The sequence below is a fragment of the Colwellia asteriadis genome (assembly GCF_039523295.1).
GTDB classification, from domain to species: Bacteria; Pseudomonadota; Gammaproteobacteria; order Enterobacterales; family Alteromonadaceae; genus Colwellia; species Colwellia asteriadis.
Window position 1 is genome coordinate 140022 of sequence record NZ_BAAAFA010000002.1, and the last position, 57671, is coordinate 197692.

The 57671-nt window shown below is 37.2% G+C and carries 53 protein-coding genes (1 of these 53 only partly in view); 27 read left to right on the forward strand and 26 right to left on the reverse strand.

All coding sequences use genetic code 11. The features are described from left to right. Positions 1 to 7: 7 nt before the first annotated feature. The 5 genes from ABD005_RS03790 to ABD005_RS03810 form a co-directional block, all read right to left on the reverse strand. Positions 8 to 718: a YceH family protein gene (locus ABD005_RS03790; protein ID WP_343815156.1), complete on the reverse strand. Its 711-nt coding sequence runs from the start codon at positions 716 to 718 to the stop codon at positions 8 to 10. Positions 719 to 1009: 291 nt separating this feature from the next. Beyond that, positions 1010 to 2839, reverse strand: coding sequence for an ATP-dependent nuclease (locus ABD005_RS03795; RefSeq protein ID WP_343815158.1), 1830 nt, complete (start codon positions 2837 to 2839; stop codon positions 1010 to 1012). Then, positions 2836 to 4509 carry an ATP-binding protein gene (locus ABD005_RS03800; RefSeq protein ID WP_343815161.1) on the reverse strand — a complete coding sequence of 558 codons (1674 nt, stop codon included), beginning with the start codon at positions 4507 to 4509 and terminating at the stop codon, positions 2836 to 2838. Before ABD005_RS03800 ends, ABD005_RS03795 begins: the two co-directional genes overlap by 4 nt. 823 nt (positions 4510 to 5332) lie before the next feature. Then, positions 5333 to 5584, reverse strand: a complete 252-nt coding sequence (locus ABD005_RS03805; protein ID WP_343815164.1) for a hypothetical protein — start codon at positions 5582 to 5584, stop codon at positions 5333 to 5335. Positions 5585 to 5772: 188 nt separating this feature from the next. Then, positions 5773 to 6636, reverse strand: a complete 864-nt coding sequence (locus ABD005_RS03810) for a YicC/YloC family endoribonuclease (protein WP_215980148.1) — start codon at positions 6634 to 6636, stop codon at positions 5773 to 5775. A gap of 359 nt (positions 6637 to 6995) precedes the next feature. On the opposite strand from ABD005_RS03810, the gene ABD005_RS03815 reads away from it, so the two are divergent. Both ABD005_RS03815 and ABD005_RS03820 read left to right on the forward strand, forming a co-directional pair. Continuing rightward, a complete protein-coding gene (locus ABD005_RS03815) occupies positions 6996 to 7922 on the forward strand; it encodes a mechanosensitive ion channel family protein (protein WP_343815632.1) in 927 nt (308 codons plus the stop codon). A 313-nt stretch (positions 7923 to 8235) separates the two neighbouring features. After that, on the forward strand, positions 8236 to 8787 hold the full coding sequence (locus ABD005_RS03820) for a BON domain-containing protein (protein WP_343815169.1): 552 nt from the start codon (positions 8236 to 8238) through the stop codon (positions 8785 to 8787). Between the two features lie 422 nt (positions 8788 to 9209). Here ABD005_RS03820 and ABD005_RS03825 read toward each other — a convergent pair whose 3' ends face one another. Then, on the reverse strand, positions 9210 to 10292 hold the full coding sequence (locus tag ABD005_RS03825) for an endonuclease/exonuclease/phosphatase family protein (protein ID WP_215980151.1): 1083 nt from the start codon (positions 10290 to 10292) through the stop codon (positions 9210 to 9212). Between the two features lie 541 nt (positions 10293 to 10833). Here ABD005_RS03825 and ABD005_RS03830 point away from each other — a divergent pair. Then, a complete protein-coding gene (locus ABD005_RS03830) occupies positions 10834 to 11262 on the forward strand; it encodes a hemerythrin domain-containing protein (protein WP_215980152.1) in 429 nt (142 codons plus the stop codon). 266 nt (positions 11263 to 11528) lie between these two features. On the opposite strand, the gene ABD005_RS03835 is transcribed toward ABD005_RS03830, so the two are convergent. Beyond that, positions 11529 to 12671, reverse strand: coding sequence for an AI-2E family transporter (locus tag ABD005_RS03835; RefSeq protein WP_343815174.1), 1143 nt, complete (start codon positions 12669 to 12671; stop codon positions 11529 to 11531). Positions 12672 to 13193: 522 nt separating this feature from the next. Between ABD005_RS03835 and ABD005_RS03840 the strand changes: the two genes are divergently transcribed. Then, a complete protein-coding gene (locus tag ABD005_RS03840) occupies positions 13194 to 14525 on the forward strand; it encodes a DUF2254 domain-containing protein (protein WP_343815177.1) in 1332 nt (443 codons plus the stop codon). A 333-nt stretch (positions 14526 to 14858) separates the two neighbouring features. Here the strand turns inward: ABD005_RS03840 and ABD005_RS03845 are convergent, their stop codons facing one another. Together ABD005_RS03845 and ABD005_RS03850 are read right to left on the reverse strand one after the other, a co-directional pair. Further along, a complete protein-coding gene (locus ABD005_RS03845) occupies positions 14859 to 15074 on the reverse strand; it encodes a hypothetical protein (protein WP_215981231.1) in 216 nt (71 codons plus the stop codon). A 44-nt stretch (positions 15075 to 15118) separates the two neighbouring features. Then, on the reverse strand, positions 15119 to 15295 hold the full coding sequence (locus ABD005_RS03850; RefSeq protein WP_215981230.1) for a DUF1328 domain-containing protein: 177 nt from the start codon (positions 15293 to 15295) through the stop codon (positions 15119 to 15121). Positions 15296 to 15605: 310 nt separating this feature from the next. Between ABD005_RS03850 and ABD005_RS03855 the strand changes: the two genes are divergently transcribed. Further along, positions 15606 to 16034 (forward strand): MgtC/SapB family protein, encoded by a 429-nt coding sequence (locus tag ABD005_RS03855; protein WP_215981229.1) that lies wholly within the window; start codon positions 15606 to 15608, stop codon positions 16032 to 16034. A gap of 71 nt (positions 16035 to 16105) precedes the next feature. Here ABD005_RS03855 and ABD005_RS03860 read toward each other — a convergent pair whose 3' ends face one another. Genes ABD005_RS03860 through ABD005_RS03870 form a run of 3 tightly spaced genes read right to left on the reverse strand, consistent with a single transcriptional unit; the run spans position 16106 to position 19108 of the window. Further along, entirely contained in the window at positions 16106 to 17860 is a 1755-nt protein-coding gene (locus ABD005_RS03860) for a GMC family oxidoreductase (RefSeq protein WP_343815185.1), read from the reverse strand. Beyond that, the gene (locus ABD005_RS03865) at positions 17860 to 18528 is read right to left on the reverse strand and encodes a gluconate 2-dehydrogenase subunit 3 family protein (RefSeq protein WP_343815188.1); all 669 of its coding nucleotides are present in this window, start codon (positions 18526 to 18528) and stop codon (positions 17860 to 17862) included. The genes ABD005_RS03860 and ABD005_RS03865 overlap by 1 nt, the downstream gene beginning before the upstream one ends. Before the next feature lie 16 nt (positions 18529 to 18544). Then, on the reverse strand, positions 18545 to 19108 hold the full coding sequence (locus ABD005_RS03870) for a thioredoxin family protein (protein WP_343815190.1): 564 nt from the start codon (positions 19106 to 19108) through the stop codon (positions 18545 to 18547). Positions 19109 to 19293: 185 nt separating this feature from the next. On the opposite strand from ABD005_RS03870, the gene rph reads away from it, so the two are divergent. Together rph and pyrE are read left to right on the forward strand one after the other, a co-directional pair. After that, positions 19294 to 20007, forward strand: coding sequence for a ribonuclease PH (rph, locus tag ABD005_RS03875; RefSeq protein ID WP_215981225.1), 714 nt, complete (start codon positions 19294 to 19296; stop codon positions 20005 to 20007). A gap of 35 nt (positions 20008 to 20042) precedes the next feature. Next, entirely contained in the window at positions 20043 to 20696 is a 654-nt protein-coding gene (pyrE, locus tag ABD005_RS03880; RefSeq protein ID WP_343815192.1) for an orotate phosphoribosyltransferase, read from the forward strand. Between the two features lie 16 nt (positions 20697 to 20712). Here pyrE and ABD005_RS03885 read toward each other — a convergent pair whose 3' ends face one another. The 3 genes from ABD005_RS03885 to waaA all read right to left on the reverse strand — a co-directional run bounded on the left by ABD005_RS03885 (position 20713) and on the right by waaA (position 23822). Continuing rightward, entirely contained in the window at positions 20713 to 21459 is a 747-nt protein-coding gene (locus tag ABD005_RS03885) for a 3-deoxy-D-manno-octulosonic acid kinase (RefSeq protein WP_215981223.1), read from the reverse strand. A 200-nt stretch (positions 21460 to 21659) separates the two neighbouring features. Further along, positions 21660 to 22304 (reverse strand): PEP-CTERM sorting domain-containing protein, encoded by a 645-nt coding sequence (locus ABD005_RS03890; RefSeq protein ID WP_215981222.1) that lies wholly within the window; start codon positions 22302 to 22304, stop codon positions 21660 to 21662. 216 nt (positions 22305 to 22520) lie between these two features. Then, positions 22521 to 23822 (reverse strand): lipid IV(A) 3-deoxy-D-manno-octulosonic acid transferase, encoded by a 1302-nt coding sequence (gene waaA / locus ABD005_RS03895; RefSeq protein ID WP_343815197.1) that lies wholly within the window; start codon positions 23820 to 23822, stop codon positions 22521 to 22523. Between the two features lie 179 nt (positions 23823 to 24001). On the opposite strand from waaA, the gene ABD005_RS03900 reads away from it, so the two are divergent. From ABD005_RS03900 to glpG, 5 genes are all read left to right on the forward strand, one after another. After that, a complete protein-coding gene (locus ABD005_RS03900) occupies positions 24002 to 24781 on the forward strand; it encodes an alpha/beta hydrolase (protein WP_343815201.1) in 780 nt (259 codons plus the stop codon). Positions 24782 to 25011: 230 nt separating this feature from the next. Beyond that, the gene (locus ABD005_RS03905) at positions 25012 to 26205 is read left to right on the forward strand and encodes a glycine C-acetyltransferase (RefSeq protein ID WP_343815204.1); all 1194 of its coding nucleotides are present in this window, start codon (positions 25012 to 25014) and stop codon (positions 26203 to 26205) included. 103 nt (positions 26206 to 26308) lie between these two features. Continuing rightward, positions 26309 to 27334: an L-threonine 3-dehydrogenase gene (gene tdh / locus ABD005_RS03910; RefSeq protein ID WP_215981218.1), complete on the forward strand. Its 1026-nt coding sequence runs from the start codon at positions 26309 to 26311 to the stop codon at positions 27332 to 27334. 82 nt (positions 27335 to 27416) lie between these two features. Continuing rightward, positions 27417 to 27749, forward strand: coding sequence for a thiosulfate sulfurtransferase GlpE (glpE, locus tag ABD005_RS03915; protein ID WP_289847632.1), 333 nt, complete (start codon positions 27417 to 27419; stop codon positions 27747 to 27749). Continuing rightward, positions 27749 to 28645, forward strand: coding sequence for a rhomboid family intramembrane serine protease GlpG (glpG, locus tag ABD005_RS03920; protein WP_215981217.1), 897 nt, complete (start codon positions 27749 to 27751; stop codon positions 28643 to 28645). Before glpE ends, glpG begins: the two co-directional genes overlap by 1 nt. An 80-nt stretch (positions 28646 to 28725) precedes the next feature. Here glpG and ABD005_RS03925 read toward each other — a convergent pair whose 3' ends face one another. Then, positions 28726 to 29112: a flagellar basal body-associated protein FliL gene (locus ABD005_RS03925; RefSeq protein ID WP_215981216.1), complete on the reverse strand. Its 387-nt coding sequence runs from the start codon at positions 29110 to 29112 to the stop codon at positions 28726 to 28728. 178 nt (positions 29113 to 29290) lie between these two features. On the opposite strand from ABD005_RS03925, the gene ABD005_RS03930 reads away from it, so the two are divergent. Together ABD005_RS03930 and ubiA are read left to right on the forward strand one after the other, a co-directional pair. Further along, on the forward strand, positions 29291 to 29893 hold the full coding sequence (locus ABD005_RS03930) for a chorismate--pyruvate lyase family protein (RefSeq protein ID WP_343815209.1): 603 nt from the start codon (positions 29291 to 29293) through the stop codon (positions 29891 to 29893). Next, a complete protein-coding gene (ubiA, locus tag ABD005_RS03935; protein WP_215981214.1) occupies positions 29883 to 30746 on the forward strand; it encodes a 4-hydroxybenzoate octaprenyltransferase in 864 nt (287 codons plus the stop codon). The genes ABD005_RS03930 and ubiA overlap by 11 nt, the downstream gene beginning before the upstream one ends. Before the next feature lie 30 nt (positions 30747 to 30776). Here the strand turns inward: ubiA and ABD005_RS03940 are convergent, their stop codons facing one another. From ABD005_RS03940 to ABD005_RS03955, 4 genes are all read right to left on the reverse strand, one after another. Further along, complete coding sequence (locus tag ABD005_RS03940) at positions 30777 to 32615, reverse strand: putative bifunctional diguanylate cyclase/phosphodiesterase (RefSeq protein WP_343815212.1); 1839 nt, start codon at positions 32613 to 32615, stop codon at positions 30777 to 30779. Positions 32616 to 32627: 12 nt separating this feature from the next. Continuing rightward, complete coding sequence (locus ABD005_RS03945; protein ID WP_343815214.1) at positions 32628 to 33800, reverse strand: FIST signal transduction protein; 1173 nt, start codon at positions 33798 to 33800, stop codon at positions 32628 to 32630. 119 nt (positions 33801 to 33919) lie between these two features. Then, complete coding sequence (locus ABD005_RS03950) at positions 33920 to 34591, reverse strand: response regulator transcription factor (protein WP_215981211.1); 672 nt, start codon at positions 34589 to 34591, stop codon at positions 33920 to 33922. Positions 34592 to 34603: 12 nt separating this feature from the next. Next, entirely contained in the window at positions 34604 to 36031 is a 1428-nt protein-coding gene (locus ABD005_RS03955) for a cache domain-containing protein (RefSeq protein WP_215981210.1), read from the reverse strand. 222 nt (positions 36032 to 36253) lie between these two features. Between ABD005_RS03955 and ABD005_RS03960 the strand changes: the two genes are divergently transcribed. From ABD005_RS03960 to ABD005_RS03970, 3 genes are all read left to right on the forward strand, one after another. Beyond that, positions 36254 to 37345 (forward strand): TRAP transporter substrate-binding protein, encoded by a 1092-nt coding sequence (locus tag ABD005_RS03960; RefSeq protein ID WP_215981209.1) that lies wholly within the window; start codon positions 36254 to 36256, stop codon positions 37343 to 37345. A gap of 86 nt (positions 37346 to 37431) precedes the next feature. Then, positions 37432 to 37950, forward strand: a complete 519-nt coding sequence (locus ABD005_RS03965; protein ID WP_343815217.1) for a TRAP transporter small permease subunit — start codon at positions 37432 to 37434, stop codon at positions 37948 to 37950. A 2-nt stretch (positions 37951 to 37952) separates the two neighbouring features. Then, the gene (locus ABD005_RS03970; protein WP_215981207.1) at positions 37953 to 39233 is read left to right on the forward strand and encodes a TRAP transporter large permease; all 1281 of its coding nucleotides are present in this window, start codon (positions 37953 to 37955) and stop codon (positions 39231 to 39233) included. Between the two features lie 85 nt (positions 39234 to 39318). On the opposite strand, the gene ABD005_RS03975 is transcribed toward ABD005_RS03970, so the two are convergent. Beyond that, entirely contained in the window at positions 39319 to 40191 is an 873-nt protein-coding gene (locus tag ABD005_RS03975; RefSeq protein WP_343815219.1) for a hypothetical protein, read from the reverse strand. A gap of 117 nt (positions 40192 to 40308) precedes the next feature. After that, the gene (gene plsB / locus ABD005_RS03980; RefSeq protein WP_343815221.1) at positions 40309 to 42744 is read right to left on the reverse strand and encodes a glycerol-3-phosphate 1-O-acyltransferase PlsB; all 2436 of its coding nucleotides are present in this window, start codon (positions 42742 to 42744) and stop codon (positions 40309 to 40311) included. A gap of 146 nt (positions 42745 to 42890) precedes the next feature. On the opposite strand from plsB, the gene ABD005_RS03985 reads away from it, so the two are divergent. Next, positions 42891 to 43364, forward strand: a complete 474-nt coding sequence (locus ABD005_RS03985; protein WP_215981204.1) for an NYN domain-containing protein — start codon at positions 42891 to 42893, stop codon at positions 43362 to 43364. Here the strand turns inward: ABD005_RS03985 and ABD005_RS03990 are convergent. The 3 genes from ABD005_RS03990 to ABD005_RS04000 all read right to left on the reverse strand — a co-directional run bounded on the left by ABD005_RS03990 (position 43348) and on the right by ABD005_RS04000 (position 47097). Further along, on the reverse strand, positions 43348 to 43923 hold the full coding sequence (locus ABD005_RS03990) for a TVP38/TMEM64 family protein (protein ID WP_252738999.1): 576 nt from the start codon (positions 43921 to 43923) through the stop codon (positions 43348 to 43350). The two genes, ABD005_RS03985 and ABD005_RS03990, sit on opposite strands and share 17 nt — an antisense overlap. Before the next feature lie 178 nt (positions 43924 to 44101). Beyond that, entirely contained in the window at positions 44102 to 46330 is a 2229-nt protein-coding gene (locus tag ABD005_RS03995) for an SHOCT domain-containing protein (RefSeq protein ID WP_343815225.1), read from the reverse strand. 77 nt (positions 46331 to 46407) lie between these two features. After that, positions 46408 to 47097, reverse strand: a complete 690-nt coding sequence (locus tag ABD005_RS04000) for a single-stranded DNA-binding protein (RefSeq protein ID WP_343815227.1) — start codon at positions 47095 to 47097, stop codon at positions 46408 to 46410. A gap of 197 nt (positions 47098 to 47294) precedes the next feature. Here ABD005_RS04000 and ABD005_RS04005 point away from each other — a divergent pair, with 197 nt between their 5' ends. The 4 genes from ABD005_RS04005 to ABD005_RS04020 all read left to right on the forward strand — a co-directional run bounded on the left by ABD005_RS04005 (position 47295) and on the right by ABD005_RS04020 (position 50696). After that, a complete protein-coding gene (locus tag ABD005_RS04005; protein WP_252738997.1) occupies positions 47295 to 48116 on the forward strand; it encodes a class I SAM-dependent methyltransferase in 822 nt (273 codons plus the stop codon). Positions 48117 to 48212: 96 nt separating this feature from the next. Then, the gene (locus ABD005_RS04010; protein WP_215981201.1) at positions 48213 to 48686 is read left to right on the forward strand and encodes a peroxiredoxin; all 474 of its coding nucleotides are present in this window, start codon (positions 48213 to 48215) and stop codon (positions 48684 to 48686) included. A 181-nt stretch (positions 48687 to 48867) separates the two neighbouring features. Continuing rightward, on the forward strand, positions 48868 to 49395 hold the full coding sequence (ftnA, locus tag ABD005_RS04015) for a non-heme ferritin (RefSeq protein WP_215981200.1): 528 nt from the start codon (positions 48868 to 48870) through the stop codon (positions 49393 to 49395). Between the two features lie 104 nt (positions 49396 to 49499). Next, positions 49500 to 50696 carry a BaiN/RdsA family NAD(P)/FAD-dependent oxidoreductase gene (locus tag ABD005_RS04020; protein ID WP_343815230.1) on the forward strand — a complete coding sequence of 399 codons (1197 nt, stop codon included), beginning with the start codon at positions 49500 to 49502 and terminating at the stop codon, positions 50694 to 50696. 50 nt (positions 50697 to 50746) lie between these two features. Here the strand turns inward: ABD005_RS04020 and ABD005_RS04025 are convergent, their stop codons facing one another. Continuing rightward, on the reverse strand, positions 50747 to 51478 hold the full coding sequence (locus ABD005_RS04025; RefSeq protein WP_343815232.1) for a substrate-binding periplasmic protein: 732 nt from the start codon (positions 51476 to 51478) through the stop codon (positions 50747 to 50749). A gap of 336 nt (positions 51479 to 51814) precedes the next feature. On the opposite strand from ABD005_RS04025, the gene ABD005_RS04030 reads away from it, so the two are divergent. The 5 genes from ABD005_RS04030 to ABD005_RS04050 form a co-directional block, all read left to right on the forward strand. Beyond that, positions 51815 to 55204, forward strand: coding sequence for an ATP-binding protein (locus ABD005_RS04030; protein ID WP_343815235.1), 3390 nt, complete (start codon positions 51815 to 51817; stop codon positions 55202 to 55204). A gap of 29 nt (positions 55205 to 55233) precedes the next feature. Next, the gene (locus ABD005_RS04035) at positions 55234 to 55833 is read left to right on the forward strand and encodes a Crp/Fnr family transcriptional regulator (RefSeq protein WP_343815238.1); all 600 of its coding nucleotides are present in this window, start codon (positions 55234 to 55236) and stop codon (positions 55831 to 55833) included. A gap of 113 nt (positions 55834 to 55946) precedes the next feature. Further along, complete coding sequence (locus ABD005_RS04040) at positions 55947 to 56573, forward strand: nitroreductase family protein (protein ID WP_343815241.1); 627 nt, start codon at positions 55947 to 55949, stop codon at positions 56571 to 56573. A gap of 2 nt (positions 56574 to 56575) precedes the next feature. Then, positions 56576 to 57052 carry a DMT family transporter gene (locus tag ABD005_RS04045; RefSeq protein WP_343815244.1) on the forward strand — a complete coding sequence of 159 codons (477 nt, stop codon included), beginning with the start codon at positions 56576 to 56578 and terminating at the stop codon, positions 57050 to 57052. A gap of 22 nt (positions 57053 to 57074) precedes the next feature. Continuing rightward, on the forward strand, positions 57075 to 57671 hold the 5' portion of the coding sequence (locus ABD005_RS04050; protein WP_343815247.1) for a GNAT family N-acetyltransferase. 114 nt of this gene lie beyond the right edge of the window; 597 of the gene's 711 nt are visible here — the first part of the coding sequence; its start codon is at positions 57075 to 57077; the stop codon falls past the right edge of the window.

Consider the following 57671-nt stretch of genomic DNA (forward strand, 5'->3'; position numbering starts at 1 on the left):
GAGGGTTCTATTGTGCGTCAAATAGCTCTGTTAAACAGGCTACTTGTGCTGTTAAGTCAGCAACTTGTTGCTCTAATTCGCTAACACGTTGGGTCAGGCTTACATTGTGCCCTAACGCTTCATTTGTGCTCAGAGCATCTATGTCATTTACCTGTGCTGGCTTTATATCGTGAGTGTGAATATGCTCTTCTGGTGAAGTATTAGCATCGTCAAAAGTAGACAATAAATGCACATAGCGTGATTCACGTTTGCCAGACTCACGTGGGAGTTTTTTCACTAATATCTCGCCATTAAGGTCTTGCAACTGAGTTAATGTTGCTTCCACTTCGGTTACATCAGCAAAGTCAGCTAAACGGTTAGTGCGCGTTCTTAACTCTCCAGGGGTTTGCGGGCCACGTAAAAACAGAACACAAATGATTGCTCGTTGCTGAGCGCTGAATTGTAAATGACCAAACTCGGTATTACAAAACCGATGGAAGTATTTATTCACTCGCGCGGACGCTTTTTGATCAACCATGAGCTGGTTTGAAATAACAAGCCCATCAACAATATTCTGCACTTCACTCTCGCTTAGTGACATGACAGGGTCGCGGTTACTTTTTTGGTTGCAGGCGGTGGTGATGGCATTTAAAGAAAGCGGGTACTGGTCTGGCGTGGTGGTTTCTTTTTCTAACATCACGCCAATAACGCGACATTGCTCTGGAGAAAGTGTGATCATAGTTATGCATCCTAGTAAAATCTAACGCTGTTATATCAAGCATGTGGGTTATTTACTATGTAAAGGTGAGCGCATGGCTAAAAATCACCCCAAAAAAAAGCCATAGCTAGGTAGTGCTAGCTATGGCTCAATAGAATCACTACGAAGTGCATTACTCTTAATAGTTATTCTATATTCTGGATCTGCTTGTTGTATTTATTTTATTTGTTCTTATAAAACAATTGATTGTTTGTTGAACCTTTGGGCGAGTTAGTTTTGCCCACCAATTAGCCCACCAAGTAGTACGTCTTATTATGAGCGAATAAAGTCTACCAGTTTAATTATTTCACCTTTAAGCTGATAAACATCCGTTGTATGTTTATCCCATTTATCAACAATGCTTTTGGCAATTTGAACTTTTTTCCCGGCATAACCTTTTGCTATATTGCTCCGATCACCATTGTTCAATTTAGTGTCATCGTCATAGGTATATGCTGAAGAGATAGCCACATCGAAGGAATCAAACTTATTAAAAGTAAAGTTAGTGGGCTCCACTGCAAGCTTGAGTTGTCTAATCTTTCCCTTAGGGCCGATTCTTGTTCTCTTGAATTTATTATTTGATAAGACATCAAATAATAAATCCTTAGGAATATAATTCTCTACCTCACGGCCTTCAGTTATCCAAATATGAAAGTAATCGCGTAGAGATTTACCATTACTTTGTACTTTCCTGTTTGACTTACTTACTCTTGATAGCATAGATTCTAATGTGCCTTTATACGCTAGACCATCCTTATCTACTTGAGATTTACAGTCAGAATCAGTAATTAAAGCGGCTTTTCTACTAGTACTTAACATATTAATTAATTGCTCATTGTCATCATCTACAGCTGTAAAAGAAGCTAAGTTTGTCCCTCCAAAAAAAAGAAATGAAAAATCTTCCCCTTCTACTAACTCATTATTAGATTCTGACTCTATCCATTTTTTTAGATAAATTCGGTCACTTGGTCCTTCAACCCAAAGCACTGTATTTGCTTGGAGAATTTGGGATGCTTTAACACCTAAGTCATCTAGGGTTTGATAGTACTTAATGACATTATCATTTTGTGTGATCTCGCTTGATCCTTTGGTATTTTTAACTGTCCGGAATACAGCCCATTTATCATTTATACAATCAATCAAAGAAGGTGAGTGGGAAGTTATAAAAAATTTATGGTTCTTAAGCTCTTGCTCAAAAATTTTAACCAATTTTATAACTGATTCTGGATGTAAGTTTGCCTCAGGCTCTTCTAAGAATACATTTAAGTTTTTGTCTTTATTTAACCAGAGGTGCGATAAAAGCATTACAAGCTGAGACACACCAGTACCTAAATCATCTAAAGAAAAAATTAAGCCTGACTTGAAATCTAGTCTGATATTGTTATCTGATATTTCAATACCTTCAACATCCTCAGATAAGATATCCGATAGCCATTCTTTAATTTTATTCTTGTAGCTTCGCCATTTAGATCTTTGGCTATTATCTTTGAATAATCGATCTAATTCGCCTATTATTTTAGCTCCGTCAAAGTAAAAATTTTTCTCGTTTTCAGAGCTCCTATCATGATGTCTTATAGGGTCTACAAAAATGAGAGAATCAAGAAAGCTTTGCCAGCAAATTGGACCATCGCGAAACCCGTCCACTTGCCTATCAATATCAACTGTATGTTGGGGATCTAAATTTACAATTATTTGAGAGTTATCAGTATATAAAGAATTTTTATTTACAGAGTAATTAAGGGTGGTTTCTTCTTTAGCCACCATATGTCGACAAATTAGCGTTATGTCATAAGCATTTGGTTTGTAGAATACCTCTTTGTTTATACCGGGGTTTTCCTTTGAAATACCCACCTCACAAGTAATATCATTTCTTTCCCACTTCCAAGTTTCACCTTCCTCGACCGTTGATTTTAATTCTACTAGCCCAGTATTAAATCCGTTATGACCCACTATATTTTTTAAATAGACAAAATACTTAGCCAAGTTTGATTTACCTGAATTATTTGGACCAATGATTAGGTTTATAGCTTTTAAGTTTTCTAGAGTTACACCTTCATGGTCATATGAACGCCAACCTTTTAGGCTTATCGAATCAATTATCATTTTGATTTATCCTGTTTTTGCCATGAGCTAATTAAAGCTAATAGTGAATAGTCAGATGATTTACCAATCTTCCAAGACTTGTGGTACTTGATGTCGTTACTATTCGGCATAGGATTTGGAACTTTAAATTGAACTTTTCTAGGTAAATTGATTGCATCACCAGTAACAAATGCTTCTCCATCTCTAAGACTTGGTAAGAAGTCAACTTGGCCAGCTAAAGTATCAGGGAGAAGCCTTTTAATTTTATTTTGGTCAATATCATTTGTAAGCCGTAAAGCTATATATGTACCACATTGGGATAACACTGTAGTTGATACATTAGACGGGCGCTGAGTGACAACTGTAAGCCCTAAACCATACTTCCTACCTTCTTTAGCTATTCGTTCAATCCTTTCTTTACATATATTGAACTTAGCATCACTGTCTTCAGGTATATAAGTATGTGCTTCTTCTAAGACTAAATTAAGTGGTATATCTTCAGGGTCTAAGTCCCAGTATTTGAAGTCAAAACATAGACGAGAAATAACACCCACACATACAGCCCTAACCTCAGCAGGTAAGCCACTTAAATCTAAAATATTAAGGTACTTTTCATCCTGACCTAGTCCTAAAATAACTTTAAAATACTCATCAATTGTAGTTTCTCCAAGGATGTCCTTGTGCAGGAAAGAAAAGCGTGTATCAGTAAAAATAGACTCCAGTTTTAATATTATTCCAGTATAGGTTTTCTGCTCGGTAGCTGTTTTTATTGGCTTACCTTTATCATTCTGTTCATCTCTTTCAGTTTTAATATTCTTTATTAGTATATTAATATCAAAAAATATTGGAGTATCAACAGAGATACGAATATCTTTTAGAGCGTTTTTTGTAGCTTGCTTTAATTTAAGAGATGTAATGTGATCTTTTAAAATAGCTCTTTGATTTGAGCCTCTATCTAAGCTATAAACCCCTAAAAACTCTTCTAGATCTAAGAACCAATATGGTAAAGAAAAATTATTCCATGAAATAGAATTTGTTTTCTGTTGGTAAAAGTCAGAAGGTGACTTTGAATTGAAGCCAAAGGCCGCTGGGTATTCATTATGAATGTCAAAAAATAAAATTCTGGGGCACTCATATGAATTTAATATAGATTGGATAATTGATGCTACGGTACAGCTTTTGCCACTGCCTGTTGTCCCTAAAATGGCAGTATGACGGCCCATTAATTTATCTAAATTTAAGTATGTTTGATTATCATCATCCTCTTCAGTGACACAGAAATGTTCTTTATCCTCTGTAAGATCAATTCCAATTAATTTATTAACCTGATCACTTGTGAGGAAAAATACTTCACAATTAATTGTTGGAAGCTTTTTTACTCCTCTATGAAACTTACCATCAATGGCACAACCGACTAACGATAACGTAACTATTTTTTTTTCATCAGAGACAATATCAAGTCCCTTGTCGGTTTTAATAGTTTTTTCAACTTCAATTATTTGTACTTTAGTTACAGTACAGATTGTATTGCCATGAATACCTCCACAATTAATGTATGCGCCCACTTCAGCAAATAATGTTTGCCCATCTAATTCTCTTTCTAAGTAGTCAGCCTTAACAGTGATAGAGTTGCCATCAACTTCTTTAATACAGCCAAATTTCAGCTCTGAACTTCTCAATGTTGTAATCATTAAATAACATCCTTTTATTAATGTTGGTAAATATTCTTCTTTTTATAAGCTAATTTAGCATAGATATTTATTGAAAAAAGTAATTAATATCAATAAAGTATGATATTAATTACTCATCTAAAAATGAATGCTTTGATAATTCATTTATGAGATAGTTTATTGCGAAGTTGTCATTAGCATTGATAAACACAATGGGCTTTAAGAAAAATAAATTAATAAAACTGAAGCTAGCGTATAATAAGTAGAAACCTAGAAGAATTGAAAAAGATCCCCAAGAAATTATTTTTAAGTATGTATCTGAGCTAAGAAAACTTAGAACTACTCCAGGATCAGTTTTAGTTATTAGGAGTAAAACAATAACGCTGACCAGTAGAATAAATAATGAATTTATTCGTGATTTTGCATTTGAATTATAGATAAATTTTTTTAGAAAGAAGCCTAAATTCTCAGGTACAAATCCTCTTGTTTCTTCTCTTATTTTTTGTAACTGTATAATATCATTCAAAGTATCGTAGTTACTACTGCCTATGTTTATTGTATTCTTTTTTGGCAGATAACCAGCAAAGAAAAACGGGTAGCATCAATATAGAAGGTAGCTTTGTTTGATATATGGGGGCTTGTAAGATTGATAACCAAAATCCAATCATTACGAATGGTATGCCAATAACAATAAGGAGGGTGCCTTTTAAACCAAAGTGTTTTAGATTTGCTGTGGTGTACAAGTACTTCTTAGAGATGCGCAATATTTCATCCATGAAAATTTACCTTTGAGTATAATGGAGGTGATATTTGAGAACAGTTCAAATATCACCTAGTTTATATATTAAAAAACAACCTGCTGAGTTACTAAATCGCTCTTAATTGGATGTTTTTCTAATAGTTCCTGCTTAGTAAACTCAGCCAACATCCATGCCATTGGGTGTTTTACTCTATCTAAAGAATGATTATCAAAACCAAGCAAGTGATCCTTTTTTATTTGTAACTTCCTGATACATAATGCTAATAAAATCTCAGGTAAACCTGTAGATTCCTCAGCTTCAGGGAATTTAAGCATTCTTTCAAGTAAGGAACCCACAATCCTGCTTTTAGCGTCACTGGCGCTATAATCTAACTCCCTAGCTTTGGCTGCTCTTAGAACACTCGCTTGAATAACACCTTCGTTGAATCTATCAAATAAAAGAGGATCAAGCTGTCATATATAAAAAAACCTCGAATGACGAGGTTTTTAATGGGGTTTTCTACGGGTTCGAATCCGTTCGTTTACTACTCTATATTTTGGATCTGCTCGCGCATTTGCTCAATTAGTACTTTGAGTTCAACCGCAGCATTAGTGATGTCAGCGTTGATTGACTTTGAGCCTAAGGTGTTAGCTTCACGATTAAATTCTTGCATCATGAAGTCTAAGCGACGGCCTTGTGCGCCACCTTTTTTCAATATTTTTTGTGTTTCACTTACGTGGCTATGAAGTCGGTCTAGTTCTTCGGCAACATCCATTTTTTGGGCAAGTAATACTAACTCTTGCTCAACGCGGCCAGAGTCTAAATCAATTTTTGCATCGTTAAATTTGTCAATAATACGGTTACGTTGCCATTCAATAATAGCAGGCATAAAGCTTTGTACTTGGTCGGCTTGTGCTGATATAGCGCTTAAACGTTGCTCAATCATCGCTTTTAAATTTTCGCCTTCGCTTGCACGTGCGGCTATGAAGTCTTTCAATGCCGTATCAAATGCCGTGAGTAATTCCGCTTGAATGGCCGACATATCTGTTTCAGGTGCTTCCATTACGCCAGGCCAACGCATCACTTCTAAAGGGTTTACTTGGCTGTTAAGTGTTTGCTCATTTACCCAATTAGCATGCTGAATAAGCTGTAGTGCTAGTTTTTCATTTAATGCTAATTCAGATTTGGTGGCAGGGTTAGCATTAAATCGTAAGCTGCATTCTACTTTACCGCGGTTTAATTGCTTGCGAAAACGTTCACGTAAAACCGGCTCTATCCCTCTGAACTGTTCAGGTAGGCGAAAGTAGGTTTCTAAATAACGTTGATTGACCGAGCGAATTTCCCAAACGGCATTGCCCCAATCGCCTTTTATTTCTATGCGAGAAAAAGCTGTCATACTGTAGATCATGAATACACCCTATTTAAATAATCACTAATAGGTGAATTATGCCTGAGCTTGTCTGATCTAGCTAGGGTTGAGGCCGAGAGGATTTTATAGAAAAGAGTTGTGCTTCATTGCATTGTTGCTTCTCTAAATCAGAATAAGAGAGCTGTTTTGCATAGTAATAAATTACTTTGAAATAGTCTGTGTTAAATTTTTATTTTCGTACAGGGAGTATTTCACAAATTTTTGTAATATTTACCTTATGGGCATAAATCTCTATAAATAGATTTAAATAAACTATTGTATTTCAGTTGTTTACTTTGAGGTATGAATATTGCTTTAGCTGTATTGGTAAGAGAACTTATAGTCCAAACAGGAGCAAAATTGTGGATTTACTAGCAATAGATAAATATTGGTCATTGATCGAAGGTAAGTTAAATAACTGGCTAGAAACCGGTATTCAGCATATTCCAAACTTGATCGTAGCGATTATATTTATCATCTTTTTTTCTTTATTTACGCGTGTCGCTGGCAATATTATTCGTAAAATTTTAAGGAGTGCATTTGACTCTAAGCAAATTGCAGATTTAAGCACAGCTATTATTAAAGCGTGTTTGATATTAATGGGGGTATTCATTTGTTTAGACTTTGTTGGTTTAAAAGGTACTGTAACCTCTTTACTGGCAGGTGCCGGTATTATTGGTTTAGCCATTGGTTTTGCTTTTCAAGATATGACCGAAAATTTAATTGCCGGTATTGTTATGGGTATAAGAAAGCCATTTAAGGTAGGGGATATTATTAAAGCAGATGGTGTGTTTGGTTCAGTCCAAACAATTAACTTGAGAAATACACTGGTAGAAACGTTTTTTGGCCAACTAGAGGTGATTCCTAATAAAATTTTATTCAGAAATATTTTAACCAATTATACGGTACTAGGAGTGAGGCGTTTAGAGATACCGGTATCAATATCTTATGCTGATGATATAGAGCAGGCTGCAGAGGTAATTGTTAAAGAGTTGAACCGATGTAACTTTGTCATTAAAAAAGATGAAACAGCGGTTTTTGCGGAAAGTTTTGGAGACAGCGCTGTTAATTTATTGGTTTGGGTATGGATTGATTATCCTGGCGAAACAGGCTTTATGGAGGCTAGGCATAGCACTATTGTTACGATTAAAAGGTCGTTAGAAAACGCTGATATTTTAATTCCTTTCCCTATTAGAACACTCGATTTTGGTATTAAAGGTGGTCAAGGTTTAGATGCGGTCATTTCAAATCAAGGCAACTTTAAAAAAGCTGAAACGCCTACTTAGTTATTTACATTGCTAATTAAGTTAGGTGTTAGTCTTGTCGTTAACCCAACTAGTATGCAAGTAGAGCCTACTAAAAAGCCACTTTTATTGTAAAAGTGGCTTTTTTTGACCCAATAAACTATGCGTAATCGGCGTTGTTCAGCATAAGTAATGTTTCTCAAAGCATGTAATTTTTACATACTTGATATGTAAAAAAGTAAGTTAATTGCCAAATTTAGTTTTTATTAAACCTTTTAATCCTTATAAATCATTATGTTATGTTTTGGCATGATAGTGGCAATAGTTAGTGTGAATTAATAAAAAGGAGAATATTATGAAAAACTCAATTCGTTCTATTATCGCATTAACATTATTAACTGCTGGTTCAACTGCGGCGTATGCGGCGAACACGTGGGAAGATAAATCTAAAGATGCATGGTTAGATGGAAAAGCTGAAAGTACGCTGCTATTTAACGGGAGTTTAAACTCTTTTGATATTAATACTGATGTTCAAAATGGCGTAGTTATTCTTACTGGTAAAGTTGACAGTGACGTTGATAAAGCATTAGCAGAAGAGCTTGTAGAAAGTTTAGACGGTGTAGCCTCTGTAGATAATAAGCTGACAGTACTCAATGACAACGAGCATGAAGATAGTAAGATATTAGCTTCTCTGACCGACTCAAAAGTTGAGACAGTTGTTAAAACTAAGCTGTTAATCGAGTCAGAAGTCAGTGGCACTAATATTGAAGTAGAAGTGAGTGGCGGCGTGGTAACTTTAATGGGTAAAGTTGAATCAGATAGTGCTAAAGAGCTTGCCGTTGTTATTGCTAAAAATACTGATGATGTTAAGTCGGTAGTTGATAAATTAGAAGTTTCTCATAGCTAATTTATTTTAATAAGCGAATAAAAAACACACTGCGGTGTGTTTTTTTCTGCGTTTGAGAAATGCCTGTGGGATACGTTAAAAAGCATAAATGATGCTACAAGCAACCTCATAGTACAATGCTCACCCCTTAGCGTCTGCTAAGTATGCGCATTAATCTTACAGCAGAAAATAATGCCCAACTCATATTGCTTTTAATAAATGAGTTAACGAATCAATTACGCGAATGGACTGACATGCTAAAAAAATATATTCAATCTATGTTATTAAGGTTTAAAACAAAACCGGTAAATAAAAAACAAAAACCATACTACTCACAGCAACCTTGTTATTGCTGGTTTGAAGATAAAAACGATAAATAAAATACGCTTTTTGTTTTGAGCTGTTTTTCTAGTGTGCTTATTACAGCTATGAAATACAGCCCTTTATTCACTAGGGCTTGGCACTTCACTTTTATCTACTCCTTTTTTGTTCGATATGATACTCGCTTCGATATGATCTTGGGGTTGTGTACTTAACCCATCTTGACTTGTTTTTTCTGCGACCTCATACACCAGTACGGTGAATAGCGCAAAATGGTCTGATCCAATAGATGATAAGCGCTGTATGCTTTTTACGGTAAAATGGGCACTATGAAAAAGGTGATCTAACGGCCAACGTAAAAAGAAATAGTCAACGTGAAATGTATTGAACATGCCACGTCCTACACGCGGATCAAGTAGACCACTAATTTTACGAAAAAGTCGTGTGGTCTTAGACCAAGCTACATCATTTAAATCGCCTGTTACAATAACTGGCTGGGTTGTTTTTTCAAGGCTTCTTGCAATGGTGATTAGCTCAGCATCACGCTCTGTAGATTCTGTGTTTTCTGTAGGGCTAGGTGGTGCAGGGTGAACAAAATGCATTCTTACTTTATGGCCAGTTCTTAGTTCTAGAGAAAGATGTATTGATGGAATATCACTCTCAACCAAATAAGATATCGTCTCTTCAGTGAAAGGCAGTCTCGAAAAAACATGCATGCCATATAAGTTATCAAGTGGGCATTTAACGGTATAAGGCATGTCACTCTCTAATACTTTTAATTTATTCTCCCACCACTCATCAGACTCTAGTGTTACTAAAATATCAGGTTTATTACTGCTAACAAGGTCAATTAACGCGTCACTATTATGATTAGTTTTAAGTACGTTAGATGTCATTATGCTGAGTTCTTTATTAGCATTATCAAGCTTTGATGTTTTGACTTCTTTAGGCCATAAAAAGGTGTAAGGTAGTACCCACCACAGCTGCCACGCTAAGCAGAAAAAAGCAGTGAAAACCAATAGCCAAGTAATACTCATATTCATATCAAGAAAAATAAGATTATAAGTAAGAATTATTGCTGAAATAACCGCTATTTGCAGTCTAGGAAAATCCATTGACCTAACAACCCAATGTGTTTCTTTTGATAAAGGCAGCAGAGTGGCTATAGCAATTAATAAGGTTGCTAGAGTCGATATTATTAACATATTACTTTCTCGATTTTATCTTTAAACAACAGAGCTATTTCTTATTTTGATCATAATTTTCAGCTACTAGTGCTATTAGAAATAGCTTCTTGTGCTCTAAATTAACACACACTTGATATTAAATTTAGCGTTTTTCCTCCCCTAAAAAGTAATTTGAATTAGCGGTGTAGATATTTCTTCGGTGTATGAGTTCAGGTTAATCACTTTAACGTTATTAATTCGGTAGTCGTTAAACGGTGTGTAAACTTTTCATACGTGCTGTGTACATCTTGCATATGTTATTTCTAGTAAATGATGACCTGTTTAAATTACTTTATTTTCAATGATTTATATTTTAATTTGAATGGTATGAATATTGAATGTTACTAAGTGAACATTACTTAGTGAATAGCAAATACGTAAGTTCTATTTTGTAAAAAGGCGGCATAAACGCTAATTCAATTGTTAAATTATTTTTGTTTTATGTCTTTTTTAACTATAGCTGAAGGTTAAATAAAGCAGCCGGATAGACACGGTGTCATATTAATAATCGGAGTTACACATGAAAATATTTGAAGCATTACGAAATGACCATGAGAAGCAAAGGGCGCTTATTAAGTTATTATTAGATACAACAGGAAACTCCGCTGTAAGGGCTGAATATTATCAGCAGCTCAAAGTAGAGTTAGAAACGCATGCCGTAGCCGAAGAAAGATACTTTTACGCACCCCTCATGCAACTAGATAGCACTATTGACTTGTCTCGTCATGGTGTTGCAGAACATCATCAAATAGATAAGTTTATCGCGGAATTAGATGCGCTAGAAATGAGTTCTCCGCAATGGTTATTAACGTTCAAAAAACTTGCTCACAAAGTTGACCACCATTTAGAGGAAGAAGAACAAGAGTTTTTTCAACAAGCAGGTAAAGCTTTTTCAGAGCAAGAAAAGCAAAAACTAGCTTCTGACTATTTAGTCGAAATGTCTTCTTAATAGTACACATTATCAGAATAGCCTAAATAACCTCAGATCGGCTTAATAAGCCTTAAATTAAGTAAAACTATCTCACTATATTAAAAACTTCTTAAACAGAGTTGAGATTAAATAAATTAGATGGCCTGATACTCTTGTAGTATCAGGCCATTTAGCTTATTACAATCAAGAAAAATACTGTGATACCCCAAGCAAAAACGTTCTATAACTATATTTAAACAATACTTTTCTAAGTTGATTTTATATGAGTGGAAACGCTACTTTAATTATTGAGTTGCTAAAAATTGAACCCATTTTGATGTTGATTTGAATTGCGCTAATACCAGCTTAATGCATACCAATAGCGGTACCGCAATGAGTAACCCAGTTAAGCCCCATAACGACCCTGTAATGAGTAGCCATATAATTATAATAAAAGGATTTATACGCATGTTTTTAGCTAATACTAAAGGGGTAATAAGTTGTGACTCAAGTATGTTGAGTGCCAAAACACCTGACAGGGTAAGTAATACTTTAATATCAACCCCCCATTGAACGGAACCGGCAATGGCTATTGCTGCCAAGGCAAATGAGGGCCCCACAAAGGGAATAAAATTAACAAAACCTACTATTAATCCCCACAACAATGCATCCTCTAAACCCATGGTAGTAAAAATAATTATTGCAGCTAAACTGAGGCCAATATTAATTGCACTAACTGTTAGTATGTAGCGTGATAATTTTTGCTGCATATTTAAAGCAAATTTAAATACGTTACGCTGGCGTTTTTCAGTAACAAATAATTTAACATACTGCCTAAATAGTTTGGGTGAATAAACTAAGGTAAATAAAATTAAGATTATTGTCGTTAATAACTGTATTAGTGCGAGCGGTGCCAAAACCATAAAGTCTGTAGCTAATGAAAATAAAGATGCTTTTAACTGCGTGTGAATAGTGTCTGTTTTTTGCGGTTGGCTGTTAACCTTTGGTTTGTCTTCAAACCATGAAAACCAGCTCTTTTTAACTTCTTGTGATTCAATGTTATCTGGCGTGCTCTTTTTATCAATAGCCCGATTAAGTTCTTCTAATGTTTCTGATACATGCACCGAGAGCTCAGGCAATAACTTGGTCCATTTGGTGACAGGCTCTTCTAGTTGTATGATGAGAGCAGCACTTGGTAGCAATAAACAGCTTAAAAGAAGGGTCGATCCTAGAACACGAGGAATAAAAAGTCGCTCTAATGCTTTTACACCAGGGCTTAATAATAGAGATATTAAACCTGCAACTAAAAGTAAAAGAATTAAATCCTGAGCTAAATATGCGGTATAGAATATAGCTAATACTGTCAGTGTATAAATGCATATTGAGTTAATACTAGTTTTGCGTTCGAATGGCTCTAATTTTGATGATGTAGGTGGTGTTACTGACATAATGGCCTTACTTGGTGTTAAGTTAAGATAACGACATGATAAAAAAGTAAATTAAGCAATATTCACGCCTAACTCTTTAGTTTAAAACTAACATTACAGTTAGCCATAAAACCCTAGTAAAAAACAATTAATTTCAAGCATATAAGAAAATTAAGCATGTGCAAAGTTGATAGGGCCGTTTCTATTACTTATAAACGTTAACGTTTTGATGTTTAATCGTTACAAAGTGTCTATGCAAAAAGTACATTGTAGTCAGTATTTTTTTCATAATAATTATTAATAACTGCATGATATGTTTTATATCAGTAATATAATCAGTTAGTTAAATTATGGCACACTTATAGCTCAGCAGTAATGTTAAAACGATTAACAGCATGTAGGTTTGTCGAGAGAATATAAAGTACAAAGGCTAGTCAGTGAACCACATTCGTTCAATAGCAAAAGGTTTTGCTAGTGGAGCTAAAAATAATAGGCAATAAGTCAAAGTAGCCAGCGATTTTTTAAGTAGGGAATAACAATTTTATGAGTATAAAAATAGAGCCTTTACTAGAGTCAATAAGAGCAAGTTTTTGGTTTTTGCCCTCAATGATACTTATTTTTACCGTGATTATTGCAACGATCACTATTTGGATCGATATTTCATTGTTATGGAAATTAAAGTCATATTTTCCAATTATTTACAGTGCTGAAGTCGGTGCTATTAGGTCATTACTCGGTACCATTGCTGCTTCTATGATAACGGTTACGAGTATTGCTTTCTCTATTACCATTGTTGCGCTTACCTTAGCTTCATCACAATTTGGCCCGCGTTTATTGCGAAACTTTATGAAAGATCGCACCACACAAACTGTTTTAGGAGTATTCATTGCGAATTTTTTCTATTGTATTCTTGTTTTTTGTGCACTTAGCTTAGAGGAACCATATAACTTTAGACCAGGTATTACCGTAATATGGGCGATATTAATGACCTCTGTCAGTATTGGTTTTCTCATTCACTTCATCCATCATGTTTCAGTGTCTATTCAAGCTGACTCCGTTGTAGAGGATGTATATTGCGAATTAAAGGAGAGTATAGATAAGCTATTTCCAGACTCACCGACTAATGATTTACAACATGACGAATCAACAGATAAAGAGCTGGGTAATAATGATTATATTTTTAGCAAGAAGTTACGCTCTGAGCATTCGGGCTACGTACAGTTAACTGACTTTTCGCCGCTCATTAAGCAATTAATAGCCTCAGACCTACAATTACAGCTTGATTTTTCTCCAGGAGATTATGTTGTAAGAGGTGGTGTATTTGGTTTACTTCATGCGAAGCAACCTATTGAAGAAAAAACTCTTGATAGTATTAAAAAACACTTTATTTTAGGTAGTGTTAGAACACCTGTTCAAGATCCAGTATTTGCCATAGGTCAGTTAGTTGAAATTGCACTTAGAGCACTTTCACCAAGTATCAATGATCCCTATACAGCCATTACTTGTATTGATAAATTAAATTCCACGCTGTGTAACTTAGCTACAAGAAACTTCCCTAAATCTCATTTCAAAGATGAGGATGGTCAGCCCAGATTACACAGTAAAGCGCTAACTTTTTTAGATGTAGCGAATTCTGCCTTTGATCAAATTAGAAGGCACGCTAAGGATAATACTACGGTAACTATCCGGTTGCTTGAGTCACTTGAAGAGCTAGCCTTACGAGTAAAAAATAAAGAGCAATATCAATTTATTGAGGAACAAATTAAGATGATTTTTGATCAACAAAAAAGCCTTGAAGTTGCTCAATTGGATGCCAAGCTAGTTATAAATAAAATTGAACAAATTGAGCAACGTCTAACGGCTAATAAAACTTAGCTTAAACATGAAACACGATATGTACGTTTAGCTAGCACTAAAATAACTAGCACCAAAAAGTGAAGGCAATTATTTATAAACGCTACTTGAATCAATTGCTAATTGCTTCAAGCTATTCGATTTAACTTTCACTATTATCTAACACGGCAAGTGAAAAGAAGTTCTTAAAGTGGTCGTTATTATTACTTGTTTTGATTAATCATCCCGACAGAACCACAGGCGTTGAGTCTAATTTATTTTTGCCACACATAAAAAATAGCTAAATAAAAATATTTAGCTATTTTGTTTATTCCCGTTAAACAACAAGGAATATAGTGCTGATGTAATTATAAATTAACAATCATTATCTTTAGTTTCTAGCTTATCTTTAACATCTTCACAGGCATCTTCTATTGCGTTGCCAGCATCTGAAGCGGCATCCTTAGTATCTGACACTACTTTATCAAATTCTTCACCTAACTCTTCAGCGCCATCATCAGAGCATGCCCCTAAACTTAATGCTGCGACAACTGTGATTAATGCTAATGTTTTGTTTTTATAAGTATTCATAATAATCTCCGTTAAAGTAAAATTTTTTATTTGCTCAAAAGACTTTAAGGTCTTGGGGCTTTGCCTCGTAATGCATTGGCAATTAATGAAATGACAAGTAATACGACAAAAATGAAAAATATGATTTTGGCTATGCCGGCTGCTGCGCCAGCTATTCCGCTAAAACCGAAAATAGCGGCAATAATTGCTATTACAAAGAAAGTTAATGCCCAACTTAACATGTTAATCTCCTTATTATTTATCAGAAAGTGTCTTCAATAGTTATAATGCTATAGTTATGCCATGTTTTAAGTTGTTGTTAATTAAGTGATATTTTTGTTGTGAAACTTGGTAGGGATAATGAATAAGTAAACTTTACAGGGTTGATATGTATAATTTTCAAAAAGAATTATTATCAATAAAAAATCGTGAGTGTGAGCAATGTTCTATAGAGTCTCTTTTGACTTATTACGTTGCGTGTGGAATATATAGATGAATAGTGAGAGCTTTTTTAGCTTTTATTAATACTTTGTAAGGTAGAGGAAATTATAAATGTTTGAAATTAGTTTAGATTTTAATTTAATTATATTTCATTTTATACAGTTAGGAATTGCCTTTGTATTGTCACTACCTATAGCGCTTAATCGTGAGCTGCATGATAGGGGGGCGGGGCTGCGAACATTCCCACTGGTTACCATTGCATCCTGTGCCTTTATGTTGGTTGGTATCAATGTTTATGAAGGCTCTGATGCTGAAGCAAGAGTGATGTACGGTATTATTACAGGCATGGGTTTTATTGGCGGTGGGGCTATTTTCAAAAACGATAGCGGGGTTAAAGGAACTGCCACAGCGGCAGGGCTATGGAACGCTGGCGCTATAGGTATCTCTGTTGCTTACAGTCGTTATGAAATCGCTATTGTATTATCTTTTATTAGCTTTCTTATTTTTCAATTTTCAGAGCTATTTAAACCAAAACAATAACCCCCAATCAACTCACAGCTTTCATCCAAGCTCAGGTCATTTATTTTTATTACTTAGAAGCCTTAATTATTTTAACTGTAGTGTTGCCATTGTGATTTTATATGTTCAGCGACCCGAAAGGCGTTAGCGTAAATGGTAAAAGTATAAGGTACACTACCGCCTGTTGGCATAAACGAGCCATCAGTTACATATAAGTTGCTTACTTCATGGGCCTGACAATGTTTATTGAGTACAGAGGTTTGCGGATCGTTACCAAAACGACAGCCACCTGCCATTAAATTAGTTGCGGGTGAGCCACTAACCGATGATGAAATATTTTTTGCTCCTAATTCGGCTAATAGTTTTTCAGCCTTTTCAGCTAAATAACTACCCACTTCAAGATCATGTTGATGATAACCAATACGCACATTGGCAACGGGATCTCCCCATTGATCTGTGGTGTTTTCATCAAGTGATACAAAACAGTTATCGTTGGGTAGCCAATCATTAAATACTTCAAAACGTAGGGTTTTATAACGGGTAAATTCACTACGCATACTTTGTTTTAGCGCTTCACCCCATAATAATTGGCTGTTGCCTTGCTCGTCTTCACCCCATTGTGTGCCACGTGCGCGCGCAATAGGGTTTTGATGAAAAAGAAAGTCGATAGTGCCACCTTTTGCGGTGCCAGCTTTGCCTATGCCTTGTTGTGATGCCGCAAATTTTTTATCGTTAATTTGATACCAATCTTGTAAAGCGCGATTAATAAAAGGGCCTACAGTTTTCAAATCAGCCACTTTCTCTGGTGTTAACTCATTATAAATAAAATCACCTTGGCCTGTACCACCGCCGCTAAAAAGTAAGTTTTTACCCACTTGACCATTATTATTTGCTAAGCCCTGTGGAAATTTATCGCCTTTAGAAGCAAGCAATAAACGCGAAGTTTCAACGGCTTGGCAAGCTACGACATAAATTTTTGCAGTGGCAATTTTTTCACGTCCTTGGCTGTCGTAATAATGCACGCCACTAATTTCACCTTGGCTATTCGTGGCAATATGAAATACTTTTGAGTTGGGTTTAATGGTGCAATTACCGCTAGCAACCGCATGATTTAATAAGGCTGCTCTGCCACTGCCTTTAGCGCCTGATGAGCAACCATAACTACTACAGTAACCTGAGTATTCGCAGCTACGACGACCCATCGCTGGGCGTGATAAAATAGCGCGTGGTACTGGAATAGCATGGTAACCAATATTGTTTGCGGCTTGGTCTATCCATGATGAAATAGGCGACTCAGCAACGGGCGGATAAGGAAAGTCTGCAGATCTAGGCTCTTGGTGTGGGTGATCTACTACACGGCCAGAAACACCAACAATACGTTCTACCATGGCGTAATAAGGTTCTAATTCTTCATAACTAATCGGCCAATCGGCAACGTTAGCGCCTTCAATATCACCAAACTCTGTTTTGAGGCGAAAATCTATTGGTTTTAAGCGATGAAAATAACCACTCATAAAGTTAGATGAACCACCAACCACATTGCCATTCCACCAGCTCCAGCCAGAATCACTGGTTTTTTCGCCTTGCCAAAAACTTACCCCGTCACTGGTTTCGTATTCTTCTTCAATCACGTGCTCTTCATCAGACAACTTCGGGTTGTAAGCATCATGTACGCTAATGGCTAGTTCATCTTTAAAAAACTCTTTTTCGGTTAACCACGGCCCCTTTTCTAAAACCAGTACTTTAGCTCCTGCATTAGCTAAGCTATAGGCAATAGGAGAGGCTCCTGCGCCACTACCAATAATACAAATGTCGGCGCTTAAATTATTTGTTTGAGATGTAGTCATTACTTATGGCCTTGAGGTTTTGCACGTGGCGGTAATTCAAAATAGCGCTGTCCTTTTTCAGGTAACGGAAAGCCACCTTGGTGTTCAAGCCATTGCCAGCCAATACCTTTTGGATTTCCGCCATAAGCGGCGGGCGTCAGCATGGCTTCAAAAATATAACCGAGCAGTGTATTTAACCAATTTTGACCAGCGCGAGATTGACTAATACCTTTTAACAGTTGTTCTTTTTCAGTAAAACCAAGCTCAACAAAGTTTTGTTTTTTTTCGCTTTGCGCGTAGCCATTTAGCCAACCCACTCCTTTTAGAATAAAGTCTTTCTCTGCTTGTTCGGTCGGCTGTACAGTCATTATTTGATAAAGATAAGCCGTGGCATTAATTTGTTTCGCGCTAATATCTTGCGCAGTCGTATTATTACTGTTTGTTGTTGGCGACTCAGGTAATAAATGCTCTAGCGTAGCATTGAGCGTTAGCCATGGGTCGGTATTGAGTAATGATGATAACGCTTTTTGTACATCAGCATTAAACGAAAAAGCAGGAAAAACAGAAGCTGCACCAACACCTGCGGCTGACTTTAAAAGACGGCGGCGAGTGAGGTTTTTGTTTTTAATAAACTCAGGCGTTTGGTAGCTTTCATCAAAAAAAGATTTACCGGAAAATAAGGTCGTCAAAATAATTCCCTAATGTTTAAATGCGTAATTTATGTGATGTTTGAATATACTTTGGCGCAAATGAATTAGACCACTTATGTAAGAAAGTAAGCCATTGTTCTCGTGAATAATTACCATCAACTAACAATTCAGCAGTATCTTTTGACAACAACATTTTACCCGTGGAGGTTGATACATACATATGAGGATAACCCAGTACAGGTGGTAATGATGACATAAACGCTTCATTTTCATTACTGTCGCTAACATTAATTTTTAACAACACATATTGGCTATGCAAGGCTTGATAAATATCGGGATTTTCCTCTAAAAAAGCATCCATTTTGTGACACCAACTGCACCAGTTTCCGCCAACCTCTATTAATACTTGGCGATTACTTGTTTTAGCTAATGCCAGTGCGTCAGTCGCATCTTTAAAAGGATCGCGAGTATCATCATAAACTTTACTGTAGCTTGGTAAGTTATTGGCAGAGTAAACCGTTATTGCTGGGCTTTTAGCACACGCAATACCTATCATGCTTAGTGCGAATAAGCCGCTTATACTCAGGCTAAGTAGTATGCTAAATAGGGTGGATTTCATTATGTTCTCGTTATCTTTTTTACGGTTAGTTAATAAGACCCTAGTGACTTGTACTATATTTCAAATGATTTTTATCAGTGTACATCGTTTTATATGGAGTATGACAATAAGCGAACTCGCAATTCAAGCATACTCGGGTATAATGCCGATAATTAATCTACTTACGTTTTTAGAAGGAATACATCATGCGTCCAAGCGGCAGAACATTAGGGCAAATTCGCCCCGTTACAATTACTCGCCAATTTACTGCACACGCAGAAGGCTCAGTATTAATTGAGTTTGGCGATACTAAGGTTATTTGTACTGCTTCAGTTGAAGAAGGTGTACCACGTTTCTTAAAAGGTCAGGGTAAAGGTTGGGTAACGGCTGAATACGGTATGTTACCTCGTTCAACACATACGCGTATGCGTCGTGAAGCGGCTAGTGGTAAACAAAGCGGCCGTACTTTAGAAATTTCACGTTTAATCGCCCGTGCTTTACGTGCAGCGGTAGACTTAAAAGCGTTAGGCGAAAATACTATTTCGGTTGATTGTGATGTAATTCAGGCTGACGGTGGTACACGTACTGCATCTATTACAGGTGCTTGTGTTGCTTTAGTTGATGCTCTTAACTACATGCGCGCGAAAGATATTATTAAAACCAATCCACTTAAACATATGATTGCTGCAGTATCGGTTGGTGTTTATCAAGGTGAGCCAGTATCAGATTTAGACTATGCTGAAGACTCGAACGCTGAAACTGACATGAACGTCATTATGACAGATACCGGCAAGTTAATTGAAGTACAAGGTACGGCCGAAGAAGAGCCGTTCAGCTTTGATGAATTACAAGCAATGTTAGCATTAGCAAAAAATAGCATTAATGAGTTATTCGAAATTCAGAAAGAAGCTCTAATTTAAATTTAATTTATTCAATAGATTAGGAAAATATCGACATGAAAGATTACCAACGTGACTTTATTGAATTTGCGTTAGCCAAACAAGTATTACGTTTTGGCGAATTTACCTTAAAGTCTGGCCGAACGAGTCCATACTTTTTCAATGCAGGTTTATTTAAAACCGGTGGTGACTTAGCGCGTTTAGGTCGTTTTTATGCCGCAGCATTAGTTGATGCTAACATTGACTACGATTTAGTGTTTGGGCCTGCCTATAAAGGTATTCCTATTGCAACGACAACCGCAGTTGCGTTGTACGATCACCATAATGTTGATGTGCCTTATTGCTTTAACCGTAAAGAAGCAAAAACACACGGTGAAGGCGGTTCATTAGTGGGCGCAGAGCTAACCGGTAAAATTATGTTAGTAGACGACGTAATTACTGCGGGTACGGCTATTCGTGAGTCAATGGAAATCATTAAAGCGCAAGGTGCTGAATTATCAGGTGTTCTTATTGCGCTGGATCGCCAAGAAAAAGGTCATGGCGAGTTATCTGCTATTCAAGAAGTTGAGCGTGATTTTGGTACGCAAGTGGTTGCTATTGTAACGCTTGCAGACGTTGTTACTTATCTTGAAGAGCAAGTAGCAACCCAACCTGAACTTGCTGCTAACTTAGTGAGTATTAATAAGTATCGCGAAGACTTTGGTATTTAATATCAAAAGCTAATGGCTATTTATTGTAGCCAGTTAGTAAGTTAAGCCAGTTTTCATTTGTAAAATGAAACTGGCTTAATTTTTTCTGCTCTTTTAAAAAGGAGCGCTCTAATCTTGCCATATTGTCTTGTTTCCAGCGAACATCGCTCGCGTTATCAGTGCGAACTTCACCGCGATCAAAATCAATTAAGAACACTTCATTTTCATCATTAATCAAAATATTGTGACTATTTAAGTCGTGATGATAAATGCCTTGGTCATGAAAACGTTTAATTGTTGCGCCGATATTTTGCCACAGCGCATCAGTAATTGAGCCTTTACTTAATATATCAACCAGATCGGTTGCTTGAGTAATTCTGCTAGAAAGTAAGTCGGCTTTATAAAAAATACCATAACGAGTTACGCGATAAGCAACGGCCTTTGGCGCGGGCAAGCTTAAACTACTCATATGCTGTAGTAGTGCGTATTCTTTGGCGGCGCGAGTGTTTTTCATACCCGTAAATAAATACGTATCGTTAATGACTTTACCAATGAGACCACCACGATAATAATGGCGAAGCACCCAATGCTGGGTAGGTTTGTTGCGATGTTTTACGCCAATAAACCAAGTAGTGCCGCGACCCTGTGCTGAACCAGTAATAGCATTACGCAGTTGCCAGTATTCAGCATTGAGCATTTCAGGGCTGAAATGCGATATTTCATCACAATTATAAAGACAGTGATCATTATCAAGTACGAAGGTTTTATCTTGGCTTGTTGTCATTAAAAGTTGTTGTATCGCTAGGTGGTTAACAATAAATGTTATTGTCGAGGGGATTAGCTTGAGGGTCAATAAATTCTTATTTTTTTATTGAGGAAGAAACAAAAAAAGACCCAAGCTTTTACTTGAGTCTTTAGGGGCTGTTGATCTTTCGAGATGTTTTTAACTTTTTAAACTAGGTATTTAGCAAAGCCTATAGCATCTTATGCTTTGCGTCGTGAAGCGGCTAAAGCAAATAAAGCCAGTGCTAATACAGCAATAGTTGTTGGCTCAGGAATCGTGGCAATATTAAACTCACCTAAACTGTTTGCTTGAGTAAAGTTGTGGCTAGTCACTTGGTTGCTTGCATCAAATGATAAAAATTTAAAGCCCTGGCCTAAGCCTTGCGTGTTAGTAATAGCAATATCTAAATTGAAATTATTAGGATCATTTAATTGAAAAACTAAGCCGTCGTTACGCTTTGATGCCCAAGCCCACTTAATGCCATTAGTAATATTAGTATCGCTAGTATCATCTTTAAAAATAATGTTACCGAAGTCATTTAAGTTATTTACACTGAATTTAGCTTTACCTTTACCAGTACTATTTGCGCTATCGGCTAATACAAATAAGGCTAAGTTATTGTTGTATTCTGCAAAAAACATAACTAGTGCGTTGTTTGCTTCATAACCTGTGTTTGAAGAGTAACGAATGTTGCTACCATAACCATAAAAGTCAGTAAAACCTTGATCAAGGTTCAATGCGCCTAAGGCAATATTGTTATTAAGCTTGATTGTAGTCGCATTAACGTGCGTTGTAGTGCTTAGAATAAGTGCTAGTACAAGTGCTAGACTAGTAAATAATTTCATAAAGAGTGTCCTGTTAAACCTAAAAGTAATTAGTACGTCTTAACGTGGTGTTCTTGTGCCAATATAATTAAAGCACAGTTTGATCTAAGCACTGTTCGTGCCATGAGTTATTACAACAGGTAAAACAGCATGTTAGTGTTGGAATTATTGGGTGGTTATTAATAGTTTTACATAATGTAAAATTATATGACAGAGGTTAACCAGCTAGGTATTCGTTTATTGGTTTAGGAGGCTTTGTACTTGCTGAAGTGTTGTTTGGGTTGCACCTTGGTTGGCAAGTACTACGTTATAGGCATGTTGCCCTAAAATATGCTGTTGCTCAGGCGCCGAGAGTAATTTGATAACACTATTCGCGAGTTCATCGGCTTGTTCATCAATACTTGTGGTGGTCGCTGGTGTTTTTAGTTGCACTATGCCGTTTTCATGCTGCATTTGCTGCATTACTTCGGCAAAGTTACTCATGTCATTACCGACAATAATAGGCTTTTTAAAAAGTGCCGGCTCCAATGGATTATGCCCGCCAATACTACCGCTGAAACTCCCTCCCATAGTAATAATGTCACCTAAGGCAAAAGTTGCCATTAATTCGCCTAAACTATCGAGTAACCAGATATTTTCATCGTTAATAACCTTTTTATCGCTGCGTTTTATTGTGCTGAAACCTTGCTTTTGACATTGCTCAGCAACAGATTGAAAGCGCTCAGGGTGACGAGGTACGAGTACTAATAGCAATTGTGGAAAATGAGCTAGAATTTTAGTAAAGGCAAGTAGTGCTAACTTTTCATCGCCCTGATGAGTACTGGCGACTATCCATGTTTTACGGTGGTTAGAGATATATTGTGCTAGCTCAGTTTGCTTTTGCGCTAACTCATCATTAATACTGATATCAAATTTTACATTACCACTATTTAGGCATTGCTCAGATCGAGCACCTAATTGTATAAAATGTGCTAAATTTTGCTGACTTTGCGTCAATATAGTATCAAAACGCTGTAAACATGGAGTGATTAGCGCTTTTAATTTACTGTAGCTGTGTAATGATTTTTTCGATAGGCGACCATTAATCAGTAGTAGTTTTATTTTTTTGTGATGGCACTGGGCGATTAAGTTAGGCCATAACTCAGTTTCCATAAAAATGACTAATTGAGGTTTGACTCGCTGTAAAAATAACCAAGTACATGGAAATATATCAAGCGGCAAATAACAATGCTGAACAGAATTACCAAAAAGTTTTTTAACTTGCGCAGAGCCAGTAGGCGTAAACGTGGTAACCGTAATCGCTAGTGCAGGGTAGTTAGTTAATAGCTCATTAATGAAAGGTTTAAGGGCAAGTACTTCACCGACACTGGCTGCATGCACAACAATGCCGTCAGGTTTGATTGAGTTAGAAATAAACCCTAAGCGCTCTGATATGCGCTGCCGATATTGCTTGTTATTTTTAGAGCGTAAAAGTAAGGCAATCAGCACTATAGGTAACAAGCTTAATAAAAGTATACGGTAAAATAGCAAGGCAAACATAAATTGCTCTATAGTGAGTTAGTCGGTAGATTATACGCAAGCAATCAACTAAATATAAGTGTTAGTCAGTTATGCTCATAAAATTAATATCATCGTTTTCACATTCCTTTCACCCTAAACCTAATTCGTGCGAGCTGTTTCAGGTTTTATCTTATTGCTATCGATACAAACGCAAATTCATGGCGCTATTGTTACTATGTTGCCCATTTACCTCTATGGCGCTAGCTGATATTGAGGCAGATGAAAAAGCACTGCCAAGCCATATGGTTAAGTTTAAAGCCGATGTCGACAGACGGTTTTTATTGGCGGCAGATTACCTTCATTTCCCTCAAAAAGAAGCCGCTCAACACATGGGTGGTGTGTTGATTTTGCATGACTGCAAAGAGAGTCGTAAAAACTATCAGGAGCTGGCACAAAATCTAGCTAATAGCGGTTTACATGTGTTGTCATTAGACTTTAGAGGTTACGGTGATAGCACTGATAATGGCTTTTCTGAGCAAGAATTAAAAAAACAGGCTAAAGATTTAGTGAGCTATCAGAGTGACTTGGCTCTATTAACGTCATATTGGCCTGAAGATGTTATAGCAGCTTATCACTATTTGCGTAAAGAGTTAGATAAGAGCAAAGGCATTGCGGTTTTTGCTAGTGGCTGCTCTAGTGGCTATACGCTTGAGTTGGCACAAAAATATCATGTTAAAGCTTGGGTATTATTAAACCCTGAAATGTCATATAGCGATAAAGAACGTTATAAAACCTTACTTGACGCTCCTAGTTACTTTATTAGCTCGGGGCATCAATTAGCTAGTCTTAGCGTTGCTCAAGAATTATTTAATTGGAATGGAGATAAAAAATCTAAAATTCAAATATTTAAAGTAGATAAAAACAATAGTCAGCTTCTCAAAAGCAACAGAAGATTAGTAATAGATATTGTTGAGTGGTTAAAATTTAATTTGTCATAAACAGTGGTTTGGGGTATTTAAAACAACAATAGAGCAACAGTAAAGCTTTTGTGACACTCAGTTAAAATTTTACAAAATATCATTCGGCTTATGGCGCATTTGATTGATGATTGTCGTACAATAGCAAAAACGCTAAAGCTGGCTACAGTTAACACTATTATTTGGTAAAAACCAAAACGTAATCAGCGCTTAGATAAGCTAAATATTCAATTACCTGTTGAGGCGAAAACATGTCAGCAAATTTCTATCATCATATTCAAGATCAAATTAATCAAGTAAAAGCCGATGGTTTATATAAAGCGGAGCGTGTTATTACCACTGCTCAGCAAGCCAATATAGCCGTGGCTAGCGGTGAGCAAGTTGTTAACTTTTGTGCGAACAACTACTTAGGCTTAGCAAACCATCCTGCGTTAATTGCTGCAGCAAAAACAGGCTTAGATGAGCATGGTTTTGGTATGGCATCAGTACGCTTTATTTGTGGTACACAAGATATTCATAAGTCATTAGAGCAAGGAATTAGTGAGTTTCTAGGCATGGAAGATACTATTTTGTATTCATCATGTTTTGACGCGAATGCGGGTTTATTTGAAACCTTATTAACGGGTGAAGATGCGATTATTAGTGATGCGTTAAATCACGCTTCTATTATTGATGGCGTACGTTTATGTAAAGCAAAACGTTTTCGTTATGCAAATAATGATATGGCAGCATTAGAGCAGTGCTTAATTGAAGCAGAGGCTGCTGGCGCGCGTTTTAAGTTAATTGCTACTGACGGTGTTTTTTCAATGGACGGCGTTATTGCTAATTTGAAGGGTGTTTGTGACTTAGCTGAAAAATACAATGCTATGGTTATGGTTGATGACTCACACGCGGTTGGTTTTGTTGGTGAACAAGGTCGTGGTAGCCATGAATATTGTGAAGTAATGGGGCGCGTTGACATTATCACTGGCACCTTAGGTAAAGCTATGGGTGGCGCTTCGGGTGGTTACACTTCTGGTAAAAAAGAAGTGGTTGAATGGTTACGTCAACGTTCACGTCCCTATTTATTTTCTAACTCACTGGCACCAGCCATTGTTAATGCTTCATTAAAAGTACTTGAACTATTAGCAGACGGTGATGATTTACGTAAAACCTTAAAAGATAACGCTGCTTATTTCCGCAATAATATGGAAGCTGCTGGCTTTACTTGTGCAGGGGCTGATCATGCAATTGTTCCTGTTATGTTAGGCGACGCTAAAGTAGCCAGTGATATGGCTAACAAATTACTTGCCGAAGGTATTTATGTTATCGGCTTCTCATTTCCTGTTGTACCGAAAGGCCAAGCCCGTATTCGTACGCAAATCTCTGCAGCGCACAGTAAAGCTCAGCTAGATACTGCTATTGATGCGTTCACTCGTATTGGTAAAGAAATGGGTATTATTTAATAATTAATGACATAGTCACTTGTATAGCCCACTTACATGAAAAATATAAATTGGGCTATACAACTTAGCTATGCCGATATTGGTAGTTAGAAAGAGAGCAATAATGAAATCTTTAGCAAAATTAAAAGCAGAACCGGGTATTTGGTTAACCACCTCTGAAAAACCTGAAGTAGGCCATAATGATTTATTAATTAAAATTAAAAAAACCGCTATTTGTGGTACCGATATTCATATTTATAATTGGGATGAATGGTCGCAAAAAACTATTCCAGTACCTATGGTGGTTGGTCATGAATATGCAGGCGAAGTGGTTGGTATTGGCCAAGAAGTAAAAGGTTTTAGTCTTGGTGACCGAGTTTCGGGTGAGGGTCATATTACTTGTGGTCATTGCCGTAACTGTCGTGGTGGTCGTACGCATTTATGTCGTAATACTGTTGGTGTTGGTGTTAATCGCCCTGGCTCCTTCGCTGAATACTTGGTGATCCCTGCTTATAATGCTTTTAAATTACCTGATGAAATTTCAGATGATTTAGCGGCTATTTTTGACCCGTTTGGTAACGCTGTACATACGGCATTGTCTTTTGATTTAGTGGGCGAAGATGTTTTAATTACCGGTGCTGGCCCTATAGGTATTATGGCGGCAGCGGTTGCTAAGCATGTTGGCGCACGCCATGTTGTTATTACTGACGTTAACGAATATCGTTTAGAGCTAGCACGTAAAATGGGTGCAACACGCGCTGTTGATGTAAGTAAAGAAAACCTTAAAGATGTGATGAATGATTTAGGGATGACGGAAGGTTTTGATGTTGGTATGGAAATGTCAGGTGTACCTTCGGCATTTACCGGTATGTTAGAAAATATGAATAATGGCGGTAAAATTGCCATGTTAGGTATTCCTGGTAGTGATATGGCGATTGATTGGAGCCAAGTTATCTTTAAAGGGTTAACCATTAAAGGTATTTACGGTCGAGAAATGTTCGAGACTTGGTATAAAATGGCCAGCTTAATTCAATCAGGTTTAGATTTATCACCGATTATTACGCATCATTATAATGTAGATGACTTTCAACAAGGTTTTGATGTAATGCGCTCTGGTCAGTCAGGTAAAGTTATTTTAGACTGGACCTAATCAAAGCGTGTAACGATCAGGCCCGTAGTTTTTAAATGACTCGGGTCTTATTGCAAATATAACAAAGAAAGAGGTAACTATTTTGGCAAGCAATGAAGAAGTTTTTCAACATATGAATGTAAATGAATTGCATGAGGTCTTGGCAAATAAAACCCATGTTGTTGTTGATATTCGTGATGCTACCTCTTTTAAAAATGGTCGTATTGAATCTGCAATCCATTTAACTAATGAGTCGTTACCTGAGTTTTTAAGAACCGCTGACTTTGATATGCCTGTTGTTGTGTGCTGTTATCATGGTATTTCAAGTCAACAAGCCGCTCAGTTTTTAATTAGCCAAGACTTTACCGAGGTTTATTCTTTAGATGGCGGTTTTGAGCAATGGCAAGCACTATACCCTGAAAACATTGAGCGCTAATGAGTGAGCCGTTAAATCATCCTGTTGATGAAGCATCAGCGCTAGTTTCGTTAGTTGAGGTTAAAGCCCATAATATTGCGCTTTTATTTGCTAATTATTTAACGTCGCTGGATATTATTGCAAAAGTTGTTGAAGCCGATAGCGGTTTTATTATTTATTGTGAGCAAGCAAAGCTGGCGCAAGCACAGCATGAATTTGAACAATTTATTAAACAGCCTTATGCGCAAAAATACCAACAAGCGGCTTGGCAAAGTGGTGAAGTTGTTAGCGTACGTAATGGTGAAGCGTCCTTGCTTGATACTTTTAAACAAAGCTTTTTAGCTCATGCGGGTATGGTGACGTTAAGCGTTTTTGCCATATGTTGGGCGGTTTTTATTGCTAGTAGTGTTAGTCCAACCTGGGCGCAAAGTTTATTTAAGGCATTGCAGTTTTATCCACAGCTATCAATCGATGCTTTTATAGCGCAACCGTTACGAGTGCTAGGGCCAGCATTTTTCCATTTTTCATTATTACATATTGTTTTCAATACTATGTGGTGGTGGCAATTAGGTGGCAGTATTGAGAAAACCTTAGGCAAAGGCACTTTAATTAATTTGTTGCTACTGTCGGCGATAGTTTCGAATTTAGGGCAATATTTAGTGTCAGGTCCGAACTTTGGTGGTTTATCTGGGGTTGTTTATGCGCTAGTGGGTTTTGTTTGGTGGTATGGTTATTTAGCACCCGAGAAAGGCTTATCGTTATCTAAACCTATTGTAGGGTTTTTACTTTTTTGGTTAATATTGGGGTTTGTTGATTTACTCCCTGTAAATGTTGCTAATACCGCGCATTTACTTGGTTTGTTATCAGGCTGTTTTTTAGCGGTATTTACTGTGAAAGTACTAAAAAAAGATAAGTAAAGTTAGGATACTTAATCAATATAATCAATAAAACACGGCATAACTATTAGCCGTGTTTTTGTTCTAAGCTTAAGTTGTGTTTAGTTATCTAACCATTGGGTAAAGAGTAATTTTTTGATTAAAGGCTTTCCTGTTTCTTTGGTGAGTAAATCTTTAACCTCTTCTTCGCACATTAATTGAATTTCAGCACGACCTTTCATTGACTTGATTCTAGCCTCGCCTTGTTGACCGATAATGTTAATAATAGCATCGCGTAACAGTGGCGCATGATGTTCAACAATAGACAAGTTATCACCTTCAACCATTAGCTCAACAGTTAAACGCACAAAGCCCATTTTCTTCTTTACTGCCACATAATTGGTAACTATATCAGGCTCGAAACCATAATAGGCATATTTAGAAGCGTGAGCAGAAGCTGAAAATAGTGAAATGGATAACAATAATAAAGTGAAGAAATATTTAAGCATAAAGACAAACTTACCGTCAGTTTAAAGTGAGAAGATTATTCCTTATGATAACCTTATTTTAATGTTTTGCTTGTTTATTTTATAAAAAAGGCAAAATTTTTATTGATGCTCTTTAGGTCAATGAGTTCTGCAACAAACAGTGTTATTATAAGCGCGTTTTTCGTTACTATTAAATTTTATGAGCCAGCCACACCCATTATTTCCTGTTACATTAGCTAGCCATTGGCATGATCCTAGCCGCAGTCAGTTAACTCATTCTTTATTAGACTGGTTACTCGATTCTGCGTCGCTTACTGCAAGGTTAAAGAAGCACTGTACTCATTTTAGTGTTGAGCTTTTGGGACAAAAAGTTGAGGCATGCAGTGCTGCTGAAGCTACTGCTGAAATTTGTGCAGGAGAGCAAGTACTCGTAAGAGAAGTGCTTTTGCATTGTGACCAAGTACCACAAGTGTTTGCGCGCAGCTTATTACCGTTATCGAGTTTAACAGGTGAAGAGCAACACTTAGCTAACTTAGGTACTCAATCGTTAGGGCAAGTATTGTTTAGTAGCCCGTTATTAACACGAAAAAAAATTCATATAGCTTCATTTGATAAGCAGTCAAGCGTCGGGCAGCTTTCACAGTATTTACAATTAGCGGTAGGGCAGCCCTTATGGGGGCGCCGCTCTACGTTTATGTTAGGCGATAAACCACTCGTAGTTGCTGAAGTGTTTTTACCGCAAGCATTCGCTTATCAACAAACGCCTTTGAGTGTTAATGCAGGAATAAATCATGCTGAGTAAGTTAAACCAAAATTGGCAAGCTATTAAATTAATCACGCGTATGGACAAGCCTATTGGCACTTATTTACTCTTATGGCCAACATATTGGGCATTGTGGATAGCTAGTGATGGCTGGCCGAATTTTCATTTATTACTCGTTTTTACGCTTGGCGTTTTTATCATGCGTAGTGCCGGCTGTGTGATTAATGATATAGCGGACAGAAAAATAGACGGTAAAGTTGAACGCACCCAAAACAGGCCTTTAGTGTCAGGAATGATGACCACTAATACCGCCATTAATTTATTTGGCATATTAATAGGTATGGCGCTGGGTTTAGTGCTTACTTTGAGTTGGCCAACTATTTACTTATCGGCAGTGGCATTGGCACTTGCATCACTTTATCCCTTTATGAAACGCTACACTCAATTACCGCAGGTGGTACTTGGTGCTGCGTTTAGTTGGGGTATGATTATGGCGTTTTCTGAAGCGCAGGGTGAAGTGCCGTTAGTTGCTTGGTTGTTATTTATTGCCAATTTATTATGGACCGTAGCTTATGACACTATATATGCCATGGTTGATCGAGATGATGACTTAAAGATAGGGGTTAAATCAACCGCTATTTTGTTTGCTGATAATGATAAGCGCATTATTGGTTTTTTACAGTTATTAGTACTGGCTTTGCTGTGGACTGTTGGTGATATTCTTGCCTTTGGTTGGCCTTATCAATTAAGTATTGTTATTGCTGGTGCAATGTTTACTTATCAACAAATCCTTATTAGTAATCGAGAGCGAGAAGCTTGCTTTAATGCCTTTTTACATAACCATTGGGTGGGCATGGTGGTGTTTATCGGTATTATGATTGAATATTTATAGCTCGTAGTGTTGTGGCACTATAATAAGCTTTTATTCACTTGAATTAAGTAGCTCGATAAAGCTTTCTAAAGGCAATGGCTTACTAAAATAAAAGCCTTGGTAGTGATAACAACCCAAGGTTTTCAAACAACTTAATTCTTCTAAGGTTTCAACGCCTTCAGCCAATACTTTCATATTCAAGGTTTTACCAAGGCTGATAATCATACTGGCAATGGCAGCACTTTCGCTTGATTGATTAATATTGGTGACAAACGAGCGATCTATTTTTAACACGCTAGCAGGGATTTTTTTTAGGTAGTTAAGCGAAGAATAACCTGTACCAAAATCATCAATAGCGCAATCAACCGATTGTGCTTTTAAAGCATTAATTAAGGTTATCGACTTTTCAATATCTTCTACCAATAAGTTCTCAGTAAGCTCTAAGGCAATGTGCTGAGCATTAATCTTTTGTTGCTCAATTGCCGCTAACATTTTGTCTTGAAAGTCAGCCTGAATAAGTTGCTTTGCACTAATATTAATAAATACGCGCTTAAAGCTACTAGGTAGCCCCAATGTTTCTAATTGTTTAATATCACGGCACGCTTGCTCTAAAACCCATTGTCCAATAGCAATAATTAGGTTACTTTCTTCAGCAATGGGAATATAAACCGCAGGTGATTCCATACCATGCACGGGATGTTGCCAGCGTAGTAACGCCTCAGCTCCCGTGATTTGTCCTGAATGGTTATATTGCGCTTGGTAGTGCAGTCTGAAATCGCCAGCGACTAAACTGGCTTTCATGTCTTCAATATAAGCCAAGCGTTTATTGATTTTATCCGACATTGCAGTGTGATATTGCAATCCAAGAGTTGTTTTAGCGCGCTTAGCTTCATACATCGCAATATCGGCATATTTAATAATACTGGTCGACATATCACTTTGTAATGGGAATAGTGCATAGCCAATACTGCAACTTAACTTATAAGCATTGCCATCAACTATAAAAGCGGAGGCTAATGCTTGATTGATACTTTGAATTATTTCACTAATTTCGAGTTGATATTCCTGACTTTTTTGAGATCTTAACTGATTAATTAATAACGTGAACTCATCACCACCAAAGCGTGCAATGTCAATATTTTGATTAGCAATAGTATGCAATCTGTTAGCTAGGGTGACTAATATTTTATCACCAACGGCATGCCCTAAGGCATCATTAATAGGTTTAAAGCGGTTTAAATCGATAAAAACAACAGCACCAAGCTGGTTATCTTTTATAGCATTATCAATAGAGTTCGCTAGTAAATTATTAAAGTGTTGTCGGTTATATAAACCGGTTAAACCATCATGCTGTGCTTGAAAAATTACAGTTTCTTCAGCAAGTTGTCGAGAATAAACCTCTTGTACTAAAGTATCGTGCACAATAGAGGTATAACAGCTAGTGGCTAGCTTTTTTAAAATAGGCGTTAATGCTTTTAGTACTGTTGTTTCAACTTGGTAATGTGTTTCAAAAATAAGCACGCCATGTTTAGGAATAATAAAGCCATAAAGGTGCTGACCGTTTTGACAAGTAAACATTTGCTTGAGTTTTGTCTGTTCTACTTGCAGTGCAAAATCTTGTAATATTGTATTATTTTGCCATGGTTGATTACGCTTATTTTTAGGAATGCTGAGCAAGTGATTAAAGCTATTATCTTCTTCGGCTGAAAATGACTTGGGAGTACCGTTTTTATCGGTATACATGTAAACATGCGCACTGGTTAAGTTTAAACGGCTAAAGCAAACTTTTAAAAATACCTTTAACATGGCATTTAGATCAAGTTTATTGCCAATGGCCATAGCAAGCTCGTGTTGTAATGAAATAATAAATAATGCGTTGTTGTTCATCATACTGTTATTAAATTACCATGAAATGATTACTGTTGATTTATTGAGTAGCCGAATGGCGCCGCTTTTATTCTTTGCTATTTCACCTAAGGATAACACCCCAAACAAAGTACTGTGTTGGCATTGTTGAGCGATAACAGCAATTTCCCTTGAAAAGTCTTCTTGCATATATAAATCGCGACTAATGCAGTCAAATACCATAGTAGCTGAAAACTCATGCTTGTATTGAATTAGGTCATTTATTGATGTTGTTATTGTGTTTCTATTAGGTGTAAGAGAGGTGATTGCCGCCTGTTTCGCTGAGTCTATTAAGGTGTCGATATTGCTCTTGAGTAAATAAACCATACTATTTACAGGAACATTACCTAAGCATTGTAGTTGGTTATTAATCGCTAAAATGGGATCACGTACGATTAAGTTATGGTTAATATCTTCGATGCCTAGAGGGAAGTGCTTTGCTATCTCGAAAAAGTCATCTGTATCAAAACAATAGTCGCTTTCACTTTCAATAATGTTCTTGTAAGTCTCAAAGGCAGGCAGGTAGTTTAAACTGTGCACCGTTTGTCCTTGCGCCTCTGACACTAAAAAAGGCCCTTTAAAGGTTTCCCAACCATGGGCTATACCGATGCTTAAATCGTAAGGTAAAGCGGCTAATTGAATGGTGTCACTAAGTAAGCCTTGGTTGCTGTAAATACAAGGTTTTTGAATGAAATCTAAATTACCAGCACCACCTCCTGCGATAGAAATATCATGATCGAGCAGTTCAAACAATGTATCTAAAAAGTTCTCTACACCATTAACCAGGCTATCATAAAACATCAGTAAACTGCTTTCGGCAATAGTAATAGCGTATTGGGGGTCGCTTAAATAAGCCTCTAGTGCTTTTTCTGTTTTAATGGCGCTTAAGTGAGTGAAATTGGCAATGTTAATGTGCTCATTAAACCCGATGATTAGTGAACCTTGCTCTAGAACATTTTTTTGATGGATAATTAGTGGATAAATACCGCCGCATACAGGTAAGTCGAGTTGGGTTAAAATAGGGTCGAGTTGTGCGGGAGTGTAATTGTTTTGGTTGCAGCTTAATATTAACAGACTTTTTGCAGGGCTTTGCTTAGCTAATGCTATACCTTGTTCCAGCTCTGTTAGTAAAGGGCTAGTGGTATGCCAACAGAATAATGTAGTAGCCATGTTGTTAACCCTCCTTGTTATTTACAAGCCTAAACGGTGTAATAAATATGCAATATTGATAATGCCTAATAAATGTAAATAAAACCAGTTTTTTCTTATATGCCAATTAGTTATAAAAACTACTCACTATCAACCAGTCCATGATTTACCGCATAGCGAATTAGCTCTGCTAAGCTATCTACATTGAGTTTTGCCTTAATATTGCGTCGGTGAGCTTCAACGGTGCGAAAGCTAATATTGAGCATTTTTGCAATGGTTTTACAGGCGTACCCTTGCGCTGTATAGGCTAAAATAACTTGCTCTCGCGTAGTAAGCTTTTCTTTTTCATCACCGAGTGGACTATCTATTAAGGCTTGAGCAATTGAGGGGCTGAAATATTTTTCCCCTGAGGCTACCGCTTTTATCGCAGCGTATACTTCTGCAGAGCCAGTGTCTTTTAGAATATAACCCGACGCACCTGCTTGCATGGCGCTACTCACAAACTCTATGCTGTCATGCATACTAAAAATAAGTACGCGTGTATTTTTGAGTTGCTCGGTAATAATTTCGGTGGCATCAATACCGTTCATGTCGGGCATGCTAATGTCCATTAAAATAACATCAGGTTTTAGTGTTAAAGCTTGTGTTAACGCATCTTTACCGTCTTGAGTTGACCCAATAATATTAATGTCATGATAATAAGACAGACAAGCAGTTAAGCCATCTTGCACCATTGGGTGATCATCAACTAATAATACCGAGGTTATGTACTCACTGGCGGTGTTATTAGTGCTCAGTTCAGAGTTTTCCATCTTGTTAGGCTCCTATTCATGCGTGTTATTTTTAGTTATGGGCGGCTCAGGTTTGTTAGATGATTGTCTATTGGCATTAAAATAAAAAGCAAAAACGTGTGTTGGAATATTGGCTGTAATAATAGTCCCTAACTTGGATGAACTAATGGTGAGTTGGCCACAGTGGTATTCAATACGTTCGGTTAGGTTGCGTAAACCAATACCAAAAGCCTGTTGGGGAGTACTAGTATTAAACCCTTGTCCGTTATCGGCAATAACTAACGTTAACCATTTATTTTCTATTGATAAGTCGATAGTGACTTTAGTGGCGTTTGCGTGTTTTTCGATATTGATCAGCGACTCCTGCACCACACGATATAGACTGGTATTAATATCGTCTGGTAATAGTTTACTGAGTTTAGGCTTAGTTATTTCAACATTAATGCCAGTTTGTTTTGAGAACTCTTTTCCTAATGACATGATGGCGGCAGATAAGCCAAGCTCGTCTAAAATCCTCGGGTGTAAATGGTGAGAAATGCGCCGTACTTCTTGAATGGCAACAGCAAGGTTTTTTTCAGCATCTTGTAAAGGTTTGGGCTTACTCTGCTGCTGTTGGCTTAAGAATATGCCAGTGGCTTCTATTGAATATTTTATGGAAACCAAAATTTGCACAATACCGTCATGAAGCTCACGCGAAACATGGCGATGTTGCTCTTCGCGTAAATTAATAATTTTTTGACCAAGCTCGGTAATTTTTTTATCGGCTTTTTTCTTATGGCTAAGATTGATGCCTAGGCCAAAGATGAAAATAATGAAAATGGCACTTAAAGCCACTAACAAAATAATTTGTTTTGTTTTATTAATGTGTAAATCAATTTTTTGCTGCAAGGTGGCGAGCTGTTGGTTCATATCATCAAGATAAATACCTGTGCCTAACATCCATTGCCATGAGTCTAAATAGGTTGAATAACTCATTTTGTCGGCAACGGTTTGGCTTGATGGTCTCATCCAGGGGTAATGTAGAAAGTCACCGCCCGCTTTGGCGTTACTGATGAGTTGTTGAATTATTTTGTCGCCTTGTTCGCTTTCTATATGCCACCAGTTTTCACCGATGCGGTGCGGCTCCTTAGGATGAGCAATATTAACCCCGTGTTGATCATAAGCAAAAAAATAACCGTCATCACCGTTGTATAACAACTTATCAATAAGCTTTTTAACATCGGCTTTTTTTTGCTCATTGGTTGCATCGGCTATTGGGTGCATATGGTGAATAGCCGAACTCACTAAGGCGGTGTAGTTTTTAAGCTCTTGCTGTTTTTGTTGAATAAGGAAGTTTTCAAGGGTTTTGAGGTTTTGATTGGAAAGCGTGCGGTACTCACTGGTAACAAAAAAGTAAATAACAATGGAGGTCAATATAACTTGTAACACCGCAATATAAAATAAGCGTAGTGGTAAAAGCATAATCATTTTCCAACAGTTATTAATACAGCGGTAAATAATTACAAACTTTCAATAAAAGCACTAGTATTACTTTAGCTTATCGGTACTTAGCGGCTAAGACTTTGGTCGTAGGTGTTATTACTAATAGTATTTTTAGTCAGATTACTTACTATAGTTAAGCACTAAAAAATTATAAAAATAACGACAATAACAATTCAATATTACAATGATAGGAAGGAAGGTATGAAAAAATCAATTTTTGTAAAAGCCGCGCTGGTTGTGTCGCTTGGCTTATCATCGCTGGGTTTAACGTCAGTGGCGTTAGCTGATGATGGTAAGAAATACCGTTGGAAGTTAGCAGAAACTTGGGGGCCAAATTTTCCTATTTTCGGTGAAGCTTCGAAGAATATGGCTAAAATGGCCAAAGAAATGTCAAATGGCCGTTTAGATATTCGTATTGATTCATCAAACAAACATAAGTCGCCACTGGGCATTTTTGATTTTGTGAAAAGTGGTCAATACCAAATGGGCCATTCAGCTTCTTATTATTGGAAAGGTAAAAACTTCAATACCATGTTTTTCACCACAGTACCTTTTGGTATGACCGCACCTGAGCAATATGCGTGGTTTTACCATGGCGGTGGCATGGAGTTAATGAAAAAAGTTTACGATCAATACGGTATTTTATCGTTCCCAGGTGGTAATACAGGTAACCAAATGGGCGGATGGTTTAAAAAAGAAATCAATAGCGTAGAAGACTTCAAAGGCTTAAAAATGCGTATCCCAGGTTTTGCTGGCGAAGTATTAGCTAAGCTTGGTGCTAAGCCAACGAACATTCCTTCAGGCGAGTTATATACAGCTTTAGAGCGCAATACTATTGATGCTTTAGAGTGGGTTGGACCTTCGTTAGATTTACGTATGGGCTTCCATAAAATTGCGCCATACTACTACACAGGTTGGCATGAGCCAGCAACTGAGCTGCAATTTATGGTTAACGAAAAAGCATACAATGAGTTACCAAAAGACTTACAAGCTATTTTAACCGTAGCTATGAAAACTGCGGCTTATGACATGTATGTGCAATCAATGCATGCCAGTGGTGAAAACTTAGCGTCTTTGAAAAAAGACTACCCTAATGTACAAATGCGTTCATTCCCGAAAGAAGTTATGAATAGCATTGTTAAAGCAAACGATGAGTTATTAACTGAATTTGCTGCTAAAGATTCAATGACTGCAGAAATCTTAAAATCATTAAACGATTATAAAGGTCAAGTTCGTGCATGGACTAACTTGTCTGATCGTGCCTACCTTGATAATTTTGACGAAAATAAATAGCGTTAATTGCTATTAAACTTAAAAAAGCTGTTAGTTAATTCATACACTAACAGCTTTTTATTAAGCTTATTTGTACTGAGAATAAAATGAATACAATGTTAAAAATAGTCGGGAAAATTCTTGATGCCTTAGGAAACTTTTGTAGTTTGTTAATGGTGTTGATGATTCTTAATGTTTTCTATGATGTGGTAATGCGCTACTTTTTCAATGATGTCAGTATTGCCATGCAAGAGCTCGAGTGGCACTTGTTTGCTGCGATGTTTATGTTTGGTATTGCCTATACCTTAAAAGAAGATGCTCATGTTAGAGTCGATATTTTTTACGATAATATGCAAGCGCGCAACAAAGCGTTTATTAATATTTTTGGTTCGTTATTTCTCGCTTTACCTATTACTTTATTAATTCTTTATTACAGCTGGGATTACACTTTCGATGCCTATGAAATGGGTGAGGGCAGTGGTGACCCTGGTGGTTTACCGCATCGCTGGATAGTACGTAGTGTTATTCCTCTTTCATCGGTATTTTTAATGCTCGCTATTTTTCATGTGGTACTAAGTCAAATACAAGTACTGATAGCCGCTAAAAAACCAACTGAGGAGCAGTAATCATGACAGGTATTGTACTTTTTGCTATTGCTCTGGTTTGTTTATTTTTAGGCTACTCAGTTGCCTTTACCTTTGCCGGTGTTTCTTTAATTGTTGGCGTGTTTGTTTTAGGTGCCGATTTATTTGCTTTTATGCCGTACCGCATTATGAGTATTATGGAAAACACCATTTTAATGGCAGTGCCTATGTTTATATTTATGGGGATTGTGCTGCAAAAAACGGGTTTAGCTGAGCGTTTATTAGAGTCAGCGGCCAAACTCTTTGGCAGCATTGCTGGCGGTGTTGCTATTTCAACAATTGTTGTTGGCGCTTTACTGGCAGCGTCTACCGGTGTTGTTGGTGCTAGTGTAGTGGCAATGGGAGTAATTTCATTACCGGTGATGCTTAAAAATAATTATCACCAACCTACGGCAACAGGGGTGATATGCGCCTCTGGTACGTTAGGGCAAATTATTCCGCCGTCTATTATTTTAATTATTTTAGGCGATGTTATGGGCGTACCTGTTGGTGACCTATTCCGCGCCGCGATTATCCCAGGCATGATGCTTGTTGTCGCTTATGTGGTGTACATTTTAATTTTGGGCAAAATAAAACCTGAATTTGTGCCGCCGATTACCGTGACCGAAAACAAGCGTGAATTATTAGTGCAAGCACTTAAGGATATTGTGCCGCCATTAATTCTTATTTTAGCGGTGCTAGGCTCTATTTTTAGTGGTATTGCCACGCCAACCGAATCATCGGCAATAGGCGCGGTAGGCGCGGTAGTTTTGTCTATTTTCTACGGCAGTTTTTCTTTTGGAAAAATGCACGAAGTGTCAAAAGAAACCGTTAAAGTGACTTCAATGGTATTTGCGGTATTAATTGGTGCTACTGCTTTTTCTATGGTGTTTAGCTATTCTGGTAGTGAGTACATTGTAGAAGACTTCTTTATGGAATTACCTGGCGGTAAATGGACCTTTATTATTTTAGCGATGCTAGCTATTTTGATTTTAGGCTTCTTTATCGACTTTATTGAGATTGCCTTTCTCGTCGTGCCAATATTATTACCCGTTGCGATAGCGCTTGATATTAATTTGGTGTGGTTTGCTATTTTGATTTCTATGAATTTACAGACATCGTTTCTGACGCCACCGTTTGGCTTTAGTCTATTCTACTTAAAAGGCGTAGCGCCGAAATCACTACGCACTACGACGATTTATAAAGGGGTTATTCCGTTTATTTTAATGCAAATAGCCGTATTACTTTTAGTTATCTTGTTCCCAGAGCAGCTGATATTCTCGTAAGAAAAAGCGACTCACTAAAGTGTTAGTGAGTCGCTTAGTTTTATCTGTCAAAGTCCTAACAGAACATACCTCATCTGAATGTAACCTATCTGATCGGTTTTATTTTAGCGTTTACTTTTTTCATGTGCTCGCGAAAATTCTTATCAAACTTACTCTCGCCGCAGGAAAAATGAGAGGTTGTTGCTTCTACTGAGCTACCAAGCATTTGTTCGCGATGAATAGTACACGTACCATTATCATTTTTAGTAATAGCATGGTGACCAGTACGCATGGTACTTTGCTGATACTTTTCATCACGGGTTAACTGTTTCACTGAATGGGGGACTGGTATTTGTTCGCCGTCCATTGCAGAGGCAGAGCGTGCTTGCGTATGCTCTTTATATAGCTGATTTGCCGCCTTGCTATTAATAGCGCTTCTTAAGCGTGTGAGCTGCTCGGTTGCCGATAAACGTGGTTTATTGGGGCGTGTTGTCTCGGGTAAAGCAGGTCTTGGTGGTAGTTCTGGTGCTGGATTTTGTCGCTGTGCTTGCTCCAGTACTTTATCCGGTACTGGCTCTGGTACTGGTTCTGTTACTTGTTGTTCTTGAGGTGGTGCTTCTGCTAACAATTGCTGTAACACTTCGGGCGCTATTTTAGGCTTGGTAGCTGTTGCTTTTTTTATGCTTGTATTTGTGCTGGCGATCGACTCTGACTTTTTTTCAGTTTTAGTTTCAATTTTAGTTGTATCAGTTATGTCAGTTACTTGAGCTTTATTTATCTCAGGCGCGATTTTTTCAGGTATTGGCTTTGCTTTACTCGGACGATAAATATAGCTTTTGATGGCAGGTTTGGTTGCTTTTATCGCGGGGAAGGTTTTTTCAGTATGACTGAAATAGATCAGCGCAGCTAAAATAATTAGGTGTAAAATCGCAGAAATAACAACCGCAGTATAACGTCCGTTTAACACCTTATTTAACAAAATAACCAACACTTATAATATAAGAAAAAATTAAGTAAATCAGTAGACAAGCTAAACCTAGTTAGGTTCCCCTTATCTACTGAAATTGGTTATTTTGTCTTATTTACTAACGTTAAATTAACGCGCAATACTTTGTAATACTTCAATATCAACTAAGTTGATGATGGTGTTTTTAACTTCTTCCATCTCACTAGTGGTGATAAGCAGGCCATCGTCATTTAAGGTAATATAGCCTTGCTCACGCATGCTAGCGATTAAAGTGGCTTGCGCCTTCTTATCGATGAATTCAGGGGCATTGATATTGTTTAATACCGATAAACGTTTTGCTATAGCAACCACTTTTTCTTCTAAGTCGCGTTTGCTTAGCGGAGCAAGTCTACAGCTTAGCAGAGCAATAATCGCTAAACGCTGTAAGCTTTCATCGATACACTCGCCCATTAAACGTACATTGCCTAATAAAGCGGTATTGTCAGTTAATGACCAATAATCGGCTTTACTAACCTGTGCAATATCCATGTTTTGCAATACAGTCAGCACTTGCTTAATTTGTTTAGTTAATGTTTCGTGATTTTGATATAAAAACAGCTCTTCTTTAAGCAAACAAACAATGCTTTGCGCTTTACTGATTAGCTCGGTTTCCGCGATTTTATTGTGGCGCTCTAATAATCTAAAGACAACCGACGGTAAAATATAGGCATGAAGAATATTATTGCGATAGTAACGCATCTCCAAACAAGCAATGTCATCTAATGAAATAATAGTACCGAAGCTGTCCTCGGTTACTGTGACTTTATTGAGTGAAATAACGTGAGCTAAAAGTTGCTGACCGTTTTCTTGAGGAATGGTTATTTGCTCACTAAAAGGAGCTTGCTTTTGAATAGCCAAAAAGAAATCAATCTGCTTTTCTAGCTCAACTTTTGATAACGCCTTGTTTTTAGTGGCATGTAAAATAAGCGCAATAATTGCTACACCATTAAGAGCAACACTCTTATTAATATTAACCATAACGTTGTCGGCAAGTGTGTTAACCGTTGGCGTTAACCAGTTTGGTTTTTGTGGCTCAATAGGGTCGATGGCATCTTTCCAGTCAGGAACTTTTTTATTTAAAAAGTCATTAACATTGATTGGCTCGCCAAAATTTACGTAACCGTTACCGTAGTTACGTAAGCTTTTAATTGCTTTGAATACACCTGAAATCGACTCGCCTTTTTTCTCACTGCCGTTTAGCTCTTTGTGATAAGTGCCTACTTCCATAACGTGTTCGTAACCTAAATATACCGGTACTAAAGTCAGCGGGCGGTCAATGCCACGTAGTAAGCTTTGAATGGTCATGGCTAACATGCCCGTTTTTGGTGGTAGCACTTTACCTGTACGGCTACGACCACCTTCGGTGTAATATTTAACAGAATAACCACGCTCAAATAACAGGCTTAAATATTCACGGAAAATAGTTGAGTACAAACGGTTGCCGCCGAAACTGCGGCGAATAAAAAACGCGCCGCCTTTTCTAAAAATGCTACCGGCAGGCCAAAAGTTTAAATTAATGCCAGCGGCAATACGTGGCATCACTAAGCCTTCTTGTAGAATGACGTAGGATAATAATAAATAATCCATATGGCTGCGATGACACGGCACATAAATTATTTCTTGTCCGTCTTGCGCTAGTTTACGCAAGACCTGAGCGTTGTTAACTTTAATGTCGCTATATAAGCGACCCCATAGCCAATGAAGGATGCGTTCACCTAAGCGCACCCACGAAACGCTGTAGTCACCGGCAATTTCGTCCATCATGGCAAGGGCTTGTTTTTTTACTTTTTCTTCGCTAATTTTTTTACTTTTGGCTTCATCGCTAATCATACGTTTTATCGATGGATTAGCCATTAATGCATTAAACATTTGCTGACGATGCATTAATCGCGGCCCTTTGGCTGCAATCGTTTGACGATGGAAGTGAAAGCGTGCCACGCGTAATAATTTATGCGCGGCTACTTCATCAGTGCCGTGGTTGTCTGAAATATCTCTAAACGATAGTGCTTCACTAAAACGTACTAAGGTATCGCGACCTGAGAACAATACAATAAAGAATTTTCTTAACCAACTTGGAGATTCTTGGTCGGTTAGTAAAGTACCCACGTTAGCATTGTTTTTTTCTTTAGTGGGCGCGCGTCCCCAAATAACATTGGCAGGAATTAATTGTGCATCAAGATCTTCACGTTGGGTGTGCAAGGTTAATAGCGCTAAACCTTGCTCAATTGCTTTGGTTTTACTTGCTTTTCGCCATGAGAATATTGGTGTTGGTTTATCTAAACACAGTACGCGATTGTACTTAACGTTTTCAATAGTAATTTGTTCAAGCGGATCAGGTAAACCTTGCTTTTTACATGCGTTTTGTAGCGCTAATAAATCACTCGCGGATTGGTGGCGAATAATATAAAAAATAGGATGATTCTTTTCACAGTTAGGTAGTCGGCTATCCGTTACTATTTTGCAACGAACTAAGACCAATAACGGCAGTTTTAATAAGAAATAACAAAGTGAGCGTAAAGCCTGCATAATCGATACTTTCAATAAATATTAGTGCACCAAAAGGCGAAGTTTAACATTGTTTATAAAAATAGTCTTGGTTTGAGGTCAAAGAAATAGCGCGTCACGCCAATATTCTCTATGATGGACTTTCATAGGGTTTATAGGAAATTGATGTGAAAAAAATAGCGGTTTTTGTTGATGTGCAAAATATATATTACACCACGCGAGATACCTTTTCTCAGCAATTTAACTATCGCTTATTATGGCAAGAGTTAGCAGCACAAGGCGATATTGTTATCGCGAATGCGTATGCAATTCAGCGTAGCGATGACCAACAACATAAATTTCAAAAAGCCCTTAAACATATTGGTTTTGAGGTTAAGCTCAAACCTTATATTCAACGTCGTGATGGCTCAGCTAAAGGGGATTGGGACGTGGGAATTACCATCGATATAATGGAAGCTGCAGCAGATGTTGATATGGTGGTTTTGTTGTCGGGAGATGGCGACTTTGATTTACTATTGAAAAAAGTAAAAGAAAAATTTTCAGTAACTACGCAAGTTTACGGCGTAGAAAAATTGACTGCACAATCATTGATTAATGCCTGTGACGTTTATCATAAAATTGATGCTAGTTTACTGATGTAGCGTTTTTACTATTTTTTTTGCGTACCTTTACTAAGTAGGCTGTTAAAAGTAGGGCAATGACAAATAGTACGCCGCTCGCTATTAACTCTGTTTTTGCGCCCAATCGAATACCGCTACCGGCTAATGAAAAAATGACCATTTGTGGAATAAAGCCAACTAATGAACCACTGACATAAGCCTTCATTGATACCTTACTAACTCCAGCAACAATATTAGTGAGAAAGTTACTGCCAATAGGCAGTAACCGAATAACAATAACCTTGAGAAAGGTTTTTTCAGCAATAAAATCCGATAAGCTGTTAATTTTATCTGGGTATCTCGCGCGAACCCGTGCAGCCAATAAATAACGAGATACACTGAAAGTTAGCCAGCATCCTACCGTTACCGCTAATGTTGCAACAATGGCGCCCATTACCGCCCCTAAATTAATGCCTGCGACTAAGGCGGCTATTTGCCTTGGTAAAGCACAACTGGTTGCTAACGCTAAAAAGCCAAATAGCAGTAATGTGTTGATAATGCTGTGTGGTTCGCTTTGTGTAAACTGTACAATATTAACCATATCAATAGTCCATTGACGTATTGATATGGTGTTGAAAAAAGATTGGGAAAATAAATACCAGCCTCCTAGTACCAGCAACAGGCAAATAAGAGTACTAGTAATGAAAACAACTTTTTTTGATGAAACCACAGTTGAGGAGCTTGGTATTGGTGGTGTAGGAGCCATTAAATTGCTATCACTAATTAGTATCGATTAAGCTACTGAGTAGTTTCGCTTTGGCCTGAGCAAATTCATCGGCGCTTAAAAAACCTTGCTTATTTAGTTGTACTAGCTTTTCTAATGCATTAACCAACTCGGTATCAATAACACCAGGTTCACTTGCTTTGGTTATAGTGCTGCGATCATTTTTATTAATACTGTCAGTATTGAGGTCGTCAGCGCTAAAGGCGTTATTAGTGGGAGCTAAGCTTTCCTGATTACTTAAATTGGCCTTTTCAACATGCACTGTTGGGCGTAATGTATCTGCTTGTTGATGTAATGGCGCGGTGTCAGTAATCATAGTTGGTTGGGCTGGAATGGTGTTTTTATTAGGTAAAGGCGCACGCGTGCCCGTATTGCTCGCATTAATAGTGTTAGCAATTAACCAGCACCAATCTATTAGCTCATCTATTACAACGAAGTAACCTTTTTTAGTAATACGGTCGCTGCCCTTACGTAAATATAGGCACACAGTCGCGTTAATTTTTTGCGGCTCACTAATGGATAAACTAATTTTACGTACTTTACCATCAACCATTTTGTCTGTTTGTTCACGTTGAAAAATATCACGTAATGCTTGCTCGTGTTGGTCACTAAAGCCATGTTCACTACTCTCATTATCAATGGTATTGATCACATCATCACCTAGTAATATTTGACAAGCGCTTATATTACACAACTTAATAGAGCGGCTACTTTCACGGTGGTGACGTTTATATAAAGACAGGGTTGCTAAATCAGTGCTCAGTACCATACGAGCATATTGTTTACGTACAAGCGTTTTTGCAGAAAGCTTTTTGATTTGAATACGATAAAACATCAATACCACTAACGAGCAAGCGATTAATGCGAATAATAGATAGGTAAATATACCCGTACTAGATGATTCAGCTAGTTTGGTTGTGGCAGTACTTGCTGATTGTAGTAATTGATGTGCAGCGCCACTCTTTGTGTTTAACAGGAGTAATTCAGACTCCGCTGTTTCAAATAACATTACAGTATTTTTGGGTGAGATATCGTTTGGTAGCTGCCACTCAAGTGTTGATGATAAGCTTTCATCATCGTCGTAGGGGTCTTGCGTACTAAGCTTCACTGAACGTAAATGCCACTGAGGCTGGCTATGCAACATTAATATTTTATTGCGTAAATTTTTAGCGCTGCGGCCTTTATAACTAATAATGCTGTTCTTAGTTAGTAAACTATTATCTTGATAAATTATGTGTGTTGGAGGAGAAAAACGCCAATCCTCACCACCTAAACTTAATGATAAAAGCTGTTGTTTTTCTCCTTTCGCTATTTTTGGGTTGTGATAATGGTGAGAAATAACTAATTGATCATTATGTTTTTTAGGCCACACAAATTGTTGAACTTTTTGAGCGCCAACAAGAAAAATACTATTGTGTATCTTGCTGTTATTTAGGTAGGGATTATTTGTCGGCACACTATAACTACGTAAGCCAAATTGATTAGGAATGATGCGTAATATAGTCCCTGAATATAGGGGGTGACTAGTAAGAGACTCCGTACCATTTAAAGCAATATATAATAAACCAAAATCTTCATCCCAGGGTTTTCGGTCAGGATGAAAACTCAATTGCGTAACGGTGTCACTAACATTGGCTAAAGCGATACGAACAACTTCTCGTTTGGTGGTAGTATCGACTTTAGCGCTAGTCATAGAGCTAAGCTGCCACTCGATAATTACCGCGTCGGCACTACTTGTTGGAGCGGCTTGATTGTCTTCAATGCGTAAGGTGTTTACGGTTTTGTCGGTACTTTCTGTGTGAGCGGTATAAAAGGTTTTATAACCTGGCTCATCTTTTAATAAAAAATTGGGGTGTAGTGTAACTGCGTTGAGACTAACAGTATTTTTATGTATTTTAGCTAAGTCGAGCAATAGTTTTGCGTTTTGTTCATTGCTTTGCTCAACCAAATAAATTTTACCACTGAGGTGGCCAGCAAAATATTGTGAGCTTTTCCCTGGATGAGCAATTAAGTGCTCCCATGACTGTACGCCTATCTCATTAGCTTTGGAAAGTTGCAGGGTATGATTTGAAATATAGCGAGTTATTGCTGAATTATTATTGCTTGTGTCAAACGCACGAGAATAAGGCGTAAATAACACTATTGAAAGCAAAAAAATCACAAACAACAGTAAGAAAAAATAACGCAGTTGTTCGGTGTTAAAAATTTTGGGTATGCTCGACATATGTTAACGAGTATCCGTGCTGATTGTGCCAAATAGTCCGTATTGGGCTTAGTGAATTTATTATAATAACAAAAGTATCATTTTTTAAATAGATGTAGCTTTATGACTTCAATAAATTGTGACTTTTGCGTGTTGCTGGTGTAGCTAAGCTTTCCTTCAATCACTAATTCATCGCCAGTAGTCGCATGTTCTGCTAAATATTGCGCTTGTTTTCCCCAAATATGTATTGCTCGCTCTATTGAAGTGGTTAACCATTCCTGCTTTTCAGCACTATAAGCATCATGCTTAATTACCACGTCTGCTTGGGTGAAATGCTTGTTATGTTCAGTAAGCATTAATTGTGGCGTAGAGGTTAACGTGGCACTACAGTGAATTTGGTTAATAGATTGAATGTAACCTTTAGGAAATTGCTGAATAAAGCTCGCATGCACAATTGCAGGGTGCTCACTGTTTGCGTCTTTACTCGTTGCAGGTTTGATATTACTTAAGTAGCCATGAACTAAAACCACATCGCCTTTGTTAGCATGAAGTAATGACTGCTCAACTAAGTCACCTTCAACTTTAACATGATGATAGCTAGTCCATTCTTTATAGGTGTTGGTTTTTTTATCTAACCATTTACTGGTAGTGGCCAGTACAATTTCAGTAATCGCAACAACTGGATTCGCTTTGTAACGAATATCGGGTTTTGCGACTAAATTACCTAATAAACTTACAGTGCAAAGTTGAGGCGAACTTTGCTGAGATATAGCGCTTGATAATGGCAAAATTGAACCTAATTAAAGATAAGTAATACATTGTATTTTAAGTATTATCGCTTTGCATTTTGAATCGAGCAAGTATTAATCGTGAAATATATTGGCTTAGTAAAAGACAAAGAAGGCCATGGCTTTTATAATGAAGCTAATATTCTAGAGTCTAATCAAAAAATCTTATCCTTTCTCGATAAGCATATAGGAAGTTAATGAGCCAAGCAGCCCCAGAGTTTAACGACAGTAAATTAACCAATATTGCTGTTGCTTATGTTGACTCAGTTGACAGCGAGCAAGCCAAACGAATTGCAGTCAAGTGGCAATTCCCTTATTTAGGTGATGTAGCTGCAGCCGCTAAACAGCCAGCATTAGATTTTTTGCTGCAAGTGAACTGTCACACCTTAGAGTTATGTAAGTTAGATGAACCAAAACTTGGCGCAATCAAAGTTGATTTTGTTGAAGGGGCTGTTGCGCATCGTCGCAAATTTGGCGGCGGTCGAGGGCAAGATATTGCTAAAGCAGTCGGTTTAAAACATGGTTTTACACCGCACGTATTAGATGCCACTGCAGGTTTGGGGCGTGACGCTTTCGTTTTAGCAAGCCTAGGCTGCCAACTTACTTTAATGGAGCGTATGCCAGTAGTTGCTGCGCTGTTAGATGACGGTATTGAACGCGCCAAATTGAATAGTGAAGTGAATGATATTGCTAATAACATGCAGCTTATTCATGCTTCATCTATTGAGAGCATGAGTTTGGCGACTACGCCCGATGTGGTTTATTTAGACCCTATGTTTCCTCATCGTGAAAAGTCAGCTGCGGTGAAAAAAGAAATGCGTATATTTCAATCACTCGTCGGTGAAGACTTAGATGCAGACAATCTACTTGAGCCAGCCTTAGCGTTAGCTAAATATCGCGTTGTTGTTAAAAGACCTAGCTATGCCCCACCGCTTGACAATAAAAAGCCTTCAATGAGCATTAATATGAAAAAAAATCGCTTTGATGTTTATGTTAAACAAGCAATTCCTAAGTTGTGATCACAAATGCTTACTAGCACTTAACAGTATTAAGCACTACCCTGTATTACTACTATTATTTTAACAAAAACCACAGACGAAAAATTAAGGTATTTTATGATCCAAGTAAACAGCGCTATGCCAGAAGGGCAATTACAGCAACGAAAAAATGGTGAAACCATTATTCACAATACCGAGGAATTATTTGCTAATAAAAAAGTCGTATTATTTGCTGTTCCGGGGGCATTCACACCAACTTGCTCTGAGACGCATTTACCAGGGTATGTGGTATTAGCGGATGAGTTTAAAGCCAAAGGGGTTGATGCCATTATCTGTTTATCAGTCAATGATGCTTTTGTGATGAATGCATGGGGTGAAGCCCAGAATGCTGAAAACATTATGATGCTAGCTGATGGTGATGGCAGTTACACGAAAGCGCTAGGGTTAACTATGGATACTGCCGCTTTTGGTGGTATACGCTCTCAGCGTTACGCTTTAATTATTGATAATGGAACAGTGAGTAGTGTTAATGTTGAAGCGCCAAAATCATTTGAAGTTAGCAAAGCTGAAGCGCTATTAGCTCTTTTATAACAAATGGCGTAATGCCAATTGTAAGTGATAAACAAGGTGTAACACGAAAGTTTAATGAAAACGATTAACATTATTAATGTATTGTTTTTATTGGTTTTTATTTATTGTGTTACATCTTTTAACTTGAGGTCGTGTTATTTTTAAGGCACAATTGCCGCAATTGAAATTATGAGGCGAACCCATGTTAAAAGCTGAAATGGTAGAAAAATTAAATCAACAACTTAATTTAGAATTTTACTCTTCAAACTTGTACTTACAAATGAGTGCTTGGTGTGAAGAAAAAGGTTTTGCAGGCGCAGCTGAATTTTTACGTAAACACGCGAATGAAGAAATAGACCACATGAATCGTTTATTTACGTATGTTAGCGAAACGGGTGCATTACCAATTATTGGTGCTATTGAGGCTCCACCTCACCAATTTGATACATTAGGGCAGTTGTTTCAATTAACCTATGAACACGAGTGTTTAATTACGGCCCGTATTAACTCACTTGCGCATGAAGCATTTACTGGACAAGACTACTCAACCTTTAACTTTTTACAGTGGTATGTTGCCGAGCAACATGAAGAAGAAACATTATTTAAAGGTATTTTAGATAAAATTAACTTAGTGGGTAACGACGGCCACGCTTTATTCTTCGTTGATAAAGACTTAGCTGAGTTGGCTAAAAGTGGTAGCACTAGCATTATGACTGGCGCAAACCCATAATAAACGGTTTTATCGACTGTAACGAAAGGGCTTAATAGCCCTTTTTTTGTATTCGCATTATAATGGCGCCATTATAAATAGCGTTTACTCATAAAGGTTTTATCTTGATCACTACAGATGTATTAATAATTGGTGCTGGCGCGGCAGGTTTAATGTGCGCTGCAACTGCGGGCTATCGTGGTAAAAGCGTTGTAGTAGTTGATATGGGTAAAAAACCTGCGCGTAAAGTGCTGATTAGTGGCGGTGGTCGTTGTAATTTTACCAATGAAAATGCCACACCAGAAAACTACCTTTGCCAAAACCCTCACTTTGCTAAATCGGCATTAAGCCGTTATTCGGCACAAGACTTCATTGATTTAGTCGATCGCCATGGCTTGAATTACCACCATAAAACATTAGGGCAATTGTTTTGTGATGACAGCGCACAAGATTTAGTTGATATTTTAATGACCGAATGTGAATGGGCTGGCGTAGAAATTAATTTGCGCAGCGAAGTATTGTCAGTAACTCCATTGCAAGACGAAAAAACATCAGGCTATATCGTAAAAACTCATGATAAAAGCTATCAATGTCAATCACTGGTAGTGGCATCAGGTGGTTTAACTATGCCTAAATTGGGCGCTTCACCAATCGGTTATAAAATTGCGGAACAGTTTGACTTGAATGTACTTGATACCGTTGCTGCACTGGTACCTTTTACCTTGCATGATCACGATAAACAGCGCTTTGATGGTTTATCAGGCATTAGCTTATTGACCGAAGTTACCAGCGAAAATGGCGTGATGTTTAAAGAAAATATTTTATTTACCCATCGCGGTTTATCAGGCCCTGCTATTTTACAAATATCTTCTTTTTGGCGTGCAGGACAAGCGGTAACCATTAACTTATTACCTGAGCACAAGCTCAATGAGGTGTTAATAAATTGGCAAAGTGAGCAAGGTCAGAAATCGGTTAAAAATTTACTCGCGACTTTACTACCAAAACGCTTTGTTGATGTGTTGGTTAAAGACGGCGTTATTGCTGATAAACCAATAAAGCAACTTAATCACCATGATATTTCAGCGTTAAGTGAATACTTACATGCATGGCAGATAAAGCCGAACGGCACAGAAGGTTATAGAACCGCTGAAGTAACCTTAGGTGGTGTTGATACCGATGAACTATCGAGCAAAACCTTTGAAAGTAAAAAACAAACAGGCTTATTTTTTATTGGCGAAGTGATTGACGTTACTGGTTGGCTCGGGGGCTATAATTTTCAATTTTGCTGGGCAAGTGGTTATGCTTGCGGACAAGCTGTTTGATTATTGTTACTACACAATTATTTAATGTTTAGGCTGTTCAGGTTTTGATATTACATATCAGGGAAGTTGTTGGAGGAGTACAAATCAAATATTTTGTCATAACGGCCACTTTGTTTCAGTGCTTTTAAGCCTTTATTGAACAAGTCTTTAATATGCTCTTCACGAAATAAAATACCATTAGGGCTTTTACCAAAGAGTGGGAATTTATCGACTAGCTTAGAGGTATCTATATTACTTTCGCTTGCAACTTTAAGGCGGTAATAATCAAAAATGTGCTGATCTATTTGTATTACTTCAAAACGCTCCAAAAACAGCAGCTCTACTTGTAATTCTTGACTATTGTTTTCCCTATATAAAGGGTTTTTCTTAGCCATTTCAGCATAAGCCCCCCCCAAATGTTCTACAGCTCCTTGCCAAGACATCACTGAATGTAACACTAAGTCGTTAAGGTGAGAGAATTGAAAGTGATTTTTTTTGAGCGCATAAGCAAAGTTTTCGTAGGCGTAAGCTTCATCAGACAAGAAACCCTCAAGCTTTTCTATGGCTAATGTCTTTTCATTAATATCACATACGGCATCAACATCCTCAAATTGGTAGGATTTTATTCGTCGGGCGTAAGGGTAATAAAGCATTTCCAGCTCATAGCCAGCAGGTGCTAATGCTTCTTGTATGAGCGAAAAAATGATCCCATTATTTTTTTCGGGCATTACCCAAGGAGCAAGCGCATCTCCACAGGCAATAGTAATCTTTTTACCTGCTAGACACGAAAAGGAACTTAACAAACTAATAGCTAATATAAATAAATGTAATCGCATAGATATACAGTAGTTATTTTAATAAAAATAAAACATGAAATAACTATAGTCGAATAAAGCAATGGTGTGTTGAATATTTTAATTAACTAATGCTATCAAAAACAAACAGCTAGTGTTTTTGGAAAGTTCGAAAGTAGTGTTTTGCTAAAGATATGCGATATCGCATTAATTAATGCCTTACTTTAGTTAGCAAATCATGCATTTGAGGTTATAGTTAATACTTCATAAAGGTATCAATTATGTATAGTGCTAAAGTAAGCAAAGTAGAGAGTCAGTACCTATACATTACTTACAAGGGAAAGAATGAATATAAAAACTCCTGAAAATACGAGTAAGTTATTAATACCATTATTGGTTATTATTTTCGCAGTTGCGGTAGGAATAATTTTAAAGGTTCAGGATAATAAGCTAATTAGCACTTTGGAAAAATCGATAGCTAATCAATTAAGTGACACTTTTCGAGAGCAAAAAAACGTTTTTGATGACTTCATAAATACCCAACACCTCCATTTATCTTTTCTGTTAGATACACCTCCTATACAAGGAATAAGCCGTGCACAGCGAAATAATGGCATTGATCCTGTTGATGGTACTAAAACTGATATTTGGGCGACAAGGTTGTCCATTATATTTACATCGTTAGTGAGTAATTACCCTGCAATTTCGCAAGTGAGGCTAATTGACGCTAAAACTGGCTTTGAATTAGTACGCGTTGATAAAATAGGTCAAAATATAAAACGTATTCCTCAAGCTAAACTACAAAATAAAGGGTCCACTGAATACTTTAAAGAAACTATTAAGTTAGCCGAGCGAAGTATTTACACATCAGAGCTTAACCTTAACCGTGAAAATGGTGTTATAGAATACCCGATTAAACCTACTATTCGTTTTGCGGTACCTGTTTATAATGATGATAATGATTTGTATGCTTTCGTCATTACCAATGTATTGGTTGCAGACTTGTTGAAAGAGTTACAAAGTATTAGTGGTGCTGCGAAAGCCAATTTTTCTATGTTAGATCAAGATGGCAACATTATTGAGCATACTGACGAGCGTTATATATTTACTAAAGACTTAGCACCAGAGCTGTCTTGGGAACGGTTGTTTAAGAGTGAGCCTTGGCATCAATACCCCCTTAAACTAATTTACTATGAGAATGGACAAAATAGATTTATTTCACTGTTTAGAGATCTACGGTTTGCTCCTATTAGCAGTGGTGGTGCTACGCAATTTACTTTTATCAATTCAATTAGTGAGAGTAATTTTGACGAATTATTATTAGAAAAGCGTTTAGCCAACTTGGGATACTTTTCTATCATTTTTGTTATTTTTATCATTATTACCCTAATTTTACTGTTTTATATTAAAAGCGCTGCACAGTTAAAAAAAACCCGTACCGAATTTGCTGCGATTATTCATGGTGCATCAGATGGCATTATTGCTATTAATAAAAAATATGAAATTGAAAGTTATAATACGGCCGCGGCTGATTTTTTTCCTGAGTTAAACCGCTCTAAAATAGGTTTACCTCTAACAGACGTGATTGATTTTGTTGAGGAGTTTAAGGAGTCGTTGGCATTTCCAGCTTTAATTGAAAGTGACAATCATCATTTTACTATTAAAGCGTCAAATAATAAGGATGTACTGCGTGTTAAATTTTCTCAAATAGTCGATGAGAATAATCAAACTATAGGCACTGCTTTATTTATTCAGGATATTTCAGAACAACTTAAATACGAACAAGAGATTAAAGATATTAATGCTTCTTTAGAAGAACAAATAACAGAACGTACAGCGGAATTAGAAAAAGAGCGTAAAAATGCTATTAATGCCTCTAATATTAAAAGCAAATTTGTTTCAACAATTAGCCATGAAATGAGAACTCCATTAAATGGTATTTTAGGTTCATTAGATTTAATTTCACAAGAGCCGCACTCAGAGCATGTTGGTTCGTTATTAACAATGATGGACTCAAGTGCTAATTCACTCGCGGTGTTAATTAATGATGTTTTGGACCTGTCAAAAATAGAAGCAGGCAAGCTAGAAATTACCGAAGACGAATGCAATGTCATCAATTTAATTGAAGATAGCGTTATTGCACTTTCACCCCAAGCGGTGAGTAAAGGAATTGATTTAGATGTCGATATAACCGCAGTACAATATAGCCACTTAAATACAGATGCTGGTCGACTGATACAAATACTAAATAATTTAATTGGTAATGCCTTAAAGTTTACTTTGCATGGTGGTGTTTATGTTGCCGCGCGTACTTCTTTAGTTGCTAATAAAGTGAGGTTAGAGGTCGAGATAATAGATTCTGGTATTGGTATCGCTAAAGAGAATCAGCAGAAACTCTTTCAATCTTTTGCACAAGAAAATAACACTATTGCCTCAGAATTTGGCGGTACGGGATTAGGATTATCTATTAGCAAGCAGTTATGTGAATTAATGGACGGTGATATTTCTGTAGTATCAGAGAAAGGAAAAGGAAGTACTTTTTCTTTTTATATCGATTGTGAAATGCTTAATACGCAGCTAATTAATAATGTTGGTGTTTTAAACGGAGAATCATTTCAGTTATTTTTATGTAGCCCATTTTTAGAGAAAAAGTGGGCTAATGTTGTCCGTTTACTTGGTGGGACTATTGTGAATGAGCAAGCACAATATTTAATTGTTGATTGTCATCATGCTCAATATCAACATATTAAAGAGGATGAAAAAACACTCGCTAACACTATTTTGCTTTCTCGACATTTAGAAAATCATGGTCATATCAAGCACTCTCTGGCTTTTTTGAACCGCCCAACAAAATTACTCTCCGTTTTACGACTATTTTCTAGTGATACTGCTTTGTTAGATATGTTCAAGCCAGAGCAGCCCCTTAATGAAAATATTGATTACCCTAACTTAGCTCATAAAACATACTTGGTTGTTGATGATAATTATATTAACGTTAAAATTGCCAGCCATTTACTTGCGGCGGTAAATGCTAAGGTTATTGTTGCTAATTCTGGCGTTGAGGCACTTGAGAAACTGATTATTGCCGCACAAGACGGTGTGTTTATTTCTGCGGTGTTGATGGACTGTCAAATGCCAATTATGGATGGTTATGAGGCAACGAGTCGCATTAGAGCTGGTGAAGCAGGTGATTCTTATATTACTACGCCTATTATTGCGCTCACCGCTAATGCTATGTCAGGGGAGCGTGAAAAATGTTTAGCGCTAGGTATGAGTGAATATTTAACAAAACCTATTGAGAGTAATCGCCTGTACTCTATCTTAAACGATTTTATTGACCCCGATACTCTTGCTCAGCAAAACAGTCAAATAAATAAAAATAATAATGCTGTAGGCGCAGTAGATACTCCCTTATCTCTAGATAAAGCCGATGCGTTAGAGCGCCTGCTTGGCGATGAAGCGCTTTATACTAGCTTGCTCGATATGTTTATTGAAGATACTCCAGAGATGCTATCCACATTAAGGAAGAATATTGAGGAACATGATCTTGCTTCTATTAAAGAGCTTAGTCATGAACTTAAAGGGGTAGCAGGTAATATTGGTGCTACCAAATTACAAGTTATTTTACGTGATATTGAAAGTGCAACGAAACAAAATGATTTATTGCATTGTCAGCAACTTATTAATGAGTTAGATATTGAATATCAAAAACTTATTACTATTGTTGAAGGTTAGTTATTTATTTAATTGGCGATAAATTAGTTATGTCATCAGCATATCAGCATTTACTAACAACCCTTAACCAGTACTACGCTTTATCAGATAAAGCGTGGCAGGCTTACTTGGCGTGTTGTTCAATAAAAGAAATAGCCAAAGGGGAAATATTATATAGCCTAGGTGAACGCCTAAAAAGCTTTATGTTTATTCACCAAGGTTTAATGCGCGCTTACGTTATTGATGACGACGGCCATGAATATAATAAAAATTTCTTTGCAGAAGGCCGTTTCCCTGGCTGTATGAGTGCTTTACTTAACGGTGAGCCAACTACCATTGCGATTGAAGCCATGGAGCATTGTCAGGTGGTTGAAATTAACTATCAACAATTCAGAGCCGCGCTATTTAATGACTCGGACTTAATGGCTTTTCATATTCACTATCTTGAAAAGCACTGGCTATTAGAAAAAGAGCCTAAAGAAATAAGTTACTTACAATACGAAGCCAAAGCGCGTTACCTCAAGTTTTTAGCAGACTATCACACCTTATTACCACGTTTACCTCAATACCATATTGCTAGCTATTTAGGTATAACAGCCACTCAACTAAGTCGAATTAAAAAAAGCCTATCTACAGCATCACTAACCTGAGTTCAGGTTAACCATTTGAAATACATTGCTTGTTTTAGCTTATATCAACATATGTAAAGGCATCAGCATTTTAACTTTCGTAAACTACAGACATAGTCACTTGGAGATATACTATGTCATTAATCAATGCCCTTAATTGGCGTTATGCCGTAAACGAATTTTCGCCACAAACCCTATCACAAACGCAGCTTTCTGGTTTAATTGAAAGTGTTCGTTTAGCCCCTGCTTCATACGGAATTCAGCCATATAAACTTATTGTTATTACGCGCGACGAGGTTAAGCAGGCTTGCTTAACCCATAGTTATGGCCAAAATAAAGTCGTAAACTGTTCGCATTTATTAGTATTTGCTCATCAGACTGAAGTGACGACAGCCAATATTCGTCACTTTATTGCGCAGTTAGCGCTGACGCAGAATAAACCTGTGAGCGTATTACAGCAGTATCAAACTCAAATTGAGCATGATTTATTAAGCCGAACAGTACAGCAACAAAGCCAATGGGCTGAACAACAATGTTATATCGCTTTAGGCACCTTACTCACTTATGCCGCTGCTAATGAAATTGATGCTTGCCCCATGACTGGCTTTGATAGCGTAGGTATTAACCAAGCTCTTAAGTTACACGAACAAGGGTTAAGTGCTGCTATTTTATGTCCCGTGGGTATACGTGCCGCAGATGATAGTAGCGCGCAACGACCCAAACACCGTTTAACGCGCGATCAACTTGTTATGAGCATGTAATAATGGTGAACATTTTCATTGGGCTAGCTTTTTCTGCAGGTGTTTGTATTGCTATACAAGCAGCAATGAATGCACAGCTTGGTAAACTGCTACATAACAGTTTAATCGCAACAAGTTATGCATTTTTGAGTAGCTTTTTATTGGTGTCGCTATTGGTACTTTATTTAGGGGGGAGCAAGCAGATTTTCTCTGACCAAAGTACTATGTTGGTATCGCTCAGTAAGAATATGAGCACTGTACCTTGGTATTTGTGGTTGTCTTTTATTTTTAGTGTGATTGGCGTCGGGAGTTTTTATTTTTTAATCCCTAAAATGGGCGTTGGCAATATGATGAGTTATGCCCTGACCGGACAAATACTAATGGCGATGTTAATCAGTCACTTTGGATTATTTGATAGCCCAGTGAAAATAATGTCATTAGATAAACTGATAGGCACAATATTACTGGTGATCGCTATTGTGCTCATTAACAAGGAATAACTAATAAATAAGGAATAAATTTATGAAGGAACTAGATCGTAATTTAGCTAACCTAAATCAGTTTTGGCAGCAATTAAATGCCAGTCATAAAGAGGGTATTTTCAGCCATCAAAGCTGGCCTTATAAACAATGGCAAGCCGATTTTACTTTACCTAATAAAGCACTTACCGAAACTTTATTAACGGGTAGTAACCAAGGCAATGTTTTTACTACTGTTGATCAGAGTGATTTACCTTTAATAGGTTTCAAGCTTAAAAGCCATTTAGTGGTGATGACTTTAAAAATGAATAATGTCAGGGCACACTCAGCTACCCACAGTGATGGTGTTGAAGAAAATGGCGTAGTTATTAAAAAGCTGAATAAAGATGATAGTGCTTTATGTTGGGCTGAGGCTTGTGGTTTAGCATTCGGCTATGACATTGATGCTAATGTTGTACAAGGCTTGCTAAAGGATACTAACACGAGAGTATTAGCTTATATCATTAACGGCGAAATTGCAGGAACTGCGATTAGCTACCAAAGCGGTGATACCTTAGGTATTCACCAACTTGGTACCGTACCTAATTATAGAAAAATGGGCGTAGCAGCAAAGCTAATGACGTATTTACTTAAACAGGCA

Excerpts from the sequence above, each read along its gene's own strand:
- ABD005_RS03850 (WP_215981230.1), bottom strand. The coding sequence starts at position 15,295 with ATGTTAAGTTGGGCATTAACTTTCTTTGTAATAGCAATTATTGCCGCT.
- ABD005_RS04030 (WP_343815235.1), top strand. The coding sequence starts at position 51,815 with ATGAATATAAAAACTCCTGAAAATACGAGTAAGTTATTAATACCATTA.
- ABD005_RS04035 (WP_343815238.1), top strand. The coding sequence starts at position 55,234 with ATGTCATCAGCATATCAGCATTTACTAACAACCCTTAACCAGTACTAC.
- pyrE (WP_343815192.1), top strand. The coding sequence starts at position 20,043 with ATGAAAGATTACCAACGTGACTTTATTGAATTTGCGTTAGCCAAACAA.
- ABD005_RS03840 (WP_343815177.1), top strand. The coding sequence starts at position 13,194 with ATGAGTATAAAAATAGAGCCTTTACTAGAGTCAATAAGAGCAAGTTTT.
- waaA (WP_343815197.1), bottom strand. The coding sequence starts at position 23,822 with ATGTTTGCCTTGCTATTTTACCGTATACTTTTATTAAGCTTGTTACCT.
- ABD005_RS03885 (WP_215981223.1), bottom strand. The coding sequence starts at position 21,459 with ATGACAACAAGCCAAGATAAAACCTTCGTACTTGATAATGATCACTGT.
- ABD005_RS04005 (WP_252738997.1), top strand. The coding sequence starts at position 47,295 with ATGAGCCAAGCAGCCCCAGAGTTTAACGACAGTAAATTAACCAATATT.
- ABD005_RS04040 (WP_343815241.1), top strand. The coding sequence starts at position 55,947 with ATGTCATTAATCAATGCCCTTAATTGGCGTTATGCCGTAAACGAATTT.
- ABD005_RS03845 (WP_215981231.1), bottom strand. The coding sequence starts at position 15,074 with ATGAATACTTATAAAAACAAAACATTAGCATTAATCACAGTTGTCGCA.
- ABD005_RS03940 (WP_343815212.1), bottom strand. The coding sequence starts at position 32,615 with ATGATGAACAACAACGCATTATTTATTATTTCATTACAACACGAGCTT.
- ABD005_RS03855 (WP_215981229.1), top strand. The coding sequence starts at position 15,606 with ATGTTTGAAATTAGTTTAGATTTTAATTTAATTATATTTCATTTTATA.
- plsB (WP_343815221.1), bottom strand. The coding sequence starts at position 42,744 with ATGCAGGCTTTACGCTCACTTTGTTATTTCTTATTAAAACTGCCGTTA.
- ABD005_RS03990 (WP_252738999.1), bottom strand. The coding sequence starts at position 43,923 with ATGGTTAATATTGTACAGTTTACACAAAGCGAACCACACAGCATTATC.
- ABD005_RS03925 (WP_215981216.1), bottom strand. The coding sequence starts at position 29,112 with ATGCTTAAATATTTCTTCACTTTATTATTGTTATCCATTTCACTATTT.
- rph (WP_215981225.1), top strand. The coding sequence starts at position 19,294 with ATGCGTCCAAGCGGCAGAACATTAGGGCAAATTCGCCCCGTTACAATT.
- ABD005_RS03955 (WP_215981210.1), bottom strand. The coding sequence starts at position 36,031 with ATGCTTTTACCACTACGCTTATTTTATATTGCGGTGTTACAAGTTATA.
- ABD005_RS03890 (WP_215981222.1), bottom strand. The coding sequence starts at position 22,304 with ATGAAATTATTTACTAGTCTAGCACTTGTACTAGCACTTATTCTAAGC.
- ABD005_RS03995 (WP_343815225.1), bottom strand. The coding sequence starts at position 46,330 with ATGTCGAGCATACCCAAAATTTTTAACACCGAACAACTGCGTTATTTT.
- glpG (WP_215981217.1), top strand. The coding sequence starts at position 27,749 with ATGAGTGAGCCGTTAAATCATCCTGTTGATGAAGCATCAGCGCTAGTT.
- ftnA (WP_215981200.1), top strand. The coding sequence starts at position 48,868 with ATGTTAAAAGCTGAAATGGTAGAAAAATTAAATCAACAACTTAATTTA.
- ABD005_RS03825 (WP_215980151.1), bottom strand. The coding sequence starts at position 10,292 with ATGTTAATAATATCGACTCTAGCAACCTTATTAATTGCTATAGCCACT.
- ABD005_RS03820 (WP_343815169.1), top strand. The coding sequence starts at position 8,236 with ATGAAAAACTCAATTCGTTCTATTATCGCATTAACATTATTAACTGCT.
- ABD005_RS03795 (WP_343815158.1), bottom strand. The coding sequence starts at position 2,839 with ATGATAATTGATTCGATAAGCCTAAAAGGTTGGCGTTCATATGACCAT.
- ABD005_RS03810 (WP_215980148.1), bottom strand. The coding sequence starts at position 6,636 with ATGATCTACAGTATGACAGCTTTTTCTCGCATAGAAATAAAAGGCGAT.
- ABD005_RS03830 (WP_215980152.1), top strand. The coding sequence starts at position 10,834 with ATGAAAATATTTGAAGCATTACGAAATGACCATGAGAAGCAAAGGGCG.
- ABD005_RS03790 (WP_343815156.1), bottom strand. The coding sequence starts at position 718 with ATGATCACACTTTCTCCAGAGCAATGTCGCGTTATTGGCGTGATGTTA.
- ABD005_RS03960 (WP_215981209.1), top strand. The coding sequence starts at position 36,254 with ATGAAAAAATCAATTTTTGTAAAAGCCGCGCTGGTTGTGTCGCTTGGC.
- ABD005_RS03905 (WP_343815204.1), top strand. The coding sequence starts at position 25,012 with ATGTCAGCAAATTTCTATCATCATATTCAAGATCAAATTAATCAAGTA.
- ABD005_RS03860 (WP_343815185.1), bottom strand. The coding sequence starts at position 17,860 with ATGACTACATCTCAAACAAATAATTTAAGCGCCGACATTTGTATTATT.
- ABD005_RS04010 (WP_215981201.1), top strand. The coding sequence starts at position 48,213 with ATGATCCAAGTAAACAGCGCTATGCCAGAAGGGCAATTACAGCAACGA.
- ABD005_RS03870 (WP_343815190.1), bottom strand. The coding sequence starts at position 19,108 with ATGAAATCCACCCTATTTAGCATACTACTTAGCCTGAGTATAAGCGGC.
- ABD005_RS03965 (WP_343815217.1), top strand. The coding sequence starts at position 37,432 with ATGAATACAATGTTAAAAATAGTCGGGAAAATTCTTGATGCCTTAGGA.
- ABD005_RS03900 (WP_343815201.1), top strand. The coding sequence starts at position 24,002 with ATGGCGCTATTGTTACTATGTTGCCCATTTACCTCTATGGCGCTAGCT.
- ABD005_RS03800 (WP_343815161.1), bottom strand. The coding sequence starts at position 4,509 with ATGATTACAACATTGAGAAGTTCAGAGCTGAAATTTGGCTGTATTAAA.
- ABD005_RS03945 (WP_343815214.1), bottom strand. The coding sequence starts at position 33,800 with ATGGCTACTACATTATTCTGTTGGCATACCACTAGCCCTTTACTAACA.
- ABD005_RS03930 (WP_343815209.1), top strand. The coding sequence starts at position 29,291 with ATGAGCCAGCCACACCCATTATTTCCTGTTACATTAGCTAGCCATTGG.
- ubiA (WP_215981214.1), top strand. The coding sequence starts at position 29,883 with ATGCTGAGTAAGTTAAACCAAAATTGGCAAGCTATTAAATTAATCACG.
- ABD005_RS03835 (WP_343815174.1), bottom strand. The coding sequence starts at position 12,671 with ATGTCAGTAACACCACCTACATCATCAAAATTAGAGCCATTCGAACGC.
- ABD005_RS03970 (WP_215981207.1), top strand. The coding sequence starts at position 37,953 with ATGACAGGTATTGTACTTTTTGCTATTGCTCTGGTTTGTTTATTTTTA.
- tdh (WP_215981218.1), top strand. The coding sequence starts at position 26,309 with ATGAAATCTTTAGCAAAATTAAAAGCAGAACCGGGTATTTGGTTAACC.
- ABD005_RS03950 (WP_215981211.1), bottom strand. The coding sequence starts at position 34,591 with ATGGAAAACTCTGAACTGAGCACTAATAACACCGCCAGTGAGTACATA.
- ABD005_RS04045 (WP_343815244.1), top strand. The coding sequence starts at position 56,576 with ATGGTGAACATTTTCATTGGGCTAGCTTTTTCTGCAGGTGTTTGTATT.